This window comes from Dethiosulfatibacter aminovorans DSM 17477 (assembly GCF_900142005.1).
Taxonomy (GTDB): Bacteria; Bacillota; Clostridia; order Tissierellales; family Dethiosulfatibacteraceae; genus Dethiosulfatibacter; species Dethiosulfatibacter aminovorans.
The window spans coordinates 288358-344585 of the sequence record NZ_FQZL01000004.1 but is presented as its reverse complement, the minus strand read 5'-3'; the positions used below and the strand labels follow the sequence as shown (position 1 = coordinate 344585).

Annotated in this window: 63 protein-coding genes, 1 tRNA gene and 1 riboswitch (2 of these 65 only partly in view); of the genes, 18 read left to right on the top strand and 46 right to left on the bottom strand. The window is 42.3% G+C overall.

The window, feature by feature from the left end; genetic code table 11:
• Positions 1-951, bottom strand: partial view of a Glu/Leu/Phe/Val family dehydrogenase gene (locus BUB05_RS01615; protein ID WP_073046072.1) — the 5' portion only. It extends 198 nt beyond the left edge of the window; only the first 951 of its 1149 coding nucleotides appear in the window; its start codon is at positions 949-951; its stop codon lies beyond the left edge, outside the window.
• Between the two features lie 344 nt (positions 952-1295).
• On the opposite strand from BUB05_RS01615, the gene BUB05_RS01610 reads away from it, so the two are divergent.
• Positions 1296-1937: a GntR family transcriptional regulator gene (locus tag BUB05_RS01610; RefSeq protein WP_073046069.1), complete on the top strand. Its 642-nt coding sequence runs from the start codon at positions 1296-1298 to the stop codon at positions 1935-1937.
• 66 nt (positions 1938-2003) lie between these two features.
• Here the strand turns inward: BUB05_RS01610 and BUB05_RS01605 are convergent, their stop codons facing one another.
• Genes BUB05_RS01605 through BUB05_RS01595 form a run of 3 tightly spaced genes read right to left on the bottom strand, consistent with a single transcriptional unit; the run spans position 2004 to position 4028 of the window.
• A complete protein-coding gene (locus BUB05_RS01605) occupies positions 2004-2531 on the bottom strand; it encodes a nitroreductase family protein (RefSeq protein ID WP_073046065.1) in 528 nt (175 codons plus the stop codon).
• Complete coding sequence (gene tadA / locus BUB05_RS01600; RefSeq protein ID WP_073046063.1) at positions 2524-2982, bottom strand: tRNA adenosine(34) deaminase TadA; 459 nt, start codon at positions 2980-2982, stop codon at positions 2524-2526. Before tadA ends, BUB05_RS01605 begins: the two co-directional genes overlap by 8 nt.
• A 59-nt stretch (positions 2983-3041) precedes the next feature.
• Positions 3042-4028: a biotin--[acetyl-CoA-carboxylase] ligase gene (locus BUB05_RS01595; protein WP_073046060.1), complete on the bottom strand. Its 987-nt coding sequence runs from the start codon at positions 4026-4028 to the stop codon at positions 3042-3044.
• 217 nt (positions 4029-4245) lie between these two features.
• Here BUB05_RS01595 and BUB05_RS01590 point away from each other — a divergent pair, with 217 nt between their 5' ends.
• Positions 4246-4812 (top strand): biotin transporter BioY, encoded by a 567-nt coding sequence (locus BUB05_RS01590; RefSeq protein ID WP_073046057.1) that lies wholly within the window; start codon positions 4246-4248, stop codon positions 4810-4812.
• A 104-nt stretch (positions 4813-4916) separates the two neighbouring features.
• Here BUB05_RS01590 and BUB05_RS01585 read toward each other — a convergent pair whose 3' ends face one another.
• Genes BUB05_RS01585 through BUB05_RS01575 form a run of 3 tightly spaced genes read right to left on the bottom strand, consistent with a single transcriptional unit; the run spans position 4917 to position 7978 of the window.
• Positions 4917-6731, bottom strand: a complete 1815-nt coding sequence (locus tag BUB05_RS01585; RefSeq protein WP_073046053.1) for a hypothetical protein — start codon at positions 6729-6731, stop codon at positions 4917-4919.
• Positions 6703-7608, bottom strand: a complete 906-nt coding sequence (locus BUB05_RS01580; RefSeq protein ID WP_073046050.1) for an ABC transporter ATP-binding protein — start codon at positions 7606-7608, stop codon at positions 6703-6705. The genes BUB05_RS01585 and BUB05_RS01580 overlap by 29 nt, the downstream gene beginning before the upstream one ends.
• 1 nt (position 7609) lies before the next feature.
• Positions 7610-7978: a GntR family transcriptional regulator gene (locus BUB05_RS01575; RefSeq protein ID WP_073046048.1), complete on the bottom strand. Its 369-nt coding sequence runs from the start codon at positions 7976-7978 to the stop codon at positions 7610-7612.
• Positions 7979-8275: 297 nt separating this feature from the next.
• On the opposite strand from BUB05_RS01575, the gene BUB05_RS01570 reads away from it, so the two are divergent.
• Positions 8276-9166 (top strand): YitT family protein, encoded by an 891-nt coding sequence (locus BUB05_RS01570; protein ID WP_073046045.1) that lies wholly within the window; start codon positions 8276-8278, stop codon positions 9164-9166.
• A gap of 58 nt (positions 9167-9224) precedes the next feature.
• On the opposite strand, the gene BUB05_RS01565 is transcribed toward BUB05_RS01570, so the two are convergent.
• From BUB05_RS01565 to BUB05_RS01535, 7 genes are all read right to left on the bottom strand, one after another.
• Positions 9225-10100 carry a hypothetical protein gene (locus BUB05_RS01565; protein ID WP_073046042.1) on the bottom strand — a complete coding sequence of 292 codons (876 nt, stop codon included), beginning with the start codon at positions 10098-10100 and terminating at the stop codon, positions 9225-9227.
• A 106-nt stretch (positions 10101-10206) separates the two neighbouring features.
• Positions 10207-11175: a hypothetical protein gene (locus BUB05_RS01560; protein ID WP_073046040.1), complete on the bottom strand. Its 969-nt coding sequence runs from the start codon at positions 11173-11175 to the stop codon at positions 10207-10209.
• A 75-nt stretch (positions 11176-11250) separates the two neighbouring features.
• Positions 11251-11772 (bottom strand): hypothetical protein, encoded by a 522-nt coding sequence (locus tag BUB05_RS01555; RefSeq protein ID WP_073046037.1) that lies wholly within the window; start codon positions 11770-11772, stop codon positions 11251-11253.
• A gap of 18 nt (positions 11773-11790) precedes the next feature.
• Positions 11791-12363 carry a signal peptidase I gene (locus BUB05_RS01550; protein ID WP_094762627.1) on the bottom strand — a complete coding sequence of 191 codons (573 nt, stop codon included), beginning with the start codon at positions 12361-12363 and terminating at the stop codon, positions 11791-11793.
• A gap of 13 nt (positions 12364-12376) precedes the next feature.
• Positions 12377-13549: a hypothetical protein gene (locus BUB05_RS01545; protein WP_073046033.1), complete on the bottom strand. Its 1173-nt coding sequence runs from the start codon at positions 13547-13549 to the stop codon at positions 12377-12379.
• 14 nt (positions 13550-13563) lie between these two features.
• Entirely contained in the window at positions 13564-13770 is a 207-nt protein-coding gene (locus BUB05_RS01540; protein WP_073046030.1) for a hypothetical protein, read from the bottom strand.
• Positions 13771-14019: 249 nt separating this feature from the next.
• Positions 14020-15204, bottom strand: coding sequence for an AfsR/SARP family transcriptional regulator (locus BUB05_RS01535; RefSeq protein WP_073046027.1), 1185 nt, complete (start codon positions 15202-15204; stop codon positions 14020-14022).
• Positions 15205-15379: 175 nt separating this feature from the next.
• Between BUB05_RS01535 and BUB05_RS01530 the strand changes: the two genes are divergently transcribed.
• Positions 15380-15577, top strand: a complete 198-nt coding sequence (locus tag BUB05_RS01530; protein WP_073046025.1) for a hypothetical protein — start codon at positions 15380-15382, stop codon at positions 15575-15577.
• Between the two features lie 52 nt (positions 15578-15629).
• On the opposite strand, the gene BUB05_RS01525 is transcribed toward BUB05_RS01530, so the two are convergent.
• The 15 genes from BUB05_RS01525 to BUB05_RS01455 form a co-directional block, all read right to left on the bottom strand.
• Complete coding sequence (locus BUB05_RS01525) at positions 15630-16334, bottom strand: GntR family transcriptional regulator (RefSeq protein ID WP_073046022.1); 705 nt, start codon at positions 16332-16334, stop codon at positions 15630-15632.
• A gap of 62 nt (positions 16335-16396) precedes the next feature.
• The gene (locus BUB05_RS01520; protein WP_073046019.1) at positions 16397-16885 is read right to left on the bottom strand and encodes a rhodanese-like domain-containing protein; all 489 of its coding nucleotides are present in this window, start codon (positions 16883-16885) and stop codon (positions 16397-16399) included.
• A 5-nt stretch (positions 16886-16890) separates the two neighbouring features.
• A complete protein-coding gene (locus BUB05_RS01515) occupies positions 16891-17706 on the bottom strand; it encodes a PHP domain-containing protein (RefSeq protein WP_073046017.1) in 816 nt (271 codons plus the stop codon).
• A gap of 56 nt (positions 17707-17762) precedes the next feature.
• A complete protein-coding gene (locus tag BUB05_RS01510) occupies positions 17763-18590 on the bottom strand; it encodes a PhnE/PtxC family ABC transporter permease (RefSeq protein ID WP_073046014.1) in 828 nt (275 codons plus the stop codon).
• Positions 18590-19411, bottom strand: a complete 822-nt coding sequence (locus BUB05_RS01505) for an ABC transporter permease subunit (protein ID WP_094762625.1) — start codon at positions 19409-19411, stop codon at positions 18590-18592. Before BUB05_RS01505 ends, BUB05_RS01510 begins: the two co-directional genes overlap by 1 nt.
• Complete coding sequence (gene phnC, locus BUB05_RS01500; RefSeq protein WP_073046246.1) at positions 19392-20165, bottom strand: phosphonate ABC transporter ATP-binding protein; 774 nt, start codon at positions 20163-20165, stop codon at positions 19392-19394. Before phnC ends, BUB05_RS01505 begins: the two co-directional genes overlap by 20 nt.
• 40 nt (positions 20166-20205) lie before the next feature.
• On the bottom strand, positions 20206-21153 hold the full coding sequence (locus tag BUB05_RS01495) for a PhnD/SsuA/transferrin family substrate-binding protein (RefSeq protein WP_073046008.1): 948 nt from the start codon (positions 21151-21153) through the stop codon (positions 20206-20208).
• Positions 21154-21276: 123 nt separating this feature from the next.
• The gene (locus tag BUB05_RS01490) at positions 21277-21975 is read right to left on the bottom strand and encodes a phosphonate C-P lyase system protein PhnL (RefSeq protein ID WP_073046006.1); all 699 of its coding nucleotides are present in this window, start codon (positions 21973-21975) and stop codon (positions 21277-21279) included.
• A gap of 9 nt (positions 21976-21984) precedes the next feature.
• Positions 21985-23169 (bottom strand): phosphonate metabolism protein PhnM, encoded by a 1185-nt coding sequence (gene phnM / locus BUB05_RS01485; protein WP_073046003.1) that lies wholly within the window; start codon positions 23167-23169, stop codon positions 21985-21987.
• Between the two features lie 38 nt (positions 23170-23207).
• On the bottom strand, positions 23208-24050 hold the full coding sequence (locus BUB05_RS01480; protein WP_073046000.1) for an ATP-binding cassette domain-containing protein: 843 nt from the start codon (positions 24048-24050) through the stop codon (positions 23208-23210).
• Entirely contained in the window at positions 24051-24896 is an 846-nt protein-coding gene (locus BUB05_RS01475; RefSeq protein ID WP_073045997.1) for an alpha-D-ribose 1-methylphosphonate 5-phosphate C-P-lyase PhnJ, read from the bottom strand. It lies immediately after the preceding gene.
• A gap of 3 nt (positions 24897-24899) precedes the next feature.
• Complete coding sequence (locus tag BUB05_RS01470; RefSeq protein ID WP_073045993.1) at positions 24900-25988, bottom strand: carbon-phosphorus lyase complex subunit PhnI; 1089 nt, start codon at positions 25986-25988, stop codon at positions 24900-24902.
• A complete protein-coding gene (phnH, locus tag BUB05_RS01465; protein WP_094762624.1) occupies positions 25989-26573 on the bottom strand; it encodes a phosphonate C-P lyase system protein PhnH in 585 nt (194 codons plus the stop codon). It lies immediately after the preceding gene.
• Positions 26573-27010, bottom strand: coding sequence for a phosphonate C-P lyase system protein PhnG (phnG, locus tag BUB05_RS01460; protein WP_094762623.1), 438 nt, complete (start codon positions 27008-27010; stop codon positions 26573-26575). The genes phnH and phnG overlap by 1 nt, the downstream gene beginning before the upstream one ends.
• Positions 27011-27258: 248 nt before the next feature.
• On the bottom strand, positions 27259-28971 hold the full coding sequence (locus BUB05_RS01455) for a 5'-nucleotidase C-terminal domain-containing protein (protein WP_073045987.1): 1713 nt from the start codon (positions 28969-28971) through the stop codon (positions 27259-27261).
• A 222-nt stretch (positions 28972-29193) separates the two neighbouring features.
• Between BUB05_RS01455 and BUB05_RS01450 the strand changes: the two genes are divergently transcribed.
• Positions 29194-29571: a DUF8058 family membrane protein gene (locus BUB05_RS01450; protein ID WP_073045984.1), complete on the top strand. Its 378-nt coding sequence runs from the start codon at positions 29194-29196 to the stop codon at positions 29569-29571.
• 32 nt (positions 29572-29603) lie between these two features.
• Here the strand turns inward: BUB05_RS01450 and BUB05_RS01445 are convergent, their stop codons facing one another.
• Entirely contained in the window at positions 29604-30584 is a 981-nt protein-coding gene (locus tag BUB05_RS01445) for a copper amine oxidase N-terminal domain-containing protein (RefSeq protein ID WP_073045981.1), read from the bottom strand.
• A gap of 79 nt (positions 30585-30663) precedes the next feature.
• A riboswitch (cyclic di-GMP riboswitch) is annotated at positions 30664-30745 on the bottom strand.
• 163 nt (positions 30746-30908) lie between these two features.
• Between BUB05_RS01445 and BUB05_RS01440 the strand changes: the two genes are divergently transcribed.
• From BUB05_RS01440 to BUB05_RS01430, 3 genes are all read left to right on the top strand, one after another.
• On the top strand, positions 30909-31265 hold the full coding sequence (locus BUB05_RS01440; protein ID WP_073045978.1) for a cupin domain-containing protein: 357 nt from the start codon (positions 30909-30911) through the stop codon (positions 31263-31265).
• Complete coding sequence (locus BUB05_RS18625) at positions 31246-31434, top strand: hypothetical protein (RefSeq protein WP_073045976.1); 189 nt, start codon at positions 31246-31248, stop codon at positions 31432-31434. The genes BUB05_RS01440 and BUB05_RS18625 overlap by 20 nt, the downstream gene beginning before the upstream one ends.
• A gap of 167 nt (positions 31435-31601) precedes the next feature.
• Positions 31602-32390, top strand: a complete 789-nt coding sequence (locus BUB05_RS01430) for a sulfite exporter TauE/SafE family protein (RefSeq protein WP_073045973.1) — start codon at positions 31602-31604, stop codon at positions 32388-32390.
• Positions 32391-32470: 80 nt separating this feature from the next.
• Here the strand turns inward: BUB05_RS01430 and BUB05_RS01425 are convergent, their stop codons facing one another.
• Positions 32471-32752 (bottom strand): YjcQ family protein, encoded by a 282-nt coding sequence (locus tag BUB05_RS01425; RefSeq protein ID WP_073045970.1) that lies wholly within the window; start codon positions 32750-32752, stop codon positions 32471-32473.
• A gap of 212 nt (positions 32753-32964) precedes the next feature.
• On the opposite strand from BUB05_RS01425, the gene BUB05_RS01420 reads away from it, so the two are divergent.
• The 6 genes from BUB05_RS01420 (at position 32965) to BUB05_RS01395 (ending at position 37871) form a co-directional block, all read left to right on the top strand.
• Complete coding sequence (locus BUB05_RS01420) at positions 32965-33339, top strand: ArsR/SmtB family transcription factor (protein ID WP_073045968.1); 375 nt, start codon at positions 32965-32967, stop codon at positions 33337-33339.
• 21 nt (positions 33340-33360) lie between these two features.
• The gene (locus BUB05_RS01415) at positions 33361-33768 is read left to right on the top strand and encodes an arsenate reductase ArsC (RefSeq protein ID WP_073045966.1); all 408 of its coding nucleotides are present in this window, start codon (positions 33361-33363) and stop codon (positions 33766-33768) included.
• A gap of 225 nt (positions 33769-33993) precedes the next feature.
• Positions 33994-35019: an ACR3 family arsenite efflux transporter gene (arsB, locus tag BUB05_RS01410; protein WP_245819703.1), complete on the top strand. Its 1026-nt coding sequence runs from the start codon at positions 33994-33996 to the stop codon at positions 35017-35019.
• A 281-nt stretch (positions 35020-35300) separates the two neighbouring features.
• Positions 35301-36437, top strand: coding sequence for an aldo/keto reductase (locus BUB05_RS01405; protein ID WP_073045960.1), 1137 nt, complete (start codon positions 35301-35303; stop codon positions 36435-36437).
• A gap of 161 nt (positions 36438-36598) precedes the next feature.
• Positions 36599-37279 carry a YczE/YyaS/YitT family protein gene (locus BUB05_RS01400; RefSeq protein WP_073045957.1) on the top strand — a complete coding sequence of 227 codons (681 nt, stop codon included), beginning with the start codon at positions 36599-36601 and terminating at the stop codon, positions 37277-37279.
• A gap of 58 nt (positions 37280-37337) precedes the next feature.
• The gene (locus BUB05_RS01395) at positions 37338-37871 is read left to right on the top strand and encodes a nuclear transport factor 2 family protein (RefSeq protein WP_073045952.1); all 534 of its coding nucleotides are present in this window, start codon (positions 37338-37340) and stop codon (positions 37869-37871) included.
• Between the two features lie 119 nt (positions 37872-37990).
• Here the strand turns inward: BUB05_RS01395 and BUB05_RS01390 are convergent, their stop codons facing one another.
• The 3 genes from BUB05_RS01390 to BUB05_RS01380 form a co-directional block, all read right to left on the bottom strand.
• Entirely contained in the window at positions 37991-38296 is a 306-nt protein-coding gene (locus BUB05_RS01390) for an AzlD domain-containing protein (protein ID WP_073045946.1), read from the bottom strand.
• Positions 38289-39047 carry an AzlC family ABC transporter permease gene (locus BUB05_RS01385; protein ID WP_073045943.1) on the bottom strand — a complete coding sequence of 253 codons (759 nt, stop codon included), beginning with the start codon at positions 39045-39047 and terminating at the stop codon, positions 38289-38291. The genes BUB05_RS01390 and BUB05_RS01385 overlap by 8 nt, the downstream gene beginning before the upstream one ends.
• 364 nt (positions 39048-39411) lie before the next feature.
• Positions 39412-41151 carry an ABC-F family ATP-binding cassette domain-containing protein gene (locus BUB05_RS01380; RefSeq protein WP_073045940.1) on the bottom strand — a complete coding sequence of 580 codons (1740 nt, stop codon included), beginning with the start codon at positions 41149-41151 and terminating at the stop codon, positions 39412-39414.
• A gap of 278 nt (positions 41152-41429) precedes the next feature.
• Here BUB05_RS01380 and BUB05_RS01375 point away from each other — a divergent pair, with 278 nt between their 5' ends.
• From BUB05_RS01375 to BUB05_RS01365, 3 genes are all read left to right on the top strand, one after another.
• Positions 41430-41657 (top strand): DUF1659 domain-containing protein, encoded by a 228-nt coding sequence (locus BUB05_RS01375; protein WP_073045938.1) that lies wholly within the window; start codon positions 41430-41432, stop codon positions 41655-41657.
• A 34-nt stretch (positions 41658-41691) separates the two neighbouring features.
• Positions 41692-41904 (top strand): DUF2922 domain-containing protein, encoded by a 213-nt coding sequence (locus tag BUB05_RS01370; protein WP_073045936.1) that lies wholly within the window; start codon positions 41692-41694, stop codon positions 41902-41904.
• A 260-nt stretch (positions 41905-42164) separates the two neighbouring features.
• Entirely contained in the window at positions 42165-42308 is a 144-nt protein-coding gene (locus tag BUB05_RS01365) for a YvrJ family protein (RefSeq protein ID WP_073045934.1), read from the top strand.
• Between the two features lie 96 nt (positions 42309-42404).
• Here the strand turns inward: BUB05_RS01365 and BUB05_RS01360 are convergent, their stop codons facing one another.
• The 9 genes from BUB05_RS01360 to BUB05_RS01320 all read right to left on the bottom strand — a co-directional run bounded on the left by BUB05_RS01360 (position 42405) and on the right by BUB05_RS01320 (position 52215).
• Positions 42405-43613: a LeuA family protein gene (locus tag BUB05_RS01360; RefSeq protein WP_073045932.1), complete on the bottom strand. Its 1209-nt coding sequence runs from the start codon at positions 43611-43613 to the stop codon at positions 42405-42407.
• A 24-nt stretch (positions 43614-43637) separates the two neighbouring features.
• Complete coding sequence (locus BUB05_RS01355; protein WP_073045929.1) at positions 43638-44798, bottom strand: UxaA family hydrolase; 1161 nt, start codon at positions 44796-44798, stop codon at positions 43638-43640.
• A 9-nt stretch (positions 44799-44807) separates the two neighbouring features.
• Positions 44808-45800: a ketol-acid reductoisomerase gene (gene ilvC / locus BUB05_RS01350; RefSeq protein WP_073045926.1), complete on the bottom strand. Its 993-nt coding sequence runs from the start codon at positions 45798-45800 to the stop codon at positions 44808-44810.
• A gap of 1 nt (position 45801) precedes the next feature.
• Positions 45802-46113, bottom strand: a complete 312-nt coding sequence (locus BUB05_RS01345; RefSeq protein WP_073045923.1) for a UxaA family hydrolase — start codon at positions 46111-46113, stop codon at positions 45802-45804.
• A gap of 12 nt (positions 46114-46125) precedes the next feature.
• A complete protein-coding gene (locus BUB05_RS01340; RefSeq protein ID WP_073045920.1) occupies positions 46126-47112 on the bottom strand; it encodes a 2-keto-3-deoxygluconate permease in 987 nt (328 codons plus the stop codon).
• Between the two features lie 261 nt (positions 47113-47373).
• Positions 47374-49287, bottom strand: coding sequence for a sigma 54-interacting transcriptional regulator (locus BUB05_RS01335; protein WP_073045917.1), 1914 nt, complete (start codon positions 49285-49287; stop codon positions 47374-47376).
• Positions 49288-49316: 29 nt separating this feature from the next.
• Positions 49317-50318: a 2-keto-3-deoxygluconate permease gene (locus tag BUB05_RS01330; RefSeq protein ID WP_073045914.1), complete on the bottom strand. Its 1002-nt coding sequence runs from the start codon at positions 50316-50318 to the stop codon at positions 49317-49319.
• 141 nt (positions 50319-50459) lie between these two features.
• Positions 50460-50795, bottom strand: coding sequence for a CGGC domain-containing protein (locus BUB05_RS01325; protein WP_073045910.1), 336 nt, complete (start codon positions 50793-50795; stop codon positions 50460-50462).
• 184 nt (positions 50796-50979) lie between these two features.
• A complete protein-coding gene (locus BUB05_RS01320; protein WP_073045908.1) occupies positions 50980-52215 on the bottom strand; it encodes an aminopeptidase in 1236 nt (411 codons plus the stop codon).
• A gap of 134 nt (positions 52216-52349) precedes the next feature.
• Between BUB05_RS01320 and BUB05_RS01315 the strand changes: the two genes are divergently transcribed.
• Positions 52350-52426 (top strand) — tRNA-Arg (locus BUB05_RS01315).
• A gap of 452 nt (positions 52427-52878) precedes the next feature.
• On the opposite strand, the gene BUB05_RS01310 is transcribed toward BUB05_RS01315, so the two are convergent.
• From BUB05_RS01310 to BUB05_RS01300, 3 genes are all read right to left on the bottom strand, one after another.
• Complete coding sequence (locus BUB05_RS01310; protein WP_073045905.1) at positions 52879-54279, bottom strand: sigma-54 interaction domain-containing protein; 1401 nt, start codon at positions 54277-54279, stop codon at positions 52879-52881.
• A gap of 114 nt (positions 54280-54393) precedes the next feature.
• On the bottom strand, positions 54394-55434 hold the full coding sequence (locus tag BUB05_RS01305) for an electron transfer flavoprotein subunit alpha/FixB family protein (protein ID WP_073045902.1): 1041 nt from the start codon (positions 55432-55434) through the stop codon (positions 54394-54396).
• 11 nt (positions 55435-55445) lie between these two features.
• A protein-coding gene (locus BUB05_RS01300) for an electron transfer flavoprotein subunit beta/FixA family protein (protein ID WP_073045900.1) crosses the window boundary here: on the bottom strand, positions 55446-56228 show its 3' portion. The gene runs 12 nt beyond the window's last position; 783 of the gene's 795 nt are visible here — the last part of the coding sequence; its start codon lies off the right edge, out of view — the gene reads right to left on this strand; the stop codon is at positions 55446-55448.

Genomic DNA, 56228 nt, shown 5'->3' with positions numbered 1-56228 from the left:
AAGATTAGCTACAAAATCAACACATATGTCCACATTGTTATTACGAAGTATTTCATCAGCTTCTGCTGTAACAGGTATGTTTGCAGCTTCAACTATCAGGGATGCCTTCACCTTTTCTGCATTGTCCTTGTTTATTACATCCTCAAGGGCTGCCGGAACAAGTACGTCACAGTCAACATCAAGCCATTCCGTGTTTTCTCTTACTATATAATTTGATTCGAATGCATCGGGATCCATTTCACCTTTTGGCTTTCTCGTCTCAATGAGTTTCTTGACATCAAGTCCGTCCTGGCACTCCACCATGAGGTTTGCATCAGCTATACCAACAACCTTGTAACCCATCTGATCAAGATTGTTTGCCATGCTGGCTCCTACACATCCAAATCCCTGGATTACAACCCTTGCACCTTCATCACCCTTCTTGTATTTCCATGCCTCATCAAGGGAATGGGCACATCCGTAGCCGGTTATCATGTCATACATCTTGAATCCATCATAAGTCATGTCGCAGGCATCATCATGATTCCTGATATACTGCTGTATTTCCGCACTTTCTTTCATTTCTTTGGTTTGGGGAAGACCTATTCCCATATCTTCAAGGATTTCAAGAACATCCGCATAATCCACTCCCAGATCTCCACCAATGGAGACGCCGGCCTTGATATATGGCGCCATTGCATTCAAGTACCTTCTCAATACATCCTTTGCATCGGGAGCCTTGTAGTCATAGGCAATACCACCCTTGCATCCTCCTGTAGTCTCGGATTCACAAGCCTTGTACTTGTATCCCATCGTCGTTGCAAGTCTTACGACTTCTTCCTTTGTTACTGTCGGGTGCATCCTCGTTCCGCCGCCACAATAATGATTAACAAAATTATAAGCACACAACCATCCTTTCGCATCACTCTCAGTGTCATTCCATTCAACAACTGCATACGGTTTTTGGTCCATCAAACTACCTCCAAATCAAATTTTTATTGTTTTTGTTTACGTATACAATTATACATATCAAGAAAACGTTTGTCAAATCGTTTTTCCGCATCGCCCTCGATTCCAATACGCATTAGCACCTTAATTATTGATTTTTCGCGCTTTTATCGTCTTTATTTTTTTGTTTCATCATCGGATAATCGTACTCATCCAATCGTTTCAACCCTTATTTTTATGTATACGTTAATATTTTATCAATATTCTGTGTATTTGCGTATACGTTTATACTCCCGTTGACATATGCTTGAAAATCATTTAAAATATTTATTGAACAAAGCAAATACGCGAAAAAGGAGTGAACACTTATGGATACGACGCTACCGCTTAGAGATCAGGCAATAAAATACATTCTGGACAAGATTCAACACAACGAATTAAAAGTCGATGAAATATTTACAGAGCAGCAGATTTGCGATGAAATGGGTATCAGCAGAACTCCCGTCAGAGAAGCGCTTATACAACTGACTTCAGACAATATAATCAGCAGGATTCCAAGGAAGGGATATACAATCGTAGAATTGGAAGATGCAGCAAAGATGAATCTATACACAATCATCGCTACGCTGGACGCTCTTGCAGCCAGTTTGGCCGTAGAATACATGACGGATGAAGATTTCCTGAAAATGGAAGAATTGTGCGACAAGATAGACATAGCCATCAAATACAAGAATTTCAGCGACTACTACAGCCTCCAGGACGAGTTCCATAGAATATATCTGAACAAGTGCAGCAACCCAAAACTAGTCGAATTGGTCGAAACCCTGGAGTCGGGTCCGGTTCACCGTTCATATATAAGCGACGACAAGGAAAGACTGTTCAAGGCGCTGGAAGAATCGAACGCCGAACACAGAACCATCATTGAAATGTTCAAAAACAAAAAAACTCAGGAGCTGGAAAGCTTCCTGAGAAATGTACACTGGGCAACAAAATACCCGGACATGATTTAACATATAGGCGTAAATTTAAGACAAGGAGCCACGAAGCCCCTTGTCTTTTATAGTTTTTATATTCAGTTACTTGCATCCATTCTCATAAATCTTGGAATAATCCAGACTCGCCACATCATTTTCAGGTCTCCATTTTTCCGGATAACCTATGGATATGATGCTGTGAACCTTATAATCGACTCCAATATTGAGTATGTCCTTAACTACTGATTCTGCACTGATTTCCGCATCGTAGTCGAACATTCTGTTTCTTATCTGCACCCAGCACGATCCAAGTTCCAGATCCTGCGCCGCATAGTGCAGCGTCGTTGCGGCTACGGAGGCATCCTCTATCCATACATCGGACTTTGTTTCATCCGCTATGATCACAATGGCAAGGGCCGCACCTTCAAGCATTTTTCCGCCCTGGGGCTTTGCCTTTGAAAGCTTCTCCAGAAGCTCCCTGTCATCTACAAATACAAATTCACATTCCTTCTTGTTTTTTCCTGTCGGTGCAAGAAGAGCTGCCTTTTTCAGTATTTCAACCTTTTGTTCTTCAATCTTTTCATCTGTATATTTTCTGATGCTTCTTCTCTTAATCAATAAATCAATCATCGTCTCTACTCCTCAGTTTTTTAAAAAAATCCTTAAGCATTGTTGAGCATTCATCTTCCATTACTCCAAACTCCACATTTATGCCGTGATTGAGCTTTTCCTCATTCACAATGTTGAACACGGAGCCGCAGGCCCCCGTCTTCGGATCCCTTGCCCCAATTATCAAATTGTCAATTCTTGAATTCACAAGGGCTCCTGCGCACATGGCGCATGGTTCAAGGGTCACATACATTGTGCATCCAGTCAGCCTCCAGGCGTTGAGAGTCTTGCAGGCTTCATTGATTGCCAGTATTTCCGCATGCTTCGTTGCGTCCTTTGCCAATTCCTTCTGGTTGAATCCCCTGCCGATTATTTTTCCATCCTTAACTACGACAGCTCCTACAGGAACCTCATCCATATCATATGCCTTTTCAGCTTCCAGTATTGCTTTCTTCATAAAATAATCTACCATAAATCCACCTGCACTTTCATATATTATTTGTACGAACAATTCCAACCCTAACTTATATATTATAGCACATATCCCTTCTTTCCTCTAACGGAAACTTCTCCGGAGAAAAGTTTTTCAATCCTGCCTCCCTCCCATTCAACTACAAGCTCTCCGTCATCGTTAAGGTCAAGGACCCTTGCCTCAGCGGTTTGTCCACCCCTGATTACACGTACCTCTCTGCCGATCAATATGGACTTGTCCCTGCAGATCCTAATGGAATCAATGCCTTTACCGTCCGCCATGAAACTGTCGTAGAGTTCTTCAAAATTGTTGATTATCCTTCCGACAAGCTCCTTCCTGTCCACGGCTTTTCCCGATTCTATCTTTATGGACGATGCCTTTTCTTTAAGTTCCTTATCAAAATCCTCGATGTCAAGATTGGCATTTATACCTATTCCCGGTATTACATAATTTATCTGATTAAGCTCCGCACTCATTTCGGTAAGTATTCCGCATACCTTCTTGTCATTCATTATTATGTCGTTAGGCCACTTAACCTTGAAGTCAAAACCCATTTCATCCCCTGCCTTCACTACTGCCGCAGCTGCAACCTGTGTTACTTTGGCAATAAGCATGGGGTTGATTTCAGGCCTCAGTATGAAGGAGAACCATATGCCCTTGTACTTCGGCGACACCCAGCTTCTTCCAAGCCTTCCCTTTCCTGCAGTCTGCTCTTCTCCAATTATTACCGTCCCATGTTCCTCCCCCTTGTCCGCCAATTCCTTCGCCGCAGTATTCGTTGAGTCCACGGAATCGAAATGTACTATCTTCCTTCCCATTACATCTGCAGTCACATGCTTTTTGACCTCCTCTTCAGTGAGAAGGTCCGGAGACTGAACAAGCCTGTAGCCCTTTCTCGATACGGACTCTATCTCGTATCCCTCCTCCTTCAACGCCTTCATGTGCTTCCATACGGCAGCCCTGCTCACACCCAGCAACCTGCTTATTTCCTCTCCCGATACAAAATCCTTTTCACTGTTGAGTATATGTAAAATCTTTTCCTTCATTCCATCACCTTATTATTTATTAAAAATCATTAGCAAAATATAAACCTTGTATATTGAGATTGCTCCATTTTTCCTTTAAGTTTACAATCGTAAACCTTTTTGAAATTTCCGGTTGACAATCGCCGACCTTTATTGTATTATTGTAAACAAGAATCGTAAACAAAGTTTACAAAGAAATTATACCACTATATTAAAGTACTAAACAAGAGGAGTTTTTATGAAAATCAACACAAGAGACATGATACTGGTAGCATTATTCGCAGCGATGACTGCAGTGGGAGCATTCATTTCCATACCTGTAGGCCCTGCACCAATAACAATGCAGCTTTTGTTCACAATAATGGCAGGGGTTTTCCTGGGTTCAAGACTTGGAGCTCTTTCACAAATACTATACGTAACAATGGGCCTTATAGGACTTCCTGTTTTCGCCGGCGGTTCAGGCGGATTCCAGCACATATTCAGTCCATCCTTCGGATACCTGCTGGGTTTCATAGCGGCATCCTTCGTCGTAGGACTTATCCTTGAAAAGGATGAAAAGCCCGGATTTGCAAAAATTCTCTTTGCATGCCTTGCAGGAACAGCTGTAATATACGCACTGGGATATCCGTACCTGTACTTCGTACTGGCAAAGGTAAACGGAGCAGCAGTTACACTGTCCGGTCTATTGAGGCCCGCAGTACTTATCTTCCTTCCCGGAGATGCGGCGAAATGCCTTATAGCATCATTCCTCGGAAACAAGCTGGTGCATGTTGTAAAAAAGTCTGACAGCAGAAAAGCTGCTTAGTCTTATTGAATATACCAAAAATAATTCCCGGGAAATATCACTTCCCGGGAATTTCTCTTTTATTCTCTTTTACAGGACTCGACTCCTGAGAATTTTATTTGACATCAACTATCAAAGCTCTTCAGATAATTGAAGGTATTCGCCATATTCTTGTTTACATCTATGTAAATATTGTTGTAGCCCTTGTCATCCATCTTGTTGCTGTACAAATAAAGATTCACTGTGAATCCTTCCCTGGATACTGCATCAACAGTCTTTATGCTTCCGGAATAATAGTCCGCATCCGGTATGTAGTTGTAGCGAAGGGAATAATCATTGCTCCGGTAGCCAACCACCATGTCCATACAGGCTCCACAGCTGCTGAGATAGTCGTCGTAGTCCTTTCTCATGTTGTCCCTGAGCAAATCAATATCAACATCTTCAGCCTTGAGAGGTACAACCCTCGAATTGTAGTTCTCATCCTGATAGGACACATCTATTGACTGTATGTCAAGACCGTCGTAATACACGTCGTCATAAATGAAGTTCAGCTTCCTTTTCTTGAATTCATCTCCGTTGACAACGGCAGTTATGAATCTGTCCTTTTCACCCTTGTAGTCCTCGCTGTCATCAAGCTTGTAGTATCTGTACACCTTTTCTCCGTCCTTCATGTAATAGACAATAACGAAGTTGGAATAATAGTAGTAGTCCTGGTTCTTTATGACTTCCCTGTGAAGGTTGGTTATGTCCTGAATTTCAGAAGCGGTCTTGAAAAGAACCATATCGGCTCCTTCCACAAAAGCCTCGCTTGCCGAGTATATCTCCCTTCCCTCCTCTTTTTCAGCAGAATACACCCATGTATTCTGCCCTATATATACGGAGCTTACATCCACAGGAGACGGCACGTAGGATTCGAATTTTTCCGTCATCATGTCAGATCCAACCACAAAGAGAAGGAACACCACCACGAAGCCTATGAAAAGCTTCACCGCATGCTGCCTGATTCTGAATGACTTCTCCATAATGGCATTGATAAGGTAGAAGGACAGAGCCGAGAGCAGTATGAAGGACACTATCTTCCCTGTGAAGTCGGCATAGGATATTACCTGGGCAAAAACTGCCGGTGCAAGGGATGCCACCAGTACGGATATGAGACTCTTGTATCCGTCCACGACCACCAGATCCCCGGCCCTTTCGTGCTTCCTTCTTTTGGACATGGTCACGATGAGTGCATAGAGAAGGACCAGAACCGCAGCCAGCACCAGGAAGTAGGTGAAGTCAAAGCTGTCGTCTATGTATTTCACAAAATACAGTATGTCTATCCTGTACACCTCTTCGATGAACTTGCTGAACAGGATGCTTGAATTAAATCCAAGGGCTATGTCTTCAATTATCTCGAAGAAGAAGTTTATCACCGCCAGCACCAGAAGAGGCAGGGTGAAGTTTATTACCGTTGCAAAGCCTGCTGCTATGGTGTTTCCAGTCAGTATGCTTGACAGGGCCGCAGTGAATATACCTGCAAGAAGCCAGGGTATTGTCACCATGAACATCTCCCAGACATAGTCGTCGGGACCGCCGTTTATCAGCGGCGTTATTAAAGCAAGGACAACGACCAGGACTGCAGTGAACACCACATTGACTATGATCGCCATGTTTATCCTTTGAATATCCGTTATCGGCTTAGACACATTGTATGAAAGCTTCCTGCTGTCGTGAAGGTAGCTGAAGTCTATCATGCAGTTGATGTATACAAGGAAAAATATCTCCGCCATTCCCATGACTATGTTTGCTTCCTCAACTCCGTCTCCCATTACCATGGGAAGTATTACGACAGTCACAAGCATTATTGCAAAGGACACAAGGAACCAGTTCTTCTTTTCCTTGAGCCTGTTCAATATGAGTGGTTTTGAATTACTGTGCATCATATTCTTCAGTTCCATAACCTGCACCTCCCAGTTCCGTGATGAATATTTCTTCAAGATTTATTGGAAGCTCGTCGAAAATGAGCACCTGGTATCTTTCTTCAAGGGACCTTTTAAAGTCCTCCACGCTTCCCCTGAGGGTTGCAAAGTATACGCTTCCTATCTTCACCGACTTGACAACAGTGAAGGCGGATCCTGCAGTCTCCTGGAATTCGCCTTCCACGGCAAACTGCACCCTCTTTATGTCCTCTTTCAGCGTATCCATCTCCTCTTCCCTTATAATCTCTCCCTCGTGCATTATGCCCACCTTGTCGCAGATGTTGTCAAGCTCCTTCAATGCATGGGATGAGATTATTACGGTTATCTCGTTCTCCATAACCTCTTTTATGAGGACGTTCCAGAATTTCCTTCTCACAACGGCATCCAGTCCGTCAACGATCTCGTCCAGAAGAAGAACCTTTGGATTCGCACTCATAGCCAGGACGAAGGCCGCCTGCCTCTTCTGCCCCTTGGACATGGTTGACAGCCTTTTGTTGACATCGACATTGAAAAATTCAGCCAGCTTGCTGAACTTCTCGCCGGACATGTCGCTGTAGAGCAACCTCTCATAGTCAAAGAGACTCTTCAAGGTGCTTCCCTGAGGAAAGAACAGATCATCCTGGACATAGTAGAAGCTTTTTATCTTCTCGGAATTCTCGTCTATGACCTCCTCATCCAGGTATATTTCACCGGTATCCTGCCTGTAAACCTGTATTATGTGTTTAAGAAGGGTTGTCTTTCCGCATCCGTTCGAACCTACGAGGCCGTAGATCTGTCCCTTCTCCGCATTGAGATATATGTCCTTCAGCACTCTGAAGTCCCTGAAGTTCTTGTTGAGCGAATGTACTTGAAGCATGTTAGTCATCTCCTTTCAGTATGTCATGCGCAAGGGACAGTATCCTTTCATCCCCTACTCCCAGTTTTTTCAATTTCCTTATGTCGCTTTTCAAATTGTCTTCCGCATCCTTTATTTCAGCCAATACAATGTTGTCATTTTCGGCAACAAAATTACCCTTCCCCGGAACGGAATAAATGAACTGCTTGCTCTCCAGAAGCTTGTAGGCCTTCTGTATTGTATTGGGATTTATCCGCACCATGGTGGCCAGCTCCCTGACAGAAGGCAGCTTCTCATCGGGCTTCAGCACTTTTGTTGTTATCAGCCTGACGAATTCGTCATATATCTGTTCATATATGGACTTGGTGCTGTTGCTGTCAATGATTATCATCTCTTTCCCTCCTCTAGTATTTCTTAAAGCAAAACACCAATATTTCAAGGTGTTATGAATATTGTAATATTTCTACTCTACCCTGCAACTGTACTAATTCGTCTAGTACAGCACAACTGTATTATACGACTTAGTACAGTCCCAGTCAACAGTTTTTTTGAGCGGAAAACGAACTCCTATTAAGATATTGTTAATATTTTATGATTATTGAAAAAAAATCTTGCATTAGGAAAGGATTTGTAGTATGTTTGTCGCGTCAGCTAAAGCTGAATGTAATAAAAACAGAAAGGAGAAAAAATGAAAAAACACGAAAAATTTGATAAATTCAAAAATGTATTTATAGATTATCTTTTCCTCATTGTGGGAAATTCCCTAATGGCCTTTGCAATTACAGCGATATTGAGGCCAAACAAACTAATAACAGGAGGAATCACAGGAATCAGCCTACTAATAGATAATCTCATGGGCATACCATATACAATTTATTACTATGCCCTGACAATAACGGTACTGATTCTAGCGCTTATCTTTCTCGGAAAGAAAAAAGTCGGTAAAATAATAATGGTCAGCATTATCTTCCCTCCCATGCTGATACTTTTCGAAAGTTTGAATTTCAGGCTGGTACAGAATGACATGTTCCTGGCGGCCATATTCTATGGAGTTATAAGCGGGGCGGGTTACGGCCTCATAGTAACCAGAGGGTTTTCCTTTGCCGGAACCGACGCCATAGCAAGGATAATACACAATAAGCTGCTTCCATTCATAGGAGTAAGTCAGCTTATGCTTGTAGCAGATATATTGATAATTTCCACTTCCATCATCAAGTACGATATAAATACCGCACTATATGCCATATTGACAATGTTCATATATGTCAGAACACTTGAATCGGTACTCTACGGATTCAGCGACAAGAAGGTGAAGCTTGAGATAATCAGCGACATGGACAATGAAATCGAAAAATACATACTCAATACCATAGGAAGAGGAATATCCAAGTACAATATAATCGGCGGATATACCAACAAAAACAAGATAAAGGTTGTATCCATTTGCACACCAAGGGAATCCCTACTAATAAGGAATTTTGTATCGGACCTTGACGAGAACGCATTCATGGATGTCATGCCCGTAAACTCGGTTTGGGGTTCAGGACTCGGGTTTGAACCTCTAAGAGAGGAGAAATAGGCACTACAAACGAAAGACCGCTGCAGCATTTGAAATGCCGCAACGGTCTCTTTATATGTTACCCGAAAGTCCTATTGTTTTTTAAAGCTTTAATGATTATTCCAATGACAGCAACGGCACCTAGAGAATACAGTATCCCCTTTGGAAACGTTCCGGTCCTGGGAAGCCCTGCGGGTATGGATTCCTCGATTTCTATGACCTCCTCCCGGACATCGCCGGAATTGTCGAAGACACGCTCCACGCTCTCTCCACGGCTTGCGTGCTGACTGTCGGATTTGTCTTCACCTTCATCCTCCTCCGACTCATTCCCGCTTTCATCCATATCATCCACGGACCCTTCATCCTTCTTATCATCATCCTTATGATTGGAATCGTCAGAATCGTCGGAATCATCCGGATCATCAGAACCGTCATCCCGGCTTTCCGAATACTGGGTGGTGATTATCCACTTCACCCGCAGGCCGGAGCCCTGGTATTCGTTGGTGGTCTCCTCGCCTGGAAGGTATATTGTGAACTCAAGGTCCATACCTTCATCCATGTAGACCTCACCGAGGTATATGTTCTCATCGAATCCGCTTAAATGTCCTTCATAGACTACATCGCCGGACTCCTTTCTCACGGTGAGCACCAGCACTTCATCAAGGTCCCCGCCGCCAGGGCCCGGATCCCTCGATATAATCTCTGACCTTATGTATGCCGGAAGCGAGGATATGTCGTAGCCGTCTACTTCCTCAAGCTTCAGCGTCATGACCGAAGACTTCACGTCGCCTGGATTCAGGTTGTCCGTCGGCGCGAGTACGTTGGAAAACTCCGCAATAAGGCCAAACTCTGACGCTTCTGCTTCAAACATACCAAAGCAGACCATGCATATTATAATAAACAGCATGATCTTAAAAAACAATGCAGCTTCCTTTTCAGTTCCGGAAAACTCCATGACCAGCCTCCTTTCCGGTATATGTTAAATGCACATAGAAGAGACATGCTCTTCTATGTGCTTACAAATAATCTAAAACCGCTCGCCGGTATATGATTGTAGCTTATTAATCTAAATGACCATGCAAATTAAGCAACTCTTCAGGTATGCAGGATCCAAAGTAATGTTCAGGTGCATTATTTGCCGCTTGAACAGCTTCAAAATAAACTTTCAGCTTCAATTTCTTGCCCTGATAATCGTTGTCAACCATATGGTTGAAGTATACTGGCAGGCAGAGTCCAACGCATTGTTTGTCGCGACAGTCAGGGTCATAATACCCATCAAGCACTGGATCTATTGGGTGACCACCGCAGAAGAAATTTTCTCCGCCCACGTAGTAGTAGAATTCGCCCACAGGTTCCCAGCATTCTTTGTTAAATGAGATATAGCATCCAAAACGTTCGGCATAGACTTCACCGTCGTCATTGAATAGAGTATTCGCATCTATAACAAAATCCTCAACACCATCTTCACCATATATGGTTAATGCTTCTGCGCCTTCAGTTGGATCGAATTCACCGACCACTGCTCCGTCATCCATGCAGCAGAGTTGGTTCAGACAGTTGATATAATACAGTGTCGCACCATGTCCTCTGACTGTAAAGCAGCAAATCTCTCCCGGATCAGTTATTGCAGTTTCTAGCCACTCGTCTATATTTTCCCAAGGAGCAGGACAGTCGAATATTGCAGCCTCTGACAGTGCAACTGAAGGATTATTAGGATCCCAGTCAATATATTGTTTATACTGATCACTATAAATCTGCCATTTATGTTCAATCTTCGCCCTGACTACAATATCCTTGCTGCCGTCATTGCATACAATAACCCTGAAGCAATCGCAGTCCCCTGGATTCCAGTTATCATCAATGATACCTTCAGCAATTGCATATGGTATCCCTGACGACAACGCGACGGTTCCTGCTATGAAAGATGCTTCTTCATTACTCTCGGCGGTAAACCACGACATAGTCATACCTGAGGAAACAACTGCAAATACGACCAACAGCGCAACCAACATCATAAGCCTTTTGTTCATAAAATTACCTCCATAATATATTATTTTTTTATATAATCTATAATCAAACCTGCAGCGCTACAGGCTGGATTTTCATCAATGTACCTGGCATGATTCTATCTCAAGATCTATGTTGTAGCTTGTATTTTCAACACCAATTATGCTCTCGCACCATATCCCGAATGAAATCTCCACCTCTTCTCCCGGGTTCACTGTTTCAGGCCAGAAGTACTCGTATCCACCGAAATCATCCTCAATCCACTCATCGTCGCCTGTCTTCACCCAGTGCACGACATTTCCGGCGCCATTGTCCCAGCTTGCATCGATCCTAACCCTGTAGGACGAATCCTGGTCTCCCGTATTCTTGAAGCTCCATCCGACAAACACTGCATTCTCCTTTCCAGGCTTCCAGTTTTCCCTGTCGGAAATTGCATCTCCGTCGACCGACATCAAGGCAAGACTTGACATGTTATTTTCCGTTATTTCAACTTCATTGCTTCCGGTGATGAACATCACCTCATCCGAGGTTACTCCCGCTGTAAAAAAACAATATGTCGTTCCTGCAACCAATGTAATCATTACCGCAAGCATCATCAACAGCATCAGCATTCTGTTCATGCTTTCACCCTCCATATCCTAAAGGCTGAGTTTCCCTCTTTCAAGTTCCTTCATTATCTCCCTTATAATAAACAATACTATCACTACACTGGGAACAAGCCATAATGCCACAAACGCCCATCTCTTCTGAATAAATCCTAACACATATCCTATAAGAGGTATACTCAGAACAACCCTTCCAATTATTTCATCCTCAAAGACAGGCAGCGGATCATCAATCTCGTTTGCATCTCCCCTGGTTATATACCTGGTTGTTTCACCCTCGTATACTTCCACTATCCTGTGGGTTGTAGATAAATTTCCATCATCCTTGATATATGTGATTATGTCTCCCCGTGAAAACTCGGTTTCACCGGCATCGACTAAAATCAAGCTTCCCGTCTTGAACTCGGGACTCATGCTGTTGCTCCTCACAATGAACATCTTGTAATTGAATAGGGATGGCTGTTCTCCGTTTCTCATGCCAACAGCAAATACCGCAGTCAATATTGCAAGCAGCACTATCATAATAATCACAACTGCATCAACTATATATTTTAACATTTTGTGTGTTGAAGATTTTTTCCTTTCTTCATTCATAATCTCAGCCATTGCCTACCTCCAATCAATTTGTACATCTGATTATTCTTCCGTCAATATCTTCTTCAGTCTGTTCAGATCCGCTTATTCCTGTATCTTCTACGGGTGTCTCCTCGACAGTCGGTTCTTCTGAAACAGATTCTTCTGTCGCTTCGGTTACCGGTTCTTCAGCCGATGTTTCCTCCGATTGAGTTTCTTCAACCGTCTCTGCTTGAGCCGGTTCACTTGTTGCCGCCTCTTCTGTCGGCTCTTCCTCTGTAGGCGGTTCTTCAACAGGTGCTTCAGCTTCCGGGTTTTCCATTACTGGTTCTTCCTCAGATACCGGTTCATCCAGCTGTTCAGATCCGCTTGTTCCTGTATCTTCTACCGGTGCCTCCTCGACAGTCGGTTCTTCTGAAACAGGATCTTCTGTCGCTTCGGTTACCGGTTCTTCAAAAGTTGTCTCCTCAGTTTGAGATTCTTCAACTGTCTCTGCTTGAGTCGAATCGCTTGTTTCTGATTCTTCTATCACTGGTTGTTCCTCTGTAGGCGGTTCTTCAACTAGTGTTTCAACTTCCGGATTTTCCACCACTGGTTCTTCCTCAGACACTAATTCATCCGACTGTTCAGATTCGCTCGTTCCTGTATCTTCTACAGACGTCTCATCGGCAGTTGGTTCTTCTGAAACAGGTTCCTCTGCCGGTTCAGTTACCGGTTCTGCCATAACAGCGGACTCTGCAAACGGTTCCGGAACTACTGATATCTCTACTGTGCTCCTGTATATGGTCCATCCGTCTAGGTCCTCTCCAATGAAGAATACAGTGTACTTCCCTGCTCCCATACCATCCATATCTACAAAAGTGATTGCTTCGCTTGTCGTGGCATCGTATACCATGTAAAAATCATCATTAATATCAATACCTTCCGGCGATGTTGCTTCCGTTATTGTTGCTCCACTGGCGACAACACCTATCTCATAGGACATAAGTCCCTGTCTTTGGTCCGCATCGCTGAAAACAACATCAACAGATATGGAGTCATATTCATAGTACTGGCTGCTGTCAGACATCATAGTTATATCCAGTACATTCTTCTCATCTGTAGGACTCAATACGATGGTTTCAGCTTTACTTGAACTGTTGAAATAGGAGTAAGTATTTCCGGACAAGGTCATTATCAACAAACATATGATTATTAATATGCACAAGCTCTTTTTCATTAAAAACACTCCCATCAAGCGTCCAATTTATTTTCCCAACTCCTGATCTCCAGATCGTCGCAGGCTTCGACTATTAGATAAAACAATTCCATGAAGCTTCTGAAATTGACTGTCCTTCCCTTTTCCACCCATTTTGCCGAGCCCTGCACTGCTTGGTTCTGCTGGTATTTGATCTTTATTATCAAATTAATATCATTATTGCTTTCCATTTCATTTGCCATAAGAATATCTCCCGGTGGTAATTTATATTCCCACTTTAATTATATTCACCGCAGTCGTCGATGAACCTCATTTCAGTCTCGCTTCAATCCCAAACCAGTCACATCCCAGTCACGGTTCATTAATCATTTAATATAAAATTTACTTTTAATATGAATAAATTCCTGAAGCTTCACATGCCAATGATTGCAGACAACAAAAAAGCCGTTCGCATCCGGATTTTTCTCCGGCTGCGAACGGCCTGACATGCCTTATTTAAGGTAATACCTTCCTATTGTAAATGCACCCTTATCAAGCTGGTGACGACTCTTTATCCTCCTGACAATTCTTTCAAGCACTTTTTTTATCGTATCGAATTCAGCGCCTACGAGGTAGACCACATATTTCTGCTCCTCCACCTTGGAAACAAGGTCTCCCTCCCTTAGAGAAGACATAAGGATTTTCTTTATCCTAAACTTGTCCATATTGTCGAAATCGCCTGAATATGAAAAGGAGAACAATATATTGCTGTTTCCTGTTCTTCTCTCCCTTTTCTTTTCCACCCTGTAAATCGTAGCAAGCTCTTCAATGTTGCAGTAATGCGCCCCCTGATTTTCTTCATCACTGCTGTCTTTGCCACTCTCCATTGCATCATGGTTCCCATTCTTTTCCTTAATATCCCTGTAGGTCAGCTGCATCCTTTCTGACGGGGATATGTTAAACTGCTCGTAAAACAGCTTGGTCACATATGAATAGTGCTTCTTTGCAGCCCTGTAGTTGCCTTTCTTCACAAATGCATCTATGAACTTTACATGGATTTCCTCCTCGTAAGGTTCAAAGTTCAAAGCATTTTCACAAGTCTTGATTGCTTCGTCATATCTTTTTGCAGAAAAATATCTTTCACAAAGCTCCTTGATGCATCTTATATACAGTCTGCTGAAATGGTTTCTCTTAAATATGGCCCATTCCTCGCTGACAAGATTAGGAAGAAAATCACCTTTATATATGTTGTATGCATTTTCCAAACACTCCAGGGAATCTTTGGAATTATAACTACAGCTGCAGCCTTTGGAAATCTCATTCTCGAACTTGATGAAATCAATCTTGAATCTATCATCAATCCTTAAGGTATAGCAGCCGGATTCATATTCCAGGCCCTTTTTGGGCGTATTAAAAATATGGCACTCCTTGAGTGACTTCCTCAACCTGTATATATTGTTTTGCAGTGTGTTCTTTGCATCGCTGTAATAATTCTCAGAATAGACATTCTCAATAATATTATCAACAGAAAGGCTTCTGTTGCCGTTTACCAAAAGATACTGAAGTAGCTTACACTGTTTGTCGGACCTGGATTTAAAGACAAGGTCCATGCAGCTCGTATTGTATACTTTAAATTTCCCAAATGTATCAACATTAATCTTGCCCATTATGTCAGATGATTTTTCGTAGTCAAGCATAATACTTCCTCTCCTTCCAGGTAGTATTTGCGTCAAAATCAACTGTAGGATATATATTATATAATTTTTGAAAATAACAGGCAATAGATAAAAAAAACAAAATTCTTTTTATCAATTGTAGAAGACATATTCATTTGATATAATATAAGTAAGTTAATGAGGGGAGTTGATTTGTATGAACGACAAGGAACTCATGGAATACCTTCTTCAGAACAACTATATTGTAACAAAGGTAGAGCTTAACCATCCGGATATGAGCTTCATCTGCATGAAGTCGGTGGGAGAGCCTCTCGACAAGTACGGAGAAGAGTTTACGCTTCAGACCTACGACCTGAGCCTGCTTATTGACGCAAAAAAGATATGGAAAAGATGACAAAGACCTGAATTTCGGTCTTTGTTTTTTTATAATGGTTTTCTTGTGAAAACTAGTATATGCTGAAATAAAAGCGATCTCCCCGGTATATCGTTTTTGAGTATTCGATTATCTCACCTGTTCTTTTTTCCTCTACCAGCGATTCTATACTGAGTACTGGAACAAGATTTGGGCATTCCAGCATGCTCCTCTCGAAGTTCGTAGGAAGCATTGTCTGCATATGGGACCGGATATGGTTTACCTGATCTATTCCTTTTGACCTGTAGTAATTGTAGAGAGATTCGATTGCTACACCTTCCCTTTCTATGTCGGGAAACTTCCTGTCAGAAAGATACGATATGTGTATTGCGGCAGGTTCATCGTCGATGATTCTCAGCAGCTGCAGCCTGTACACCTTAAAGTCTTCAGGCAGGTTGAGTTTCTTTCGAATCCTCGGCACATTCTCCATTTCCTGAAAATTGATATTCTTGTTAACTAGATTGTGACCCGTTCTCTTCATCTTGTTGGTGAAGCTGTCTTCCTCCTCGAAGCGCAGCATTATTCGCTCACCCTTGGACTTGAAGTATCTGCCCTTTCCCTTCTGGGCACTCAGATAACCCATGTCATAAAGACGTTCGAATGCTTTTCTAACATTGTAACGAGTAGTGTTGTACTGATCAGCCAACACATTTTCGCTAGGAAGCTTCTCCATTTTGCTATATTCACCGCTGGTTATTCCCTCAATGATATCGTCAAGGATTTCCATCCACACAGCCATATACCTACCTCTCCAAATCATATTTCCATGTTTAGTATGACTGATTCATAACCGGCTGTCAATCAGTATTCCTTGCATTTGCATTCTCCGGATTCAAGAGAAATGCCACCTGAATATCCTTCCATATATTCTTCAAATCCAAAAGTTACATATGTGACTTTCAGATATCCTTCCTTCACGAGGAAATTGAAAGCATCTGCAGCTCTTTTTCCGCTGTAGCACATCAGGATTATTTCAGTTTCATTCCTGACATACCGGCCGTTGTCTTCCATCTTGTTGAGCATTTCAACAAGAGAATCTTCACTCCCGCCATCAATGTTAATGGCTTCTCCAATGTGGACCTTTTTGAAATCCTCATCATCCCTCAAGTCAAGAAGCACCCTCTCATTCTTTGATTCGAATCCGTTCAGATGTTCCTCCAGTTCATCAGTGTCGGCAATAATCAAATAGCCTCCTGTATCAGAACACTTCGGTGCAGCTACTACAAATACAGATGCTGCCAGAATTGAAAAGCATGCTATAAAGAAGATTATCCTTAAATATCTCATCATACTGTCTACCTCCTAATGAAAAAATCTATATTGTCAACATAGCAATCACCCACATTGAATCTGCTGTGGTTGCCGTAATCACCGTGAAAATCCGACCCTCCCGATATGAAGAGACCGTATCTTTCAGCCAACGTGAATATCTCTTCCCGGTCCTTTTCTGTTGCAACGGGATAGAATGCTTCTATGCCCATCAATCCGTTATCAATCAATGATTCAAGTATCTCCAGGTTGCCATACAGGGAAGGATGGGCAAGCACAGGGAGCGCCCCTGAATTTCTCAACACCTTCACGGCTTCAACTGCCGAAGGGTATTCTATCTTCATTTCAAGAGGCCCGCCGTTCTTGAACATCTTCTTGTAAAAGTCGCCGAATAGATCATTTACATATCCCGTTTCCCGGAGAACGTCCATGATATGCTGCTTGTATACGCCATGGACACCTCTTTTGTCTATGAAATCATCAAAGGATATGTCGTATCCCAAAGCCATTAGCCTCAGTATCTGGGCATCACTGTTTCTGTGTCGCTGGTCGGTCACCGACTTCATCATAATATCAAGATCCTTATCACCTGGCAAAGCATTGAGCCCTACTATATGACAGGCCTTGTTGTTTTCATAGTCATAGGCACTGATTTCCACTGCAGGGATATGAGTCAGGCCGAACTCTTCAGCAAGGATTCTGTGCTCCTCCTGCCCATACAGAGTGTCATGGTCCGTTATTGCAATATGTGTCACTCCATTTTCCTTTGCAGTCTTAAATACCTGTCTTGGACTTTCGCTGCAGTCCGTATTCGATGTATGTACATGAAAATCCGCTTTCATGTCTTCACCACCTTTGCAATTATTTGTTTTAATCAAGCAATTTCGAGTAATATTTTCTATATTTCATTTACTATGCTTTTTTGTCTGACGCCGTTTATAAGAAGCTCCATGATCAGTGCCGTCACAAACACCAGCATGACACCAAAACCCTGAACGGGATAGTCTCCGCTTCTTGAGGCTGCATTTATTGCAGTACCTATGGTTCCAGGCACTCCTGCCGCAGGACCTATTATCACCGCTACAGAAAAATTGGTCTCGTATCTGATGGCCAGCCACGAAATCATTTTTGTCAGCGAAGAAGGGAATATAGATCCAAACACAACCTGTGTCCAGTTTGCCCCGGTAGCCCTCAAGGCATTGATTGTCTCCTTGTCCACTTCTTCAAAACACTCTGAAAATGCCTTCGTAAAAAACGCCACAGTGTGAAACAGCATTCCCAGAACGGCTGTAGTTGATGTCAGCCCGAATCCCGAAACGAAAAACAACACCCATACTATTGTCGGCACAGCCCTTATGAAAGATGCTATCCCCCGGATTATATTCGACAGCATTGGATTCGATATGTTCCTTGCAGAAAACAACCCCATGACTATTCCTATTATAAATCCAAGTATGGTGGTGACAAAACTCAATGCAAGTGTCTTGAATAGGCTTATCGCCATTTTCATAGCCTGGACACCTTCAACCAGGTCATATCTGAAGAAGTTCTTGAGCATCTTCAAGGCAATGTCTCCGCTGAAGCTTTCCCACCTGTATTCAATTCTTCCAAACACGGTATACAGCGTGATCAGTACGAAGACGATGGATACCCATCTGATCATTGTATCAGACGAATCTTTTTTCTTGAGTATGGGCTTGCCATACCATGTCCTTCTCATTTCCATTATCCAAGTATCCTTTTCCTTATTTGAATCGACAGCTGGTCGAAAACCATTATTACAACCACGATGAATACCACTGCCGCCATCAATTCATCGAAACGCCTGAAGTCCTTGTATATTCCTATAAGATATCCGATGCCTCCTCCGGACAGCATTCCCACTATGGTGGCATACCTTATGTTGTACTCAACTGCATACAGAGTCCATGAAACGACTGAAGGAATTGTCTCTGGAATCACTGCCTGAAATACAACCTGCATCCAGTCGGCTCCAGTGGATTCAAGAGCCAGGATTCCTCCTTTCGAGGTTTCATCTATCATATCATTGAAAATCCTGGTATTCAGGCCAAATGTCATCATAGTCATTACGAGAAGGGCAAGAAATTCTCCGTACCAGAATGCCATGAGGAGCACTATGGCCCATATGGGACCGGGGATATTTCTTGACAGTGTTGCCAATCCCCTTGCTATAAAAGCGACCACCCTGTTCATTCCCGTCGTCTTTGACACAAGAAGAGCTGCCATATATGCGAATATGGACCCTATTACTCCCGATGAAATCGACAGTATTATTGTAACCCAAATCTCTTCAATCATCTTGTCGATTTCAGTGAAGTTTGGAGGAAGGTATATCTCTGTTATTCTCTCAACAACCTTTGCCGTGCCCGAAAAAATGCCAAACACTTCAAATTCTATGGCAATTGATGCAATGATTGTAAGAGATACAATTCCCAAAGTGTACATTATGCTGATGAGCTTGTTTTCACGTCTGAATTCCTTTGGCGACATCCCGACAGTCCCTTTATTAACTCGCAATAAGTTCATCTATGCTCGCTCCGTATATCTTTGATATCTGCGCTTCAGTCAATTGCTCCGGTCTTCCCTCAAATACGATTTCACCATTGTTCATGCCTATTATCCTGTCGGAATAGGCCAGCGCTACATCAACCTGGTGAAGATTCACAAGACAAGGAATACCCATATCCCTTGTGATTCTCTTTAGCTGCTCCATTATGTTTTTTGAAGACTGGGGATCAAGGGATGCAATGGGTTCGTCGCATAGTATGAGCTTTGGATCCTGTATAAGAGCCCTTGCTATGCCCACTCTCTGCTTCTGTCCTCCCGACAGGTTTCCGCACTTGAAAAGCTTCCTGTCCTCAAGTCCCAGTGAGTCCAAAAGTTCACAGGCTCTCTTCACATCCTCATCACTGAACAACGAAAGCGCTCCTTTCAATGTCGAGTAGTACCCGAGCCTCCCGTGCAATGTATTCTCAAGGGCAGACAGTCGGTAGACCAGATTGTAGTGCTGGAAAACCATCCCTACATGCTTGCGGACTTCCCTCAGCTCCCTTTTGTTCATTGTTGCTATTTCATTTCCATCAAAGCGAATGCGGCTTCCCTCATCCGGCTCTATCATCCTGTTTATACACCTCAACAGAGTTGATTTCCCGGCCCCTGAGGGGCCGATGATAGAAATCAACTCGTTGCGGTAAACCGACAGCGACAATCCTTGGAGGGCTTTTGTACTGCCGTCGTATGTTTTGCTTACATTATTCATTTCCAAAACAGGTTTTTTCATTAAGAAAACCTCCTTACCATAACCTTTCTTCATTCCGGAATTACTCTCCTTCATACATTTTTTCCAGGAAAGAATATAATTCATGGTCAACTGCTACGAACCTGTCTTCGCTGTGAAGCACGGAATAATCAGTAGTATCATCATCGTACAGTCCTTCTACAGCATTTTCTGGAGTAATGTTCTCGAAATGTGCTATGATTGCATCTATATGCTCCTGCTCTATGTTTTCAGTATTCATCCAGTATGGATCGCATGGTACAAGGGACTCGGCAATCACGTAAAGCTCATCCGCCCTTTCATCGCCATAGTCACAGCAGTATGCTCCTGCATATGCCTTCTTGTTCAGTATCATCTCTACGGATGCAGGGTGAGTTCCTGCAAAGATTATCTCTGAGAAATATCCGCCGTTGTCGGAGTTTTCTTCGAATATCTGCTTCTTTGAATCAACTATGCCTTTTCCATCCGGTCCAATTGCATTCCACAATGTTGTAGTAGGTACAAGACGTCCTGATGTTGATGTAGAAGAAACGAATGAGAATGACTTATCCCTGAGCTTAAGAAGTGCTTCCTCTGCACCAAGCCCCTCGAATTCATCCTTTTCATCGACATGCACTGCAATATAAGCCCAATATCCACCCTTGCCGGTATCACCTTCAGGCGTGTGGACAAAAAGTGGAAGAATCTTGTCGTTCTCAGCGTGCGCCTTTAGATAAGTAGCTGCAGAGTATGCTGCGAATTCCGCAGTCCCTGTCAATACAGACTCTGAAACCACCGAATAATCGTCAACCAATATCATCTCGACAGATGCATTGAATGGCTCAAGCGCCTTGTTCATTTCTTCATTTACAGCAACTATTCCAGCTTCAACGGTTCCTGACTCTTGTGGCAGTACAGCCATTGTATAAACCTTACCTTCTTTCTTCTGACATCCCGTAAAGGATGCAAGGGCCAATACGCAAATCATTATCATTATAATTATTTTCTTCATTTTTTCCTCCTAGTTTTAGATCACAAATTTAGTTAAGTTGATTCTTATGTTATTAAAACATCATTAATTTATTTGTTATTTTTGTCAGCATTTCTTATTCTCAATTATTTCAGCACTCTATATCTAGGCCACAATCACTCCCTTCTCCATATTGTACTCCCTGTCGCACAACCCTTCCATGAACTCTATGTCGTGGAAGATTCCTACCATTGTCGTGCCATTTTTCTTGAGAGTCTCTATAAGAAGCCTTACCCTCTCCTTTGAAGCAAGGTCCAAAGAAGCTGTAGGCTCGTCAAGCAACAAAAGTCTTGGTTCCTTTATCATGGCAGAAGCTATGTTTAGCCTCAGCTTCTCACCTCCTGAAAAATTCACCGGATAGCTGTCCCAGAGCTCCCTGTCAAGCTCAAAATGATCCAGCATCCTTTCTGCCATTGCCTTCGCCTCATCCTTCTTCCTTCCCATTTCAAGGACGGAGTTCTCAACAATTTCCCTGGCAGTGGTTCTGGGCATCGCGTTTAGAAACTGGGACACATATCCTATCTCGTATTTCCTCAAATATATCATCTGCCTTTCAGTAGCTTCGAAAAGGTTAATGAATCCGAATCTCTTTGAATTGTAGTATATTGAACCCTCGCCCGGAAGGTAGCTGCGGTAGATGGTCTTAAGTATGCTGGATTTTCCCGAGCCGCTTTTTCCCGTTATTCCTATGAATTCTCCCTCTTTCACTTCCATGCCAATATTCTGGCAGGCCTTTATGTGTCGGTCAAGATTGTGGAGAGTGAATGATTTTGACACATTTTCTATCTTCAACAAAGTATTCATTTCATCCTCCTAGTATGACATCCTCATAACTTCACTGCCGTTGACATAGCATCTTGACACTACCGGATAAGTTTCTTCCAGCTTGTCTATGACCAGCAGGTCGGCCTTTTTCCCAATCTCTATGGACCCCAGGACATCGTCAAGCTTTACTGCCTTGGCAGGGTTGATTGTGACAAGGGCAAACATTTCCGCCAGATCATGTCCGTATGTCTCATGGAGTTTGAATACTGAATGAAGCATACTTGCAGGATAGTAATCGCTGCACAGTATGTCTATGCACCCCTCCTGGATGGCCTCATGGGCAGCCAGGTTTCCCGAATGGGAGCCGCCAAGCATGACATTCGGAGCCCCCGCAATGGTGTGGAAACCCTTCTCCTTGGCTTTCTTAGCCACATCAATCCTTATGGGAAACTCGGAAATGGTCACACCTATCTCTTCGTTGCAGTCAAGCTTCTCCATCGTATCATCGTCATGGGATGCCACCGCGATATTCTTGCTCCTGGCAAGCTCCGCTATTTCAATACACTCCTGGTGGCTTGCCTTTTCTACAGTCTTGATGCTTTCAAGGTAATCATCTACATTGTCCTCGTTCAGGTCGTTGTCCATCTTGATCAAGTCTTCCCTGTATCTTTCAACATTTGAATATTGTCCCTGTCCCGGAGAGTGGTCCATGAAGGAAACAAGGTCAACCTTGCCGTCGTTGATGAAGCCCTTCAGCTCCTCAATGCAATCCACGCTTTCCATTTCAAATCTGGCGTGGAACTTGTGCCTTATAAGCTTCTGCCCCCTTTCAATCTCGTCTATTATGTCAGTGAGTGTCCTCACATATTTCATCTGCCTTATGGGATTCTTGTCAAATGACATATCCTTCATTATGCTGAGGGAATGAAACATTGTAGTTATCCCGTGGGTAGCCAGAACTCTTTCTGTTTCCCTCATGGCAAGATTCAAATCCATCATGCTTGTGGGTCTCGGAGCACCCATCTGCTCTATATAGTCTGCATGGATGTCAACAAAACCGGGAGTGATATATGCACCATTGACATCCACAAGCTCCACCTCGCGGTTTCCTTCAATATGGATTGCTTCATTTCGTTCCGGCAACCCTTCTATTATGTCTTCACGGATAATCAGGTCCCTGCCCTCGATTATCCTGTCTTTTAAAACTATTCTACCGTTTGTCAAACGAATCATTTCTTTCTCCTTATATCAATCTCTTCCAATGCCTTGCTTTACAGCAGCGAATGAACAAGCTGCTGGGTATATGCATGCTGTGGATCTTCCAGTATCTGGTCTGTAAGGCCTTCTTCAATTACGACTCCGTCAAGCATGACCATTGTCCTGTCTGCAAGCATTCTTATGACTCCAAGGTCGTGGGAAACAACAATCATGCTTATCTGCAAATCCCTCTGAATGACCTTTATCATGTCGAGTACCGCCGCCTGTACGGACAGATCAAGTCCTGTGGTCACCTCATCAAGAAAGAGTATAGGAGGATTGTTTGACAACGCCTTGGCTATCTGCACCCTCTGCTGCATACCTCCTGAAAACGACTTGGGAGCATCCTTTCTCCTGAACTTCTCTATGCTTACCACATCCAGAAGCTCGTCGGCCCTTTCAATCATGCCGACTACATTTCTCCCGCCAGCAGCTATAAGCTTCTCTGCAATATTGGATATGGTGGTAAAATCCATCTTTAAGCCAAGATAGGGGTTCTGATACACCATACCAAGCAAATAATCCCTTAGATACCTTTTCTGCTGGGAAGTCTCATCAAACATATTGGCCTTGCCTTCCTTGTAGTCTGTAACATAAGCCTCGCCAGCCGTCACGTCCTGGTCGAAATACAAGCATTTGACGAATGTGGACTTGCCGGAACCGCTTTCGCCTACAACACCCAGTATTTCACCCTTGTACAAGTCGAAACTTATATCCCTGCAGGCATATATGGTCTTACAGTGCGGACAGTGATTCTTTTCCAGCACACCCTTGTCATGCCTGCACAGTTCACAGCCTTCTCCAAACTGCTTGGACAGATTTCTCACTCTCAATACCTTATCTTCAAAATCAAGCATCTAACTCACTTCCTTTTTGTTCATGCGATCCAGACAATAGCTCGTGTCATTGCACTGATAATACTTTTCACCTGTTTCTTCATCTTCAAATTCATCCAGATAAACATCCGTTGCACCGCACTGGCAGCATCTCTTGCCAGTAAAATCCTCAAGTTCAAAGGGATAGTCCTCGAATCCCAGTGAAACAACCTTTGAATATGGTGGAATTGCCTGTATCTTCTTCTCACGACCTGCGCCGAACAGCAGCAATGCTTCACACCCGTCAAGTCTCGGATTGTCATACTTGGGTATTGGACTTGGAGTCATGACATATCTCTCCTCAACCATGACAGGATGAGCTGCTATCGTTGCAAGACGACCATACTTTACAATCTTCTCAAACAGCTCCATCCATGCTCCACTGTAGTCACCGTCTGCATGGAGCCTTTTAGTCACATATTCACTGGGCTCGACATTCCTCAGCGGTTCAGGAATAGGCACCTGCAACACTACTATCTGGCCCTCCTTCAAGGGATATTCAGGAATCCTGTGCCTCGACTGTATCAATGTCGCTTCATGGGTGTTCACCGTTTCATCTATACCCGTAGTGCCCTGTATCAGCTTCTTTATGCTAACGGCATTCACCGACTCGTCTGTTCCCTGGTCTATTACTTTTATTACATCCTCCGTGGTCACCAAGGACAAGGAAAGCTGAAGTCCTCCAGTACCCCATCCTCTTCCAATGGGCATCTCCCTGGATGCAAAAGGCACCTGATATCCAGGAATCCCTATAGCTTTCAATGTGGCTCTTCTGATTTCCCTTTTGGAACCCTCATCGAAAAACGCAAAATTATATTGATTATTCATATGCTACTCCTTTTGGCTCTTTCTGACATTATCAAGGTCAGACTGGAAGGTTACATAGTGCGGCAACTTGAAATGGCTTATGAAACCTGTCGCCTCAACACTGTCTATATGGTAGAGTATGAATTCCTCGTCATGAGTAGGAGAGTCTCCTCCCTCCTCTAAACACCTGTCCAGTATGCTCATGGCAATTGCCTTCGTCTCATTCTGCCCGTAGCATATGCCGTATCCGATATCCATTTTCGGAACCCTCTCTCCATTGCTTTTTACTTCATCCGCAGGCAGCAAACATTCAACTTCGGTAACTTTTATGGATCCAATATAGTAACTGTCCTCTTCATTTACCGACTCCTGGAAAGGCGAGTCAACATGTACAGGCAGCCTTCCCACTCTCAGCTCTCCCACGGAAGGATGAGTGTATCCGTATCCCCTGGTTGAGGCATAGGCAAGGGATGTTACGGTGCCTGTCTGGCCTCTTGTCATGACCTGAAGCCTTTCCCCTCTTGTAGCTGGAAATGTAAGCGGCTCCTTTGTCACATCCTTGGGCTCCTCGTCACTTCTTTCATATCCTATGAGGATTCCTTCCTTCCTCAATCCATCGATAACCTTCCCGAACTGAAGCTTTGTCTTTCCATCAGAATTGTTCTCACTGCTGAAGTCTTCCAGCCACTTGGCTGCATCCCCCATATCTTCATTGACCAGGCTGAAATCTATGAGCCTGTGTGTATAGTCATATGCTGCACCCAGTATCTGGCCTCCCTGAATATCCTTGAAGCATGCAGATATCCTTCTTTCTATATCCATTGTGTCACTTTCTATTATCCTGGAATAGTGCTTCCTCTCAAGCGTCGATCTGAATGCTCTTGCAAGAAATACCGCTTCCTCCGGATTTCCTTCAGTCTGCTTTATTGCCAGGGATGCTATTTCCTCGTCATAAAGGGACGATTCGCTCATTACCTGGTCCACCAAGCCTCTCAACCCTGATTCCACAGCCTTCACGTCAAGAACATGTCCCTTCTTCAGCCTTTCATATTTAAGTCTCTTAATCGATTCTTCAATTGCTGTTTGTCCACCTTTGACCGCAACATAAGCCATTTAATCACTTCCCTTCACATTAGTCGTTCTTGGAAGAACGACCATATTGTCCAGATTATCCACAAATATCATATCCATACCGAGTGGGAATTCCTCAACCCTTCTGTTTCTTTCCTCCATGAAACCTTTGTTCATATCCAGAACAGCCAATGTCTCATCCTTGATTCCAGGTCCTGTCAGCACGTACTCCTCTCCCCTGTTCAAAGAAGGCGTCTCATATATTATGGTTGCCGACCTGTGAGGATCTATAAGGGTTCCTACCTTGACATTTCTTATTGCCTGAACCCTTTCTTCGTCTGAAGCATCCTGTAATAAAAATACATAGTCCGCTTCTTCCAGTACCGTCTCCCTGCTGTAGGTAAACTTCCTTATAAGCTCTGCAACCCCGTCATTTCCACCTGCTACTGCAAAAGTGACTTCAGCATCCAGAAGCATGAGAGCCAACACGAATGATGAAGTATGAAAGGGTATGTCAATCTCATTGCTTTCAGTGTATTCCGATATGTTGACAACCATTCCCGGATAACTGAATCCATCTACAACCTTTCGGTATGCCTTTCCAACATCATGTACCAAATCCAACATTATCCCTTTACCTCCTCATCAAGAGTTATAAAATCCACCTTCGTCCTAAGTATGTCTGAAACCTCAATTGATTTTTTCTTCTCCCAAACCTTTCCAAGCTCTGCAATTCTCTTGTCTATGAGTTCTAGTCCTTTTATATCGGCATTATAGGCTGCATCTATAGTTGCCATGTGTTTTGCTTTCATTGGCTGGATGCCCTGAATTATTCCCAGTCCTATAACGCCGTCAATCATGACCTTGCATTCCGTAGTATATATTTCTCCAAGATAGAACAAGGTGTTTTGTGCTGTCTCTCTCATCTTGGCCATGACCAGGCCGCCACTTGGCTCTTCCAGCATCTTAATGTCCGTATATTCCAATATCATTTCACAAATATGATCCAGGTCTCGTTCATTGGAGTTGGCTAAAATTTCAGTTCTTGTTTTTCTATTCAGCATTTTCCTATTCCTTTCTTTTTTTCAGGCCTGAGGCTATTATATCTTGGCGCCAAGTTGAGTAAAGTTAAGAAAAGGTACATTTGTGTTAAGAGTATGTTTACAAACACAATCCTTTCTTAACATTGTTTAACATTGACCGGATTGAGTCCCGGCAAGAAAAAAGAGGCCCGATTCGGCCTCAAGTACAAAAATTCAAAAGAAGCCGGAAAATCCGGCTCCCATCTCAATATTCGTTTGTTCATCATTCATCAGGCAACTACATCCATATAAAGGATTGACACCTCGTCAACTGTAAGGATTCTTCCTTCAACAGGCGATCCCTCGGTTCCGTTCATCTGGATATACTCTATAAGAACCTCGTCAAGTCCCGGATATTCACCGGTAATGGGTTCATCCACAAACATGTCATATGCATCTCCACCAGCTGCAATGAAGTCGTTTGTTGCCACCGAATAGGTCATGTCCATATCCATGGGCTCTCCGTTGATTTCAACTGAAACAACCCTGCTTCCAGCTTCCATTGTAGGATCGAACACAACATTCATGCCTGCAATATGAGGAAATGCACCCTTAGCTTCAGGGTAGTCAGTCAGCCCGTTTTCAAGAGCCGCTACAATCTGTGCACCGGTAAGGTCCTTGGTTACCACATAGTTTCCAAATGGAAGCACTGTTATGACATCACCTTTTGTTATATCTCCAATATCTATTGACGCCCTTATTCCGCCACCGTTTGTCAAGGCCAGATCTGCTCCCGTCACATCGAGCATTGCATCTGTAATGAGATTTCCAAGATTTGTTTCACCTGTCCTCACATCTTCCCTTTCACCTTCAAGTACTATGTCCGTAGAACCTACAACAACTGAAGTTATGTCTTCATTTTCCGCTTCTATTTCATCAACCAGTGAAACAATGCCGGGGTCGGCTTCCATAGCCATTCCTTCTTCCTTGGTTATAAGCTTGGCTGATTTCATGAGCATGCCGTCCTTGAGTTCAAGATTTACTATACCTACATATTTCGTATATTCACCGGCTTGCACTATCAATGTGTCATTGATCATTCTTCCTGTTTCCATTACCGTATGGCTGTGTCCGTCAACGATTACATCTATTCCGTCAACATATTGCGCTACCATTTCACTTGTATATTCACCCTCCACTCCAAGGTGTGACAGACAAACAATTATGTCAGCTTCATCTTCAAGCTGGGCAGTCATCATCTTGGCTATCACTATAGGATCAAAGAAGGTAAGGCCCACTACATTGTCCGGATGAGTCATATATGTAGTGGCTGGAGTTGCAAGTCCAAATACTGCAACCTTAACTCCATCGTATTCCATTATTTTATAAGGCGGAAGCAACGACGTATAGTCATCCTTGAATACATTGGAGCATACTATCGGGAAATCCGCCATTGCAGCGAGTTCCAGAAGCCTGTCCTGCCCATAGTTGAAGTCGTGGTTTCCTGCAGTCATTATGTCATAACCTATGGCATTCATAATCTTCACTATGCTCTCACCTTCGTTGAGAGTTGAAATGGTCTGTCCGTGGAATGCATCTCCAGCATCCATTACTATTACGTTCGGATTCATGGCTTTTTCATTCTTCACTATTGTGGCCACCTTGTCATAACCCATTCCGTCATAGTCCCCTTCCAACACTCTTGAATGAATGTCGTTTGTGTGGACAATGGTTATCTTGACAGATTCACCAGCCGGTACAGCAGGTGTCTCCATTCCCATTTCATCCGGTATTTCCAGCATCTGTCCCGGATAAATAAGATCAGGATTTGCGATATCATTTGCATCAACAATATCCTGAACCGTCACTCCATACATTTCAGCTATCTTGTAAAGAGTTTCACCACTCATTACCTCATGGCTGGCTGCAAATGCAGGCAACACCATAGTACTAAGCAACATTGCTAACACGATAAAAAAAACAAGAAACTTTTTGCCTTTCATTAAAAGACCTCCTATTATTTTAGTGTTATGTCAATTCACTCTGCACCTTTAATTATATCACTATAATGAATTGATTTAAACTTTACGGTATAAAAAAATCAAATTAATGTTCAATAATAAACTTCGACGCCCGCCCTTCGCTTTTGAGCAAAAACCTGTACCGATTCCATCTGAAATATATGATACAATTATGATGGGACTGAAAACAAAGGAGGAATCATTTTGAAGAAGGTAATCTCCGTATATTCTATATTTCTTGGGGCTTCCATAATATTGTTGTGGATTATGCTGTTTGTCTCTAATAATATTCCTGAGCTGTCATCTTCTCCGCTTACAATATATTTCCACATAACAGCCGAGTCAATCATGGCTCTGATATCAGTATCAGCAGGGTATCTGTTGCTGAGGAATAAAAATACCGGATACACTATTTTCCTCATCGCTTCAGGAAGCATCATATATTCTGTGATAAACTCATCCGGATACTATGCTCATTCAGGCAATATGCCCATGGTATACATGTTTGCAGTTTTACTGATCCTTCAGTGTGTTTTTGCATTATACGCAATTGTCCATATTGCACGAAAAAATGCTCCCTGACAAAAAAGTCAAAGAGCATTTCACCATAATAATTAAATTTCCATTGTTATTGCTTCTTCAGTCGTTGCTGGAGCATCTCCATCCTCAACAGCATCTTCTTCAGTCCCATCCTCACCGGGATCATCTATATCTATGGTTTCAGAATCTTCATCCCAATCCACGTCAAGTCCAAATGTCTCGGCTATGAACCTTAGAGGTACATAAGTCCTGCCATTTGTTATTTCAGGAGCAACATCCAGTTCTATCACTTCATTTTCTGCTTCTGTACCCTCACTTTCAATATCACTGGTTACAAGCACTGTAGTGCTGTTTATTCCAAGGACTATCGTTGTATTGGATCCTTCCATTGTAATTTTAACCGTCTGAGTCTCTTCATCCCATTCAACTTGGGCTCCCAGTTCCTCTGTGATAGCCCTAACAGGAACTACCGTTCTTCCGCCCTTGATGTATGGAGGAGTGTCAAACTTAATGATATTGTCCCTTACGGTTACAGAACCGAGACCCAAGGCGTTTGCATACATTTCCTCTATCAATTCCGTCGCTGAGTTAAAAGCATTAAGCTCTTCGGGAGTATACTCCGATTTAACGACCATGAATCTTTGGTTGATTATCTCTTTCTTCTGAAGCTTCAGTTCAGCAAGACGATTCTCGATGTCCTCAACAGTCATGACAGGCTCTTCTTCCACTTCGCCTTCTGTCACTTCACCTACCTCAGCATCAGCCTCAGGAATTTCAGCTGGCTCTTCCCCTTCTGCAACAGTCTCGCCAGCAAGCATTTCCTCCAGCATCTTTTCAAGCTCGGCAATCTCACTCTGGACCTCTCTCTTCGCTTCATTTAGCTCCTGCTTGAATGCCTTCTTGTCCTTACCCGTGGCTTTCTCAACCCTTTCAACCTTTACAGGTTTTTCCTTGTCCTTTCCTGCAGCCCTACCTTTAGATTCTCCATAGGCAACACCCATGGTCAAGGACAGCAACAGTGCCAGCACCAAAATCAATGCAACAAATCTTTTCATCATTTTCTCCTTTCATATCTCCAAAAACAATAGGAAAAAACAAAAACTGCGTCCCGAAGAACACAGCAAACAACGCTCTTTCGGCAATCCAGCCGCCATAGAAATTCCTTAGGCCTGTGACTTTGCGTCCCACCCTTTCGAATGGTTTGCTATTATCGGGAGATATATTAAAATTTATTTGTCTATTATATTATATACGCATTATCTCCTAAATTATAGGGGTAAAACAATAATTTTTCAAAAGATAATGGTTCTACCATTGTTGGCCGTACTGCAAGATGGTATAATGAAACTGTTGACAATCAAATATTTGGAGGTATATCTATGGTATCAAGTGAAAAAAATTGTAAAATTCATGAAATCAGTGCTCCAGGTTATGAAAACATAGTCGGAAAAGTCCTTGTTTCCCCTGCAGATGGTTGGGAAGGATATGTAATGAGAATTTTTGAAGTAGGGGAAAATGGCTTCTCAGGAAGGCACAGCCACGACTATCCCCATATTGTTTATGTTATTGGAGGAAAAGGTACTCTTTTCCTGGATGGAACGGACTATCCTCTTGAAAAGGAATCTTTCATGTTCATATCTCCGAACAAGGAACACCAGCTGTTGAACGCAGGGCAGGACACCTTCAAGTTCATGTGTGTGGTTCCCGAAAGAGGTCATGTCGGTTTCGAAGATTAGTTGTTCTTGCTCATATTCAAGCCGTAAAGGATATGTTCCTTCATATCCGGAAGAGATTGCCAATGCCGTAGGCGCCATGGCAACCCTTGTAAGAGGCGACATGGAAGGCTTCCCTACACGTTCACAGGTCAACCAGTTCATGGGAAAGACGGATATAATCGACAGATAGCTGATACAGACAATATGTGATACTGAAATCCTCAAACTCTTGGGGATTTTTCTTTTTTGTCTCAAACTTTACAAAACAATCTGCGAAAACAGTGGATATAACATCGGAAGAAGGATATAATAACTTCATGATGTTTGCAAAGAATGCTCACGAAAGGAGCTAAAAATATGATTACAATTATAATAATGAGTATTGTAATACTGGCAATAGCCATAACCATGTCAATGGTTGGAAAGGGAGGAGGAAACTTCTACGTCCTTACCATGGTACTGGCAGGAGTTTCAATGCACAATGCAGCCACCACGTCCCAGCTCATCATGATGGTTACGGCACTTACATCCATGCTCATATTCCACAAGCACAAGAAGGTGGACTGGAAGCTTGCCCTGCTAATCGACCCACCCACCAATGTAATGGCTTTGGTAGGAGGATATTTTGCAGGATATCTTGACGGAGATACACTGAAGATGATATTTGCAGTGGTTCTCATCGTAATATCCGTATTCATGTTCATTCCCGTAAGGGAGAAGCCATTAAATAGAAAGGGGTTCGGTTACTGGCACAGGAAATTCGGCTACAGCGAATACACCGTAAACCTGTGGATTACAATTCCCCTGACAGCTGCAATAGGCTTCTTCTCCGGAGCAGTGGGAATGTCCGGCGGGGCCTTCAAGATACCCCTGATGGTACTTCTCTGCGGAATACCCATTGAGATAGCAGTGGGAACATCTTCAGCAATGGTTGCAGCAACAGCTCTAATGGGATTCATCGGCCATACCCTTCATGGCGATTTCAACCCGGAAATGGCAATACCCCTCACTATAGCTGCCGTCATCGGAGGAATCATCGGAAGCAGGCATGCTGTAAAAAGCAAGTCGCTGGATCTCCATAGAATCTTCACGGCTACGAATATCCTGGCAGCAGTTACAATGATACTGAATATTTTGCTTAAATAATAAAATTTTATCTTGAACGTCATATAGATAAAAATCCCCTGCCGTCCGGCAGAGGATTTGTTTTATCTCAATATTATGTCCTATCTTCTTGAAATATTCTTAAGATAGCTTATTCCGTCTTTTGTTATGGTCATGCTATTTATGAAGGAGATACCAATCTTGCTTCCAACACCTTCTCTGGCAAATCTTACGCCCTTGATGAATCCGTCATTTTGAAGGCTTTCCAGGGTGACATTGTATATATCCTTGTCTATTTCAAGTTCCTTGAAGCTTACATTCTTCTCCATGTCAGGACGTTCTTTCTGATGCTCCTCGTAGATTTTAACCAAAAGCATATCCTTTAACAATAAATTTTCTTCCATAATTCCTCAGTCCCTCCGCGCTACTCTATATCTTATATATTTTACTAGGAGGAGCCTTCATTGTCAACAGAAAACCTTATGCCTGTCCAACAAGTTCCGATTAGTCATTTTTTGACTTTTGCCACTTCACTTGAATTAATTCTTGCAAAGGAAGGCTTGCCATGTTATTGTATGAGTATATTCGTATATACTCAATTACAAGGAGGAGAATTATGATAGATATCTTTAAAGCTCTAGGCGATGAAAACAGGATGAGATTGGTAAATCTTCTTATTCATGCAGAGCTTTGCGTCTGTGAAATAGAAGTCATGCTGGATCTTAACCAGTCAAATATTTCCAGACACCTGAAAAAACTTAAGGATGCAGGAATAATAAGCTCCTCCAAGGATGCACAATGGATTCACTACAAGATTTCAGACAAGTTTATAAATGAAAACGGTCTGCTTTACAATTATCTGGAGCTTGAAATGCAAAAAGACAAGATACTTCAAGGCGACCTGAACCGATATATGAAATACAAAAACTCGAATCTGAACTGTCAGTACATCAGAGAAGACAAGGACATGGTTCTTGAAATGATAAGGTAAGAGAAAAGCGGAGGAAAAATAATGAAATACAAAGTAGCATTCGTATGTGTGCACAATTCATGCAGAAGCCAGATGGCTGAAGGCTGGGCCAAAGCCCTTGGAAAGGATGTTCTTGAAGCATATTCCGCCGGCACTGAAAATTATCCTGAAGTGAAGCCCCTTGCAGTTGAGGTGATGGAAGAAGCAGGTGTCAGTATGGAGGGATACAGACCAAAGCTGTTGACCGACATCCCCCAGGAGCTTGATATCCTCATAACCATGGGATGCAATGTCGTATGTCCTTTTGTTCCCAACAGACATTCCGAGGACTGGGGTCTTAACGATCCGTCAGGCGGTCCTATCGAAGGATTCAGGGAAACAAGAGATATGATCAAGGAAAAGGTAGAAAACCTCATTAACAGAATAGAAAACGGTGAATTGAAGCTGTAAAACTAGAAGTCTGGAATTTCCAGACTTCTTTTATTAAATTTTCAAACAGAATTTTTAATAACAGTCTTTAATATTTAATAAAAATAATTGTTGCAAAGACTGAGCTATGATGATAGTATATGAGTATATACGAATATGCTCATATACTATCACTGATTATTCATGAAGGAGGAACAAAAAGTGAACATTAATAAAAAAGAACAAAACATTAAATCATCCCAGGGAATGGATGCATTCGGACGGTATCTTACTGTATGGGTTGCACTCTGCATAGTAGCCGGGGTACTCATAGGAAAGTATCTGCCTGCAATTCCACAGACACTCAGCAAATTTGAATACGCAAACGTATCAATACCTGTAGCCTTGCTCATATGGCTGATGATCTATCCCATGATGCTTAAGATTGATTTTAAAAGCATAGTGGATGCCACAAAAAAACCAAAGGGACTGACTGTCACCTGCGTCACAAACTGGCTCATCAAGCCATTTACAATGTATCTGATATCTGTTTTCTTCCTGAAGACAGTATTTGTGGATATGATAGGAGCCGAACTTGCCAGCGAATACGTGGCAGGAGCTGTTCTTCTGGGAGCGGCTCCCTGCACCGCAATGGTGTTCGTATGGAGTCACTTGACAAAGGGAGACCCTGCTTATACAGTGGTTCAGGTCTCGGTAAACGACCTGATACTTCTCGTTGCATTTGCACCCATAGTCGCCTTTCTTTTGGGAGTAGGCGATGTAATGGTACCATACAATACCCTCTTCCTTTCTGTTGTACTCTTCGTAGTCATTCCCCTTGTTGGAGGATATGTCTCAAGGGAACACATAATAAAGACCAGAGGCTTAGACTATTTTGAAAATGTGTTTTTAAAAAAATTCGACAACACGACAATAGCAGGGCTCCTTTTGACACTGGTAATAATATTCTCGTTCCAGGGTGAGATCATTCTCAACAATCCACTGCACATAGGGCTGATTGCAGTTCCATTGATCATCCAGACATTTTTGATATTCTTCATTGCATACGGGTGGTCCAAGGCATGGAAGCTCAAGCACAATATCGCAGCACCTGCTGCAATGATAGGAGCCAGCAATTTCTTTGAACTTGCAGTTGCCGTGGCCATCTCCCTCTTTGGCCTCAATTCAGGTGCAACCCTTGCAACAGTGGTAGGTGTCCTTGTGGAGGTTCCAGTCATGCTTACCCTTGTAAACATCGCAAACAGGACCAGACACTGGTTCAGCCAGACTTGATTGACTAATGGAAACAATTTGAATCAATTCAACTAAGTACCTAATCGGTAACTACGCTTCCTAAAAGTGCGTACTTTTCAAAACAGCATAAATGTCCTATAATTAAATTACTTATATTATGAAATAACTGGTCTTGTTGACAAAAGGGATTGTTCACTTAACTGAGTTCAGTCTCTTGTTTTTCGTCCTGCACTGCAAACGGAACCAGCATTGATTCAACTAGATGATGAGTTAACAGCTAGAAGACGGTATTCAAAATCACTATAAAAAAGGAGATAAGTATGCTTTACAGAAAATTCGGAAACACAGGTGAAGAATTATCCATCCTTGGATACGGCTGCATGAGGCTTCCCGTACTTGAGGGAGACGACGCAAAGATAAACGAAGAAGAGGCAATAAGACAGATAAGGTATGGAATAGACAAGGGAATCAACTATATAGACACAGCTTATCCCTATCATGGAGGCAACAGCGAAGCCCTTGTAGGAAAGGCCCTTGCTGACGGCTACAGGGAAAAGGTGAAGCTTGCAACAAAGCTGCCATCATGGTCGGTACGCAGCAGGGAGGACATGGACAAGTATCTCAACAGACAGCTTGACAGGCTGAACACGGACTGCATAGACTTCTACCTTCTCCATGCCCTTAATGAACAGAGATGGGAAAACTACAAGAAGCACGGCGTATTCGACTTCATCAAGAAGGCCAAGGAAGACGGAAGGATAAAATACATAGGCTTTTCATTCCACGACGAACTTCCATTATTCAAGGAAATAGTGGATGCTTATGACTGGGACTGCTGCCTGATACAGTACAACTTCATGGACGAGAACTTTCAGGCAGGTACTGAAGGGCTCAAGTACGCCGCTGCCAAGGGAATGGGTGTATTAATCATGGAGCCTCTTAGAGGAGGCTACCTTGCCAAGGATGTTCCTGATGAAATTATGGATATTTGGAACCAGGCTGATGAAAAAAGAAGTCCAGCCCAATGGGCAATGAGTTTCCTCTGGAACAGACCTGAAGTGGGTATTGTCCTGAGTGGAATGAACGACATATCACAAATTGACGAAAACGTGGAAGCAGCCGGAAAAGTCCAACCCGAATCCCTTACCGAAAAGGACGCCGGACTCATAGAACAAGTCAAGGAAATCTACAAGTCAAGAATGGCTGTAAACTGTACCAACTGCCAGTACTGCATGCCATGTCCTGTAGGTGTGAGTATACCGGGATGTTTCGGTTTCCTCAATACCGGAGCCATGTTTGAAGACATGAAATATGCAAAGGGTCAATACAAAACTTTCATCCTCAAAGACAACCGTGCGTCAAACTGCATCGAGTGCGGTGTCTGCGAAGAGAAATGTCCGCAAAATATAGAGATCAGGAACATGCTCAAGGAAGTTGTTAAAGAATTCGGAGATTAATGAATAAACAGTAAAAATTAGGGATTATCGCAAATTTGCGATAGTCCCTAATTTTTTTTGTTAACAGCAAATATCAAAAGTTTTAAAACATGTGGATACAAGTAACAATATATCTGATATAATCAAGTTGCAATAAATTTTAAACGGTAACGGAGAATATAATGAAAACATATGTATCAAGATTTATAAAACTCATTTCAGGACTCTTTATTTGTGCATTGGGTGTTGTATTGACACTGAAGGCAAATATAGGCTATGCTCCCTGGGACGTCTTTCATGCAGGAACCGCAAAAATCACAGGAATCCAGATAGGAACGGCATCCATTATCGTAGGGCTTGCAGCTCTTTTACTGGCTGCTTTCCTTGGTGAAAAACCGGGTATAGGTTCAGTTCTGAACATGATTCTAATTGGAATATTCATCAACTGTATTCTTGCTGCAGACTTGATTCCATTGTCAGGTGGTTTCATTACGGGATCGCTGATGCTGGTAGCAGGTCTGTTCACAATTTCTCTGGGAACATACTTCTACATGGATTCATCCATGGGATCAGGTCCCAGGGACAGTCTCATGGTTGCATTGAAAAGGAAGACCGGACTGTCCATAGGCATATGCAGGAGCTTTCTTGAATTTGCAGCGGCCCTTATAGGATGGAGAATGGGCGGACTCCTGGGAATCGGTACAATAATGGCTGCATTCCTTGCAGGTTTCTGCATACAGATTACATTCAAGGCCCTCAAATTTGACAGCACTTCAATAAAGCACGAGACCATTGTGGACACCCTCAGGAATATCAGCAGAGGAAAACAGGAGCAAATAGCCAAATCCATAGATCAAAAATAACATCACTATGAAAAATTCACCTTGATTCGCATAAACCATAAATTGAGAGGAGACGACTATGAAAGATAAAATCATGGAAACCCTTAAAGCTTTAGAAAAAGGCTATGAGAGAAGGAATGCAGATGATATCGATGACTTCATGAATCTGTTCAGCAATGAAGAGGATGTACAAATGCTGGGAATAGGAGCTACGGAGCCAGGAGCCTATGAATGGTTCAGGGGAAGAGAAGAAATCCGGGAAATAATACTATCCGACTGGACATACTGGGGAAGAGTCAACTTCCGTTTTGATTTTCTTCAGCTTAAGGAAAAAAACAACGTTGCATGGTTCACGCTCCCTGCAACGCTGGAACAGCTGGATGCAAATGAAGAAGCCTGGGAATTCTATGCAGGACAGATGAAAGAACTCCTTGAAGATGAAAGCCTCTCACCCCACGACAGGATGTTTGAAGCCGCCCACTTCGGCATGCGCAGAGTAAGGGAAAAGAACCTAGGTACCGGCCACGAGTTCAAGATGGTAATTTCAGGAGTCATGGTTGAAGAGGATATATGGAGATTTCACACCCTGCACTGGTCCATGCCTGTGGATTGATCTGACAACTAACCACAATTTATCAACTTGTCAAATGGACTTGTCCACAGTTTTCATCGCTTGTCCACAGGTTTATCCACTGGTCTTTTCACAGTCTGTTTCATCCTTGCTCCATATTTCTATAGATACACAAGCACCAGATATACGGTGGCTATGGATCCTGCCACTGTCACAATTATTCCTCCTCTGAGATAACTATATGCTACAGCAAATCCAAGTCCCAGGACGGAAGCAACGGGCCTTTCGGGAACGGCTCCAAGGGCTCCGGGTATTATTAGAGCTCCAAGGGCCGTATATGGTACATACTCAAGAAACCTTTTTACCTTCAGGGGCAAGGGCTTTCCTGATATGAGCATGAAGGGTACCAGCCTGGGCAAATAAGTCGCTATCATCATCCCCAAAATTATAAACATTATATTATTCATTTCTTTTCACCGCCTTTGATCCGTTTTCCAAAGGATTTCCCTCATCCTCACAACTGTTTTCGGCCTTCAATTCTTCATATTCCAGTTCATATCTCCCATATATGAATACCCCGGCAGCTGAGACTACTAAAATGGATATGACTATTCCCCATCCCTGGGGCATTCCCAATACAGATACCAGGATGCTGTTTACAATTCCCGACAGTGCGGCCAGGATTATCGCCTTTCTTGTCTTTTTGATTTCCGGTACAAGAAGTGCGACAAACATCGCATAAAGACCTATGTTAATGCTCTGTTGAAGCATTAGGGGCAATATGCTTCCAAGAAGATATCCGGTCCCGGTTCCTGCTCCCCATCCAAGGTAGGCTAGTATCTGAAGTGGCAGCATGTATCTCTCAGTAAGTCTTCCCTCTGCAAAGGATGCAACGGAAAAGGTCTCGTCGGTGACAAAGAATGCCACAATGGGCTTGAATACCGGATTTGAAAATTCAATCTTCGTCGACAGTGATGAACTCATGAGAAAATGACGGAAATTCAAAAAAAATGTCGTCATTATAATCTCCGCCGCACTTGCTCCCATGGCAATCATGCTGACGGCTATAAACTGGCTTGCTCCTGCAAATACGATGAAGGAAAAAGAAAGTGTTTCCAACAGGTTCAGCCCAGCTCCCCTGGAAAGGATGCCAAAGGCTATTGCAATGGGAAAATACCCAACAAACACGGGAATGGCCGCCTTCACTCCATCCCCCATATTCAGTTTCCTTAAATTATCTTTATTATTCATAATTTCTAATGGTCACAGTGAATATTCAACTATGAACTTTCCTCCAAACAAATAGTAGTTACTCCAATAATCACTACTTCTAATAGTAACTAATATAGTAACCACCGCGGAAAATGTCAAGTAGTCGTTTCAACGAAACGACTACAGTATAGGGAAGTTTCCTTTTAAAGTTAAGCACCAACGCTTCAAGGGGCTTTACACATAAGAACTTCCCTATACTAGCAACAGCTACTTAACAGCAGTAGCGGTATTGAAAAATTCCCTTTAAATCATGACACGAAAAAAGACCGTCTTTCGACAGCCTCTTGCAATTTCATTATTCATATTTCAACTAGATGGCCTTGACCAGCTCTTCCAACTCTACGGACAGCGTCCTTGCCTTTTCAAAATCGGTATCCCTCAGGGCAACCGCTATGCCCGTTTCTACCGATTTCTTCTTTCTCTCAAGGGCGACATAATCCTTGTTGAAGTGGTTTGCATAGATCATCTTCCTGAACTTCCTCATGCTCATCCTTCTGATCTTCTTGTCTTCTATGATGAGAATATAGTCCATGCAGTTCATTATGGTATAGTAGTCGTGGGACACCATGAGTATGGCGCCGTTGTAGTTTTGTATGGCTTCCTCAAGGGCAATCTGGGAATAGGTGTCCAGATGGCTTGTGGGCTCATCGAGAAGGAGCATGTTGGCCTTTCCTGCCGAGATCTTTGCAAGCTGCAGTATGTTCTTCTCCCCGCCGGAAAGGGACCCTATCCTCTGCTCTATGAATTCCTCGTCAAAGCCGTACTTTGAAAGGTATGTCCTTATCTCTGTCAAGGTTTCAAATCCCGCATCAAAGAACTCCTCCACTGCTGTATTGGACTCCTTGAGTATCTCTCCCTGGATCTGGGACAGATAGGCCATTTCAATACCGTCGTTTATTTCTATGGCGTCATTGTCATTCTTGAAGATTTCCCTCAACAAAGTGGTCTTCCCTGTTCCGTTTGAGCCTATGAGGGCCACCTTGTCGGTGGACTTGATCTCGAAGCCGGCATCCTCCAGAAGAGATTCGTCAAAGGCAAGGCTGTAGTCCCTTACCTTAAGAGCTGTTGTCTCGTCTATTTCATTGTCCGTCACCAGTCTTATGTCAGGCTGCTTAATCTCCACAAAGGGGGTCTTGATCCTTCTGGCTATAAGCCTTTCCTGGATCTTAACCCTAGCCTTGAGTACCTTTCCCAGGGCAGCATCGTCGATTTCGCTTGCCATGAACCTCATCCTGTCTATGAGGACCTCGTTTCTGGCTATCTCCTCATCGTCTGCAATGGCAAGCTCCTGGAGCTCGATCTTTATCTGGAGCAGGGACAGGTTGTAGTCCACATATCTTCCGTCGAACTCCTGAAGCTCCTTGTTCTCAAGGTGAATTATCTTGTTGAAGCAGTGGTTCAGCAGATATCTGTTGTGTGTGATTACAAGCACCATTCCCTTGTGGTCATTTATAAGGTTCTTTAGGGAAATGAGGTTTTCGAAATCAAGGAAGACATCAGGCTCGTCCATGATAATGAGGTCAGGACTGCCCATCATCTCCCGGATCACCTGAACCAGCTTGAATTCTCCTCCGCTGAGTTCCGCTATCCTCATGTCCCTGTGCCTTGTCAGCTCTGCAAGATTCAGCTTCTTGTCGATATTACTTTCGAAGTCGTCTCCGCCCATGGTGTCGAAGGCATCAAGTGCCTCCTGATACTTCTCAAGCAAGGGTTCGATGTCGGAAGATGTCTCCATTTCTGTGCATATGAATGCTATTTCATTCTGTATCCTGTTGAATTCCTCGGCTATATATTCAAATACTGTAACATCCTCCGTCCTGTCATGCTGGGAGAACTGGCTCACATATCCCATCCTGCAGCTCGGGTCAATTTCCAGACTGCCGTCGAACATGAACCTTTCCGGATCCATTATCATGTCCACCAATGTACTTTTCCCACTGCCGCTTGCCCCAATGAATGCGCAGTGCTGCCCCTCTTCCAGGGAGAATGATATCTCATTGTACAGATCCTTTTGCGGAAACGAATAGGACAAGTTTTCTACCTTTAACATTTTATTACCTCTTTTCTTTCTAACCAAGCAGCTATGCTGCATAAATCACTTATTATCTCAAAAAAAGAGCCTATACAAATAAGCTCTTCAATACATAATCTTTCCAATTGTAATTTACAATCAATTATCGTGCAGTTCTTACCTTTGGTAGCATATCATTTTTGCAGTCAAATTTCAATGTTTTTTGAACAGGTAACGCAATCATTAAAAATATTTTCAAAATTCTTATGGTAACTTTTCCGGATTTTCACATATACGTAGTGAAAGGAGGTGAGAACATGGCAATAGTTTCTACTGAACTTGAAGGCAAGGTAACACTTGTGCTGAACAACGGCGTTGACGGAGACGGAAACACCCTTACAAAAAGCAAGTCGTTTTCAAAGCTTAAGCCTGAAGCAACAGACGAAGACATCTATTCCGTAATATCAGGAATGGCTTCCCTACAGGAAAAACCTGTAGTCGCTGTAAGGAAAACTGAAGAATACGATCTTGTGGACCAGGCGTAAGGAATGACTAAATCCATTGCAAGGAGGTGATTAAATGGCTGTTAAACTGACTATGAGCTTTAAGAATGCTTCAGAAAATACTTCAAGCTACTCCATAGACGATCCGAGGCCGGACGTTACAGACGTGGAAGTACAGGCAGTGATGGACGATATGCTTGCTAAGAATATCTTCAATACTTCCGGCGGAGACCTTGTAAGCGTTGCTGGAGCAAAGGTTACAACAACTACAATAAACGAGCTTATCTAGGCTAAACAAAGCGGCTTCGCCGTGTCAACGATGCAAGTCGTTGTTGTAAAGGCGTAGAGAGTTCACCTTTATCGCACAACACCAAAGCTTCAAGGTGTTATGCATATTTTAACTTTCTTAAGCTACAACCAAGGAGAAGGCCTGGCCTTCTCCTTCTTTATACTCCCGGCTTTCCGGTAGTTTGAATATTCTACCGGTATTTTTCGAATATATGCCTGGGGGTCATGGGGTCGCAATCCAATATATGAAAGGAGGAGCTTATGGAAAATCTTTATGACCAGATAGCAAATGTAGGCTTTCCAATAGCCGTATCCACCTATCTGCTGGTACGGATAGAGGGAAAGCTCAGCCTGCTGACTGAGAGTATCAACGAATTGACCAAAAGCATCATTGATTTGAGGTGAAAAAACAGCGGCAGCCCTATGATAAGTCCATAGGGCTGCCTACATTTGAGCAAAATGTATTATTTAAAAAGCTAAACTTTGAGGTTATGTTCAAAGCTACGCATTTTTAACAATTTCAACAAAATCTTCCTGCGACAGAAGTCCGGCTTTCTCATAAGCCTGCTCCTTTATTGAATCCAGAATGGCTGCCTTCTTTTCATCTTCAACTTTAATATTTATCTTGTCAAGATAATATTCAACTGTCGGTAGACCACTGTGTTTACCTATTACAATGTCTTGCATATTATGTCCAACAAGCTCGGGTAAAAACGGAGAAAGAAGAAGCGGATTATTTTCTTTTACATTTTCATGCCACGCAGCAACAATTCCAGATTCTATATCATTTATTCCATCACCAAAAATACCTCTATTGCTTCTTAACTGCATTCCCGTCATATCTCTAAATGTTTTCGACAGAGGATAAATCTTTGAATAATCTATTCCAACATCTATTCCATACATCGTTAGAAGGCTAAGTGCAATATCTTCATAGGATGCGTTGCCTGCTCTTTCTCCCGATGCAGAAATAGTAGTATGCACTACATCTGCTCCAGCAGCAAGACCCATTATGCTATTTGCAGAGCCAAGACCGAAATCATCATGAAAGTGAAGTTCTATCGGCTTGTCTATGCGCTTTTTGACATTTCTTACAAGTGACGGAACTGTATGTGGTGCCAATCCACCAAAGGTATCAACTATGGCAAGTGCATCCATGTGGCCTTCATTTGCCACCCTTTCAATCAATGACAACACCCAGTCCATATTGGACCTGGTCATATCTATCGGGAAGAACACTGTGTACAGCCCCTGCTCCTTAGCATAAGTTGTTGCCTTTATGGAAAGTTCTATTGCCTTTTCAAGCTCCCATTTGTATGCATCTCTGATCAGTTCTTCATTCGATGGTATTTCGATTACCACTCCATCAACTCCACAATCAGCAGCTCTTTTTACATCGTCAATCATGCATCTTCCAAAAGCAAAGGTTTTCGGTCCAAGATTTCTCTTTACAATTTCCTTGATTGCCTTTTCATCCTGCTTTGAAACCGCCGGCATTCCTGCCTCTATTCTATGGATGCCCATCTCCGCCATCTTCTCTGCAAGCCTGATTTTCTGGTCTGCATTAAGTATAAGACCTGCCTGTTGCTCTCCATCTCTTAGCGTTACATCGTGCAGCTGTATGTCCTTTGCAAATTTATATCCTTCCGTAACCTCATCGCTGAAATTCCAGGGACTCGTATACCATTTTTCTGTTCTGAATTTAGTCATTATAATCTCCTCAATTATCTTTCCTTATATGTATTTACATATCCTGTTTATCGCTATATCACTGAATCCAAACGCTTCAGCTTTTGTAATCTTTCCGTTGCTTACTTCCACAATCTCTTCAAGTACTTCCTCGCCCATCTGGCTTATTGTCTTTTCACCTGATATGACTGCACTTAAGTCCATATCCATATTGTCGTTCATCATTCTGTAGGTTTCTTTATTTGCTGTCACCTTTATTACCGGTGCTATGGCGTGACCTGTAGGAGTACCTCTCCCTGTAGTAAATATGACTACCTGACATCCGCCGGCAATCATTGCACTTACTGAAGCAATATCATATCCGGGCGTATCCATTATCACAGCACCCTTCTTAGTCGGCGCTTCAGCATAATCAAGCACTTCAACTATTGGTCTTGTTCCGCCCTTGTAAATGCATCCAAGAGATTTTTCCTCAATTGTCGATAATCCGCCGTCCATATTGCCCGGTGTTGGCTGGCCTGTCCTGAGATCCTGTCCTGCAGCAAAAATATGTGATTCAAGTTGACTGCAGATGTCTATTATCTTATTGCTTATTTCCTGTGTTGCACCTCTTCTTGCAAGGAGATGCTCTGCGCCGATGAATTCAGTGGTCTCGCTCATCATGCTCGTTCCGCCAAAGTCTACGAGCCTGTCGCTTGTATTTCCAACTACAGGATTCGAACCAAGTCCCGAAGTTGTATCGGAGCCTCCACATTCAATTCCCAGCATCAATTCGGATATGTCAAATTCCTCTCTTTGACATCTGGATGCGTCCTGCACAAGACCCTGAGCTATTTCTACAGCCTTATTTATGGTCTTCACCGTTCCACCTTCGTTTTGTATTACGAGAGTATGGAGAGGTTTATTGGTCTTTGCCCTGATTATGTCTTCCATAGCTGTAATGCTGTTGCTTTCACATCCAAGTCCTATCAGGACTGTAGCATAAACATTTGGATTTGCTGCAAATCCTGTCAACACGGATTGGGTGATTTTCTCGTTTCCCCTAACTTCTCCACAACCATCCTGCGTAACAATATTGACTGCCTGGGGCAGTTGCGATGCAACCACCCTGCACGTCTCGCTTGCACAGGCACAAGTAGGCAATATAAGTATATGGTTTCTTATACCGACTCTGCCGTCAGGCCTTCTATATCCTAAAAACTTCATGTTATCCTCCTATTTTTTGATCCACGACATCATGCTTCTAAGTTTCCTTCCAACAATTTCGATTGGATGAGAAAGCTCTTTATTCCTAATTGCATTGTACTTTGGTCTATCAAGTTCATTTTCAAGTATCCAGTCCTTTGCAAATGTTCCATCCTGGACTTCGCTCAATATTTTTTTCATTTCTTTTCTTACTTCGTCGTTTATTATTCTCTTTCCAACTACATAGTCGCCATATTCAGCAGTATCACTCACACTATACCTCATATACTCCATTCCACCCTCATAAACCAGGTCAATTATCAACTTGAGTTCATTCAAGCATTCAAAGTATGCAATTTCAGGCTGATATCCGGCATCAGTCAATGTTTCAAATCCTGCCTTTATAAGTTCTGTAACTCCACCGCAAAGTACAACCTGCTCTCCAAAAAGATCAGTTTCAGTCTCTTCTACAAATGTTGTTTCAATGACTCCCGCATTGGTACATCCGATTCCGTACGAGTATGCAAGAGCCAAATCCTTTGCATTTCCCGTATAATCCTGTTCAACCGCTATGAGCCCGGGAACTCCTTTTCCTTCCTTGAAGACCCTTCTCACAAGATGTCCCGGACTTTTGGGTGCGACCATAAATACGTCCACGTTTTCAGGAGGAGTAATCTGGCTGTATATCAGGTTGAATCCATGGGCGAAAACCAACGCATTTCCTTCGACAAGATTTGGCTTAATCTTCTCCAGATATAGTTTTTTCTGTACATGGTCGGGAGCAAGTATCATAACGACATCCGCTTCCTTTGATGCATCCTCTACAGTCCTAACATCAAGTCCATCTTCTTCGGCTCTCTTCCAGGACTTGCTTCCTTCATATAGCCCAACCACTACATCGAATCCACTGTCCTTTAAATTCAGGGCATGGGCATGACCCTGGCTTCCATAACCGATAACAGCGATTTTCCTGCTCTTCAATACTTCCTTGTTAACATCCTTTTCATAATACATTTTACTCATTTTACGCTCCTGTCATTTCGTAATTTTCTTTACTGTAATCTCTTGGTACACTGTTAATATTCAGATGACTCACAAATTGTCCTTTCATAATGTTTTTCTGTGCGACTCCAATTATTTCTCCATATTTATAAACATATTCACCGCAGCGTATGTCAACTATTGCAACCTTGTGATATTCAGGTACATCCTCCTGTACAATCAACTTCAAAAGTTCATTTTCACACTGATAGATGACCTCCGAATCCTTTTCCATTTCTTTCAGTGTCGTAATGACATTGTCCTTGTTGTTTAGAAATATACTGTTAATTTTCATTATCTTCTCCCTTTATGATAATTGTGCGTTTTTTGGAATATCCCCAACAGGTTCCAAAACCTTGGCACAACCATATTTTTTTGCTATCCATGCTGTAAAAAGAGGTACACAAATTGCAGTTACAACTACCGCCGCCGCTATCTGTGCAGTTGCCGATTCAACAAAAGGAGCATAGCTTGGATCTATGAGCGCCACCGCTGCCGGCGTTGCAACCGAGTTTCCCGCCGCACTTGCCGCTGCAGCTCCCGCATAGCCGGGTCTTTTGTTTACAAACCTGTCTGCAAACACCAAAGGTATTCCGCTGACAACCATTACTATGAGTCCCAACAGTATTCCACTGAATCCTGCGGTTGCTACGTTTGTAAGATTGATTCCTGCACCTAGACAGAAAGCGAAGAACGGTATTGTCAATAAAACTCCCGGTTTAAGAAAATCTCTGATATCCGAATCAAGGTTTCCGATTATTACACCAATGATCAGAGGACCTATTGCAGCCAAAAGACTCATTACCGGAATAGTTGCCATGCCGGAAGCGCCGAGGGCTACAAGTGTAAGAAACGGCCCGTCATTAATGTTCAATATACTTTGTGACGCAATGTCTGTAGGCTCACCGTATTCTCCCATCAATGCTATGAAAAGACCTCCATTTCCATTTGTCACACTACTGATTATTGCCAAGCTTGAAATACCTAAAAATCCTGTCATGCCAAATATCTTGCCTACAGCCACCCCCAGCAGAGCGCCTGCAATAAACTTGGTAATAAGCAGTACACTTCCTCTTTTTATTGCTTCCGGAGCTTGTTTAAGATTCAGCTGACTTCCTATGCATACCAGTGCCAGCGCAATTGTCGTAGCGGTTCCCTTGCTTGAAAAAATTGCCGTGCTTAAAGATCCAATATTCAAAAGTCCTGGAATTAAAGTATTCAAAATCGCACCAAGCAAAAGCGGCACTACCATGATTCCGCCAGGAACCTTCTTAACGTTTGATAATATTTTCATTAATATCCTCCAAAATGATTTATTATCGGCCGATGAATAATAACAGTGCAACTCTCGTGCCAGAAATCAAAATAAACATTGGATAGAAAGGTCACGAAATCATCTTTTCTCTATTTCTGAAGGTTTGGGAGCAATAAAAATAAATTTCAAACTCCCAAAAAATAAAAAAAGAACTGTCATATTTGACAGTTCCTAAAAAATACCTTTGCATTTTTAGTCATATTTTGCATCGCCAATGTCACTTTTTGCATCACCAACGGTTTATGTATCAAGTTTTCTATTAATTGTGGTTCTGTTTATGCCTAATCGTTCCGCCGTTCTGGTCTTGTTGAATTTCTCTTCCTTAAGCACTCTCTGGATAATCTGTTTCTCTATGTCTTCAAGACTTCTGCTCATATCTATCTCAATCTCTTCTTGCCTTTGCCTGCCGCGTCCTTCAAAACTCTGTATTATCAATGTCTTCATGTCCAGATCATTCATGTCATTATCCTGGTTAAATACCACCATTCTCTCTATTATGTTTTGCAACTCCCTTATATTTCCCGGCCATCTATACTCTTCAAACATATCCGCTACTTCATCATCGATCACCAGTCTTTTGAATCCGTATTTTCCGCACAGATAATCAGAATAGTTTTCAGCTAACACCACTATGTCCTTTTTCCTCTCCCTCAAGGGAGGAATTTTAACTCTTAATACATTGAGTCTATAGTATAGATCCTCCCTGAATTCACCCCTGTCAACCTCATCAAGAAGATCCTTGTTTGTAGCAGCAATTATTCTTACATCAACAGGTATGATCCTGTCATCGCCAATCTTCATTATCTCTTTTTCCTGTATCGCCCTAAGAAGCCTCGTCTGCAAAACGCTGTCCATCTCACCGATCTCATCAAGAAAAAGAGTGCCTGTATGGGCCAGCTCAAATAGCCCTGTTTTACCTTTCTTCCTGGCTCCAGTAAAGGCACCTTCTACATATCCAAACAGTTCACTTTCAAGAAGACTGGGAGCCAGGGCCGCACAGTTAACAGCCACAAAGGGTTTTGTTTTTCTCCTGCTGCTGTTGTGTATGGATTGGGCAAAAACTTCCTTCCCGCTTCCTGATTCCCCCGTAATGAGAATTGTAGAATCAACTCTGCTATAGTTCCTGGACAAATTTATCGCTCTTCTTATTCCATCGCTTTCACCTATAATGTCCTTAAAAGACATCTTTGCAACCAGACCCTTCTCTGAAAGTTTCATTCTGACTTTATGTTCTATTTCCTGCAGTTTTCTGACTTCCTGGAAACTGACAACGAATCCCTGGTTTTCCTGATCTATCAATATAGGCATGCTGTTGAACACTATTTCCTTCCCTTCAATACTGCCAACTTTTCCAATTTTATTGATACCGGACTCCAAAGCTTTAACAACATTCCCAGCATTGAATTCAAATATTTTTTTACCTATAATATTTTCTTCATTCATTCCCAAAATATCAAGAGCGGCAGGATTGACCGTCTTAACGTCCATATCCGTATTCAGGGATATGACACCCTCGTCTATTGAGTTTATTACTGCGAGAAATTCCTCTTTCTTTCTTCTTTCATCAACAGTCATTTTATAAAGCTCTATTGCTTTTTCTATCGCCTCCTCAATGGACGCCTCCCCTGATTCAAGAACATCATAAACAATACCTTTTTCTTCAAAAAACTTATACCTGTCATCATACTGAACAGCCCATGAACCACTTACTATTATCCGTATCCCATCATTCATGGCCTGTTCAAAACGGCTTTCAAATTCACTGATCCTGTTGACTGTATACAATTTCGAATCCAAATCCAGTGAATCAGCTACCTTCTTGGCATTTCTAATGATCTCCGGTCTCTCTACAAAAGCCAACCGTTTGTTGACATGTACATATTTTGACAGGATACGCACAATATCGTATCCACTAATTTCAATGTCAACAACAGATAGGCCAGATACTTCCCGTATCCTATTTGCTATTCCGCCTCTTGAAATTATTATTTCCTTACCTTCAGCAATTTTCTTCCTCGTCACTTCCTCAAAATTGTTTTCATTGACATATTCAACATCAATATTGAGTTCTTGCCTTTCAACTATCTCCCGTGCAAGTTGTTCAATTGACCTAAGCGGTGCCAGGATTGCAATTTTCTTCTCTACAGCTTTCATAAACATCTCCCATGCAACAATCTATTAAATCATAATTCAATTACCCGATTCCTGTTCTTGTCGGTGGAACCATCAATATTGGATTCAAGATCTCTAGCACAGCCATATATTTTCGCAACACGGGCTGTAATAATTGGAACACATATTGAAGTGACCACTACCGCAGCAGCTATCTGAGCTGTCGCCGATTCAACAAAGGGACTGTAACTTTGATCTATCAATGCAACTGCAGCTGGCGTAGCCACAGAATTACCAGCCGCACTTGCTACGGCAGCACCAGCATAACCGGGTCTTCTGTTAATGAATTTGTCTGCAAATATCAATGGAACACCACTGACAACAATGACTATGACTCCCAGCAATATCCCGCTTATACCTGCAGATGCGGCATCCATGAGGTTTATCCCCGCCCCAAGACAAAAGGCGAAAAAAGGGATCATCATTAATACCCCCGGCCTTAAAAAATCTCTTATATCCTCATCAATATTTCCAAGTACAACGCCAACTAAAAGCGGTCCTACTGCAGCCATCAAATCCATGGCAGGTATTGATGCAAAGCCTGTAGTACCAAGGACTATCAGCGTCAGGAACGGTCCATCGCTTATATTCAATATACTTTGAGCGGCAACATCGACAGGTTCGCCATATTCTCCCATCAACGCCATATACAGTCCACCGTTACAATTTGTCACACTACTGATTATTGCCAAACTTGAAATACCCCAAAAGCCTTTCATGCCAAAAATATTTGCCGTTAAAATACCCAAAAGAGCCCCGGCAAAAAATTTCACAAGCAACAATACGCCACCTCTTCTAATGACTTCCGGAGCCTGTTTCAAGTTCAACTGACTTCCAATGCAAACCAACGCCAAGGCAATTGTTGTGGCAGTTCCCTTACTGGAAAAAACTGCCGAGCTCAAGGTTCCTATATTAAGCAATCCAGGTACTACAGTATTCAGTGTCGCTCCCAATAACAACGGCACTGCCATTATCCCACCAGGTATTTTCTTGACCGTTGACAATATTCTCATATTTATCTCCCGCAATCATCATTGTTTATATTATAACTCATACAAACAAATATTCAATATGAAAACGTTTAACCCGTTGATTGTCTATACAAAAACAGCATCAACCGGCAGATGTACTTACTGCCGGTTGATGCTGTTCTATTATAAGTGCGTATATTCAATTATCCTGACGTCGTCTCCGACCTTCTTCTTGACACCCTTAAGTATCTTCTCATAGTTTGGACATGGAAAGTCGTTGGGAGTACCCTTTGACACGCACGATGCAAACACTATGGTGTCGGCTCCCCTCTTTATCATTTCCTGAACCCTAGGGATACTTTTCTTTCCGGGACATCCGCCACAAGAAGTGGCTCCAACAACTACAACATCCTCGTCGAATTTATCGAATTCGAACATTTTTACTTCCATTACCTTAAAACAAGTCGAGGCAGGGCAGTGGTCCTCAGTCTGCGCGCATCTCAGCAATCCTACTTTCATTATATCTCCAATCCTTAGTTCTCTAGTGCCGGTTCATCTACTGTCTTTCAGGGGGAACAATTATCAAACCGGCACGTTAATTTTTTCACTAGTTGATTATACAATATAAAATAAGTTTTTTGCTCCAAGTATTCGTTATACTAAAAAGCGGTCTCCTTATAGCAGAAAACCGCTTGACTTATTATTACTTTTTCTCAAAAGCAAAATCTCCCGCTTCAAAGACTGCAACTTCTTCCCCTGATTCCCTGATTCCAACAATCTTCATGTCGGCAGAACCAACCATAAAATCCTCATGAGCAAGGGAACTGTTGACACCGTTCTTTGCAAGTTCATCCTTGCTCATTTTTTCCCCGTCCTTTATGCACACGGGGTATGCTTCACCAAGTGCCAGGTGGCATGATGCATTCTCATCAAACAATGTATTATAAAAGAGGATATCCATTTCAGATATAGGTGAATGGTAAGGCACCAAGGCAACCTCTCCAAGGTAGCAGGATCCCTCGTCCAGATCAATAAGGCTTTTAAGTGCCTCCAGTCCTTTCTTGGCGTCGTATTCGACGGCCTTTCCTGCCTCGAACCTTATCCAAAATTCGTCTATGAGTACACCATTGTACACCAGCGGCTTGGTGCTGTACACGACTCCGTTTACTCCGTCCTTCTTGGGCAGGGTAAATATCTCTTCCGTAGGCAGGTTTGCCATGTATTCGACGCCTTCCGTTTCATCGGACCCGCCAAGCCAGATATGACTCTCCGGCAGTTCCAACGTAAGGTCCGTACCCAGTTCATTCGTATATCTAAGGGACTTGAATCCATTATCATTCATGAACTTAGTTCTCTTCTTAAGATTTCTCTTGTGAGTTTCCAGGGCAGCAAGGGGATCAGCTTCATCCATCCTGTTGGTTTTCAGTATTGCTTCCCAGAGCTTCTCAATTGCTTCTTCCACAGACACATCAGGGAACATCTTCTTTGCCCAAGCCTTAGTAGGAGCGGAAGCAACACACCATATGTTCTTGTGGGACATGAGCCTTTCCCTGTATTCCTTTACACCTTCCCCAAGAACCCTCTTGTACCTCATTATCTTGTCCTGGTCAATTCCCTTAAGGGCATCGGGATCCTCTCCCGTTAGCCTTATATAGCAGGCACCCTTCCTTACATTCTCCAAAAAGAACATCTTCCTGTATTCAGGCAGTTCGTCAAAGAGGTCATCAGGAGCGTATGTATACTTGTACCTGTCCATCTTCTCGTCAATCCAGTGCGGTATTACTTCCCTTGCGCCTTCCCTGTATGCAATCTCCGTCAGTATTTCCACAAACTCGTAGTTTTCAACCAATGCTGTTATTATCAATATCTTGTTCTCCTGCAAGTTTATACCCGTTTTCACTATCAGTTCGGCATATTTCTCTATCATTTTCCTATCCATAAATCCGCCTCCTTTGTCGTTACTTCCATCATATCACAAATAAAGAATATAAATTTTTGCATTTTTGTAAAATCATTTGACAAAAGGCTTCCACTCGTGTAAAATTCATAGAGTACCAAAAATTAATAAACCTTGCACCTGTAGCTCAGAAGGATAGAGCAGTGCCCTCCTAAGGCATGTGCCGGGGGTTCGACTCCTCCCAGGTGCACCAATATCAATGGTTCCAGCGTTTAGCTTGGGGCCATTTTTTATTATTTAACCACTTTTTAACCACCACGGGAAATATATGACATCAAAAAAACCTCTATTTTTAGAGGTTTTCAGAACATTTTGAGGCTCTATTTTTTCATGTTATCAGAGCCCTATTGTTTGTATTTTGTAAACTATTTTAGTATATGTTCGCATGAAGCACTTCATAGTAATTCTTTTTTTAGTTATCTTGCATTATGCATATTAACATCCTTTAAAATTCAATTTATTATTTGACTTAAAATATTCATGTGATTTTACTATTGCAGTATTTCTTCGGATTAGGATTCCCAGTATATCCCTTAGTTTAAATCAATGACTTCATCCTGGTATTAAAATACAGTCAATATTTCAATATGCTCAAGTGCTTTGATGATTTATTTCTTAACTTCAGCCATTAGTCTAAGATTGTTCTTATTTTTCCATCTTAATTCCGTATTTGTTTATTTTTTTATACAATAAACTTCTGTGTATGCCGAGTTTTTCTGCAGCTTCCATACAGTTATAATTAGAATTTTTCAAATACTCTTTAATTACTGAACTCTCGTATTCTTCCATCATGCATTTTAGCAACTTATTGTCTGAACAAATCAATTTATCCACATTATGTCTTGTAACCAATTTAGAGGGCAAATCGGTCAATTGTATAACAAATTCATCACAAGTTGCGTATGCACTTTTGATTACATTATTTAACTCACGAATATTCCCCGGCCAAGAATAATTTTGCAAACATGTTTTTGCTTCACCTGAAAATGTCACAAATGACTTGTATTCATCATTCAATCGGGAAAGAAAATAATTCGAGAACAAATTTATATCTTCTCTTCTATCTCGTAAAGGAACCATTTCAATATTGATAACATTTAATCTATAGAACAAGTCCTCTCTAAAACTTCCTTCTTTGACCATTTCCACAAGGTTACGCTTTGTTGCGGCTATCACTCTTACATCTATTGGTATTGGTTCTTTTCCACCTATTTTATCAACTTCATTTTCCTGCAGAACCCTTAAAATTTTAACCTGCATATTCAGCGGCATATCTCCTATTTCATCCAGAAAAACGGTTCCGCCCTCCGCTTGAATAAACTTACCATCCTTTCCACCTCTTTTTGCTCCAGAAAATGATCCTTCTTCATAACCAAATAATTCAGACTCTAAAAGTTCAGACGGTATTGCTCCACAGTTTATACCCACCATGGGCTTGTCTTTTCTATCACTGTTATAATGAATAGCACGGGCGAAAACCTCCTTGCCTGTTCCTGACTCTCCAGTTATTAGAACAGGGAATGTATTTCTTGAAGCCTTAAAGGCTTTTTTCTTCATATCCAGAAACTGCCTATTCCTTCCAACTATTTCATCAAAACAGAACCTCTCGCTGTTAATCCTATTATATTCTTCTTTGAAAAACTCCAATTCCATATACTCTTTCATCAACTTCTTTGCTGAATTTAAAGTATCAAATCTGAATTTAACCTGAGCAACACCTGCAACAACATCTTTATTTTCATCAAGTACACATGATCTACTGACCAATAAAAAGTCATTGTCTTTGTCCTTCGTCTCACCTTCTACAAACTTATGAATGACCCCTTCCTCATCGTATCTATTTTTTACAATGTCAATCATCTTGGAATTGGATATAATATTCTTAATACTGCCACCAATCGCCTTCTTCTTGTCAATACCAAGAAAGTCACAGTATTGGTCATTAATATCGGTTACTACACCATCTTTATTAACGACAATAAACCCATCATCTGTCATTCTAAGTATTTGATCAAAAATATATTTGTATCTACAATCTTCATTCATATTCCTCACTCCAGGTTAAATGATTAAAGTAGACAAACATTAATTACATTTGTCTACTTTATTAAGTATATCAATATGATATTTAAACATCAAGTTTAAAGGGATTTTCTACCTTTACAGTTCGAATTCCTTAGTTTTGTCCAGCTCGTCAATCATTGCCGGAATAACTTCCTTAAGGTCTCCTACTATTCCATAGTCGCATATTCTAAATATTGGCGCTGTAGGATCTGTGTTTATGGCCACTATATATTTTGATTCGCTCATCCCTGCAAGGTGCTGTATGGCTCCTGATATTCCACAAGCCACATATATTTCCGGTCTCACCGTGGTTCCTGTCTGTCCGACCTGATGCATGTGGTCTATCCAACCGCTGTCAACACATGCTCTTGAAGATCCTACTTCTCCACCCATCTTGTCTGCAAGGGCTTTGATCAGTTCAAATCCTTCAGGACCCTTGATACCTCTTCCACCTGATACAATTATCTTGGCATCCGTAAGGTTAACTCTTTTTTTACCGCTTTGTATTATTTCGACCACTTTTGCTGCTATGTCATCTTCCTTCAATACAGGTGCTATTTCTTCAATTATTCCCGCAGGATTTGATTCATGTACTGCTTTTTCCATCACTCCAGGTCTAACCGTTGCCATTTGAGGTCTGTTAATTGGACATACTATTGTTGCCATAAGGTTCCCCCCAAAAGCTGGTCTTGTCTGCAGCAACTTTCCATCTTCAGGATCCATTTCAAGCTTTGTACAGTCAGCTACCAGCCCTGTGCCGATTTTAGCCGCTATTCTAGGTCCTATATCCCTTCCTATTGACGTTGCTCCTACAAGCACTATTTCCGGCTTTTTCTCCAGTATCAGGTCTGCAATGGTTTTTGAATATCCATCAGTTGAAAAAACATCCAGCAACGGACTCTTGATATAATATGCCTTGTCTATGCCGTAATACAACAGTTTGTTCACTTCTTCATCTATATCATATCCTGCAACTACTGCGACTACTTTCTTCTCTGTTCCTTCAACAAGTTTTTTGGCCTCTCCTATCAACTCTATCGTTACAGGATGAATTTTCCCTTCTCTTTGCTCTCCTATTACCCAAATATCCTTGTATTCTTCCAGATTGATTCCCTGATTTACTTTTCTTCTAATCATCTTTCCACCTCCTATATCAACTTCAGATCCGATAGTTTCCCAACCAGAACTGCTGCTTTTTCTTTTCCGCTTATTCCTTCAATCATTTCCGATGTTTTTGATTTAGTTGGAACAAATGATTTATATACGTTTGTTGGCGACCCCTTCAGTCCTATCTGGGTTGGATCAATTTCAAGGTCACTGAGTCCCCACACCTTTATCTCGTCATTGCCTGGATCATATGCTTTAAGAATTCCTTTTACTGTGGGATATCTTGGTTCATTAAGTTCTTTAATGGCTGTAAGAAGCACTGGCATCTTGGTTTCTATTATATAGTCACCTGTCTCCGTGTATCTTGTAATAACCGCCTTATCTTCCTTAACCTTTATTTCCTTTGCATATGTGACTTGAGGCAAGTTGAGGAATTCTGCTATCTCAGGACCTACTTGCGCCGTATCTCCGTCTATTGCCTGTCTTCCACACATTATGATATCATAATCATTTATTTTTTCTATTCCAGCAGCCAGGACGGTAGCCGTTGCCCATGTGTCAGATCCTCCAAAAGCCCTGTCGCTAAGCAGTATAGCTTCATCGGCTCCCATTGCCAGTGCTTCTTTTAGTGCTTCTTTTGCTTGTGGAGGTCCCATACTCAAAACAGTTACTGTACTGTCATGTTCCACTTTCATCTTAAGTGCTTCTTCAAGGGCATTCTTGTCATCAGGATTGATTATACTAGGCACTCCGTCCCTTATTAGTGTCCCTGTCTCCTGATTTATCCTGACTTCGTTGGTGTCAGGCACCTGCTTTAAACATAC

Coding starts and splice junctions, on each gene's coding strand:
- BUB05_RS01610 (WP_073046069.1), top strand. CDS start 1,296: ATGGATACGACGCTACCGCTTAGAGATCAGGCAATAAAATACATTCTG.
- BUB05_RS01605 (WP_073046065.1), bottom strand. CDS start 2,531: ATGATTGATTTATTGATTAAGAGAAGAAGCATCAGAAAATATACAGAT.
- tadA (WP_073046063.1), bottom strand. CDS start 2,982: ATGGTAGATTATTTTATGAAGAAAGCAATACTGGAAGCTGAAAAGGCA.
- BUB05_RS01595 (WP_073046060.1), bottom strand. CDS start 4,028: ATGAAGGAAAAGATTTTACATATACTCAACAGTGAAAAGGATTTTGTA.
- BUB05_RS01590 (WP_073046057.1), top strand. CDS start 4,246: ATGAAAATCAACACAAGAGACATGATACTGGTAGCATTATTCGCAGCG.
- BUB05_RS01585 (WP_073046053.1), bottom strand. CDS start 6,731: ATGGAACTGAAGAATATGATGCACAGTAATTCAAAACCACTCATATTG.
- BUB05_RS01580 (WP_073046050.1), bottom strand. CDS start 7,608: ATGCTTCAAGTACATTCGCTCAACAAGAACTTCAGGGACTTCAGAGTG.
- BUB05_RS01575 (WP_073046048.1), bottom strand. CDS start 7,978: ATGATAATCATTGACAGCAACAGCACCAAGTCCATATATGAACAGATA.
- BUB05_RS01570 (WP_073046045.1), top strand. CDS start 8,276: ATGAAAAAACACGAAAAATTTGATAAATTCAAAAATGTATTTATAGAT.
- BUB05_RS01565 (WP_073046042.1), bottom strand. CDS start 10,100: ATGGAGTTTTCCGGAACTGAAAAGGAAGCTGCATTGTTTTTTAAGATC.
- BUB05_RS01560 (WP_073046040.1), bottom strand. CDS start 11,175: ATGAACAAAAGGCTTATGATGTTGGTTGCGCTGTTGGTCGTATTTGCA.
- BUB05_RS01555 (WP_073046037.1), bottom strand. CDS start 11,772: ATGAACAGAATGCTGATGCTGTTGATGATGCTTGCGGTAATGATTACA.
- BUB05_RS01550 (WP_094762627.1), bottom strand. CDS start 12,363: ATGGCTGAGATTATGAATGAAGAAAGGAAAAAATCTTCAACACACAAA.
- BUB05_RS01545 (WP_073046033.1), bottom strand. CDS start 13,549: ATGAAAAAGAGCTTGTGCATATTAATAATCATATGTTTGTTGATAATG.
- BUB05_RS01540 (WP_073046030.1), bottom strand. CDS start 13,770: ATGGCAAATGAAATGGAAAGCAATAATGATATTAATTTGATAATAAAG.
- BUB05_RS01535 (WP_073046027.1), bottom strand. CDS start 15,204: ATGCTTGACTACGAAAAATCATCTGACATAATGGGCAAGATTAATGTT.
- BUB05_RS01530 (WP_073046025.1), top strand. CDS start 15,380: ATGAACGACAAGGAACTCATGGAATACCTTCTTCAGAACAACTATATT.
- BUB05_RS01525 (WP_073046022.1), bottom strand. CDS start 16,334: ATGGCTGTGTGGATGGAAATCCTTGACGATATCATTGAGGGAATAACC.
- BUB05_RS01520 (WP_073046019.1), bottom strand. CDS start 16,885: ATGATGAGATATTTAAGGATAATCTTCTTTATAGCATGCTTTTCAATT.
- BUB05_RS01515 (WP_073046017.1), bottom strand. CDS start 17,706: ATGAAAGCGGATTTTCATGTACATACATCGAATACGGACTGCAGCGAA.
- BUB05_RS01510 (WP_073046014.1), bottom strand. CDS start 18,590: ATGGAAATGAGAAGGACATGGTATGGCAAGCCCATACTCAAGAAAAAA.
- BUB05_RS01505 (WP_094762625.1), bottom strand. CDS start 19,411: ATGAACTTATTGCGAGTTAATAAAGGGACTGTCGGGATGTCGCCAAAG.
- phnC (WP_073046246.1), bottom strand. CDS start 20,165: ATGAAAAAACCTGTTTTGGAAATGAATAATGTAAGCAAAACATACGAC.
- BUB05_RS01495 (WP_073046008.1), bottom strand. CDS start 21,153: ATGAAGAAAATAATTATAATGATAATGATTTGCGTATTGGCCCTTGCA.
- BUB05_RS01490 (WP_073046006.1), bottom strand. CDS start 21,975: ATGAATACTTTGTTGAAGATAGAAAATGTGTCAAAATCATTCACTCTC.
- phnM (WP_073046003.1), bottom strand. CDS start 23,169: ATGATTCGTTTGACAAACGGTAGAATAGTTTTAAAAGACAGGATAATC.
- BUB05_RS01480 (WP_073046000.1), bottom strand. CDS start 24,050: ATGCTTGATTTTGAAGATAAGGTATTGAGAGTGAGAAATCTGTCCAAG.
- BUB05_RS01475 (WP_073045997.1), bottom strand. CDS start 24,896: ATGAATAATCAATATAATTTTGCGTTTTTCGATGAGGGTTCCAAAAGG.
- BUB05_RS01470 (WP_073045993.1), bottom strand. CDS start 25,988: ATGGCTTATGTTGCGGTCAAAGGTGGACAAACAGCAATTGAAGAATCG.
- phnH (WP_094762624.1), bottom strand. CDS start 26,573: ATGTTGGATTTGGTACATGATGTTGGAAAGGCATACCGAAAGGTTGTA.
- phnG (WP_094762623.1), bottom strand. CDS start 27,010: ATGCTGAATAGAAAAACAAGAACTGAAATTTTAGCCAACTCCAATGAA.
- BUB05_RS01455 (WP_073045987.1), bottom strand. CDS start 28,971: ATGAAAGGCAAAAAGTTTCTTGTTTTTTTTATCGTGTTAGCAATGTTG.
- BUB05_RS01445 (WP_073045981.1), bottom strand. CDS start 30,584: ATGAAAAGATTTGTTGCATTGATTTTGGTGCTGGCACTGTTGCTGTCC.
- BUB05_RS01440 (WP_073045978.1), top strand. CDS start 30,909: ATGGTATCAAGTGAAAAAAATTGTAAAATTCATGAAATCAGTGCTCCA.
- BUB05_RS18625 (WP_073045976.1), top strand. CDS start 31,246: ATGTCGGTTTCGAAGATTAGTTGTTCTTGCTCATATTCAAGCCGTAAA.
- BUB05_RS01430 (WP_073045973.1), top strand. CDS start 31,602: ATGATTACAATTATAATAATGAGTATTGTAATACTGGCAATAGCCATA.
- BUB05_RS01425 (WP_073045970.1), bottom strand. CDS start 32,752: ATGGAAGAAAATTTATTGTTAAAGGATATGCTTTTGGTTAAAATCTAC.
- BUB05_RS01420 (WP_073045968.1), top strand. CDS start 32,965: ATGATAGATATCTTTAAAGCTCTAGGCGATGAAAACAGGATGAGATTG.
- BUB05_RS01415 (WP_073045966.1), top strand. CDS start 33,361: ATGAAATACAAAGTAGCATTCGTATGTGTGCACAATTCATGCAGAAGC.
- arsB (WP_245819703.1), top strand. CDS start 33,994: ATGGATGCATTCGGACGGTATCTTACTGTATGGGTTGCACTCTGCATA.
- BUB05_RS01405 (WP_073045960.1), top strand. CDS start 35,301: ATGCTTTACAGAAAATTCGGAAACACAGGTGAAGAATTATCCATCCTT.
- BUB05_RS01400 (WP_073045957.1), top strand. CDS start 36,599: ATGAAAACATATGTATCAAGATTTATAAAACTCATTTCAGGACTCTTT.
- BUB05_RS01395 (WP_073045952.1), top strand. CDS start 37,338: ATGAAAGATAAAATCATGGAAACCCTTAAAGCTTTAGAAAAAGGCTAT.
- BUB05_RS01390 (WP_073045946.1), bottom strand. CDS start 38,296: ATGAATAATATAATGTTTATAATTTTGGGGATGATGATAGCGACTTAT.
- BUB05_RS01385 (WP_073045943.1), bottom strand. CDS start 39,047: ATGGGGGATGGAGTGAAGGCGGCCATTCCCGTGTTTGTTGGGTATTTT.
- BUB05_RS01380 (WP_073045940.1), bottom strand. CDS start 41,151: ATGTTAAAGGTAGAAAACTTGTCCTATTCGTTTCCGCAAAAGGATCTG.
- BUB05_RS01375 (WP_073045938.1), top strand. CDS start 41,430: ATGGCAATAGTTTCTACTGAACTTGAAGGCAAGGTAACACTTGTGCTG.
- BUB05_RS01370 (WP_073045936.1), top strand. CDS start 41,692: ATGGCTGTTAAACTGACTATGAGCTTTAAGAATGCTTCAGAAAATACT.
- BUB05_RS01365 (WP_073045934.1), top strand. CDS start 42,165: ATGGAAAATCTTTATGACCAGATAGCAAATGTAGGCTTTCCAATAGCC.
- BUB05_RS01360 (WP_073045932.1), bottom strand. CDS start 43,613: ATGACTAAATTCAGAACAGAAAAATGGTATACGAGTCCCTGGAATTTC.
- BUB05_RS01355 (WP_073045929.1), bottom strand. CDS start 44,798: ATGAAGTTTTTAGGATATAGAAGGCCTGACGGCAGAGTCGGTATAAGA.
- ilvC (WP_073045926.1), bottom strand. CDS start 45,800: ATGAGTAAAATGTATTATGAAAAGGATGTTAACAAGGAAGTATTGAAG.
- BUB05_RS01345 (WP_073045923.1), bottom strand. CDS start 46,113: ATGAAAATTAACAGTATATTTCTAAACAACAAGGACAATGTCATTACG.
- BUB05_RS01340 (WP_073045920.1), bottom strand. CDS start 47,112: ATGAAAATATTATCAAACGTTAAGAAGGTTCCTGGCGGAATCATGGTA.
- BUB05_RS01335 (WP_073045917.1), bottom strand. CDS start 49,287: ATGAAAGCTGTAGAGAAGAAAATTGCAATCCTGGCACCGCTTAGGTCA.
- BUB05_RS01330 (WP_073045914.1), bottom strand. CDS start 50,318: ATGAGAATATTGTCAACGGTCAAGAAAATACCTGGTGGGATAATGGCA.
- BUB05_RS01325 (WP_073045910.1), bottom strand. CDS start 50,795: ATGAAAGTAGGATTGCTGAGATGCGCGCAGACTGAGGACCACTGCCCT.
- BUB05_RS01320 (WP_073045908.1), bottom strand. CDS start 52,215: ATGGATAGGAAAATGATAGAGAAATATGCCGAACTGATAGTGAAAACG.
- BUB05_RS01310 (WP_073045905.1), bottom strand. CDS start 54,279: ATGAATGAAGATTGTAGATACAAATATATTTTTGATCAAATACTTAGA.
- BUB05_RS01305 (WP_073045902.1), bottom strand. CDS start 55,434: ATGATTAGAAGAAAAGTAAATCAGGGAATCAATCTGGAAGAATACAAG.